37 protein-coding genes and 3 tRNA genes are annotated in these 42,908 nt (G+C 56.7%); 25 read left to right on the top strand and 15 right to left on the bottom strand.

What is annotated here, in order from left to right:
• On the top strand, positions 1-183 hold a 183-nt coding region (locus HALTITAN_RS26155), incomplete at its 5' end, for a hypothetical protein (RefSeq protein ID WP_236614995.1).
• 68 nt (positions 184-251) lie between these two features.
• Here the strand turns inward: HALTITAN_RS26155 and hisC are convergent.
• A complete protein-coding gene (gene hisC, locus HALTITAN_RS23565) occupies positions 252-1,310 on the bottom strand; it encodes a histidinol-phosphate transaminase (protein ID WP_009288598.1) in 1,059 nt (352 codons plus the stop codon).
• A gap of 166 nt (positions 1,311-1,476) precedes the next feature.
• Here hisC and HALTITAN_RS23560 point away from each other — a divergent pair, with 166 nt between their 5' ends.
• The 4 genes from HALTITAN_RS23560 (at position 1,477) to mnmH (ending at position 5,639) form a co-directional block, all read left to right on the top strand.
• Positions 1,477-1,923, top strand: coding sequence for a copper resistance protein NlpE N-terminal domain-containing protein (locus HALTITAN_RS23560; RefSeq protein WP_022522027.1), 447 nt, complete (start codon positions 1,477-1,479; stop codon positions 1,921-1,923).
• A gap of 154 nt (positions 1,924-2,077) precedes the next feature.
• A complete protein-coding gene (gene radA / locus HALTITAN_RS23555) occupies positions 2,078-3,448 on the top strand; it encodes a DNA repair protein RadA (RefSeq protein WP_027958874.1) in 1,371 nt (456 codons plus the stop codon).
• A gap of 56 nt (positions 3,449-3,504) precedes the next feature.
• A complete protein-coding gene (gene selD / locus HALTITAN_RS23550) occupies positions 3,505-4,542 on the top strand; it encodes a selenide, water dikinase SelD (protein ID WP_039860823.1) in 1,038 nt (345 codons plus the stop codon).
• Positions 4,539-5,639 (top strand): tRNA 2-selenouridine(34) synthase MnmH, encoded by a 1,101-nt coding sequence (gene mnmH / locus HALTITAN_RS23545; RefSeq protein WP_009288594.1) that lies wholly within the window; start codon positions 4,539-4,541, stop codon positions 5,637-5,639. The genes selD and mnmH overlap by 4 nt, the downstream gene beginning before the upstream one ends.
• 12 nt (positions 5,640-5,651) lie before the next feature.
• Here the strand turns inward: mnmH and HALTITAN_RS23540 are convergent, their stop codons facing one another.
• Positions 5,652-6,341: a type 1 glutamine amidotransferase gene (locus HALTITAN_RS23540; protein WP_009288593.1), complete on the bottom strand. Its 690-nt coding sequence runs from the start codon at positions 6,339-6,341 to the stop codon at positions 5,652-5,654.
• Between the two features lie 123 nt (positions 6,342-6,464).
• Between HALTITAN_RS23540 and HALTITAN_RS23535 the strand changes: the two genes are divergently transcribed.
• The gene (locus tag HALTITAN_RS23535) at positions 6,465-7,079 is read left to right on the top strand and encodes a YjaG family protein (RefSeq protein ID WP_039860828.1); all 615 of its coding nucleotides are present in this window, start codon (positions 6,465-6,467) and stop codon (positions 7,077-7,079) included.
• Between the two features lie 3 nt (positions 7,080-7,082).
• Here HALTITAN_RS23535 and HALTITAN_RS23530 read toward each other — a convergent pair whose 3' ends face one another.
• The 5 genes from HALTITAN_RS23530 to hisB all read right to left on the bottom strand — a co-directional run bounded on the left by HALTITAN_RS23530 (position 7,083) and on the right by hisB (position 10,457).
• The gene (locus tag HALTITAN_RS23530; protein ID WP_039860821.1) at positions 7,083-7,589 is read right to left on the bottom strand and encodes a hypothetical protein; all 507 of its coding nucleotides are present in this window, start codon (positions 7,587-7,589) and stop codon (positions 7,083-7,085) included.
• Positions 7,590-7,617: 28 nt separating this feature from the next.
• Positions 7,618-8,391, bottom strand: a complete 774-nt coding sequence (hisF, locus tag HALTITAN_RS23525; RefSeq protein WP_008957631.1) for an imidazole glycerol phosphate synthase subunit HisF — start codon at positions 8,389-8,391, stop codon at positions 7,618-7,620.
• Positions 8,388-9,134 (bottom strand): 1-(5-phosphoribosyl)-5-[(5-phosphoribosylamino)methylideneamino]imidazole-4-carboxamide isomerase, encoded by a 747-nt coding sequence (gene hisA, locus HALTITAN_RS23520; RefSeq protein ID WP_009288592.1) that lies wholly within the window; start codon positions 9,132-9,134, stop codon positions 8,388-8,390. Before hisA ends, hisF begins: the two co-directional genes overlap by 4 nt.
• 11 nt (positions 9,135-9,145) lie before the next feature.
• On the bottom strand, positions 9,146-9,787 hold the full coding sequence (gene hisH / locus HALTITAN_RS23515; protein ID WP_022522036.1) for an imidazole glycerol phosphate synthase subunit HisH: 642 nt from the start codon (positions 9,785-9,787) through the stop codon (positions 9,146-9,148).
• 76 nt (positions 9,788-9,863) lie between these two features.
• Positions 9,864-10,457: an imidazoleglycerol-phosphate dehydratase HisB gene (gene hisB, locus HALTITAN_RS23510; protein ID WP_009288591.1), complete on the bottom strand. Its 594-nt coding sequence runs from the start codon at positions 10,455-10,457 to the stop codon at positions 9,864-9,866.
• A gap of 197 nt (positions 10,458-10,654) precedes the next feature.
• Here hisB and HALTITAN_RS23505 point away from each other — a divergent pair, with 197 nt between their 5' ends.
• The 8 genes from HALTITAN_RS23505 to HALTITAN_RS23470 all read left to right on the top strand — a co-directional run bounded on the left by HALTITAN_RS23505 (position 10,655) and on the right by HALTITAN_RS23470 (position 16,439).
• The gene (locus tag HALTITAN_RS23505; RefSeq protein ID WP_009288590.1) at positions 10,655-11,137 is read left to right on the top strand and encodes a GNAT family N-acetyltransferase; all 483 of its coding nucleotides are present in this window, start codon (positions 10,655-10,657) and stop codon (positions 11,135-11,137) included.
• Positions 11,137-13,476, top strand: coding sequence for an AsmA family protein (locus tag HALTITAN_RS23500; protein ID WP_039860819.1), 2,340 nt, complete (start codon positions 11,137-11,139; stop codon positions 13,474-13,476). The genes HALTITAN_RS23505 and HALTITAN_RS23500 overlap by 1 nt, the downstream gene beginning before the upstream one ends.
• A 138-nt stretch (positions 13,477-13,614) precedes the next feature.
• Entirely contained in the window at positions 13,615-14,709 is a 1,095-nt protein-coding gene (mutY, locus tag HALTITAN_RS23495; protein WP_009288589.1) for an A/G-specific adenine glycosylase, read from the top strand.
• Between the two features lie 59 nt (positions 14,710-14,768).
• Positions 14,769-15,044, top strand: a complete 276-nt coding sequence (locus HALTITAN_RS23490; RefSeq protein WP_027958863.1) for an oxidative damage protection protein — start codon at positions 14,769-14,771, stop codon at positions 15,042-15,044.
• Between the two features lie 216 nt (positions 15,045-15,260).
• Positions 15,261-15,336 (top strand) — tRNA-Phe (locus HALTITAN_RS23485).
• Positions 15,337-15,342: 6 nt separating this feature from the next.
• Positions 15,343-15,417 (top strand) — tRNA-Gln (locus HALTITAN_RS23480).
• Positions 15,418-15,489: 72 nt separating this feature from the next.
• Positions 15,490-15,565, top strand: a tRNA-Thr gene (locus tag HALTITAN_RS23475).
• A 223-nt stretch (positions 15,566-15,788) separates the two neighbouring features.
• Positions 15,789-16,439 carry a LysE family translocator gene (locus tag HALTITAN_RS23470; protein ID WP_009288588.1) on the top strand — a complete coding sequence of 217 codons (651 nt, stop codon included), beginning with the start codon at positions 15,789-15,791 and terminating at the stop codon, positions 16,437-16,439.
• A 53-nt stretch (positions 16,440-16,492) separates the two neighbouring features.
• On the opposite strand, the gene HALTITAN_RS23465 is transcribed toward HALTITAN_RS23470, so the two are convergent.
• Positions 16,493-16,879 carry an META domain-containing protein gene (locus HALTITAN_RS23465; protein WP_051052217.1) on the bottom strand — a complete coding sequence of 129 codons (387 nt, stop codon included), beginning with the start codon at positions 16,877-16,879 and terminating at the stop codon, positions 16,493-16,495.
• A 358-nt stretch (positions 16,880-17,237) separates the two neighbouring features.
• Between HALTITAN_RS23465 and thpD the strand changes: the two genes are divergently transcribed.
• Together thpD and HALTITAN_RS23455 are read left to right on the top strand one after the other, a co-directional pair.
• Positions 17,238-18,254, top strand: coding sequence for an ectoine hydroxylase (gene thpD / locus HALTITAN_RS23460; RefSeq protein WP_009288587.1), 1,017 nt, complete (start codon positions 17,238-17,240; stop codon positions 18,252-18,254).
• Between the two features lie 118 nt (positions 18,255-18,372).
• Positions 18,373-19,038 carry a fumarylacetoacetate hydrolase family protein gene (locus HALTITAN_RS23455; RefSeq protein WP_039860817.1) on the top strand — a complete coding sequence of 222 codons (666 nt, stop codon included), beginning with the start codon at positions 18,373-18,375 and terminating at the stop codon, positions 19,036-19,038.
• Positions 19,039-19,175: 137 nt separating this feature from the next.
• Here HALTITAN_RS23455 and speA read toward each other — a convergent pair whose 3' ends face one another.
• A complete protein-coding gene (gene speA / locus HALTITAN_RS23450; RefSeq protein WP_009288586.1) occupies positions 19,176-21,104 on the bottom strand; it encodes a biosynthetic arginine decarboxylase in 1,929 nt (642 codons plus the stop codon).
• The gene (locus tag HALTITAN_RS23445; RefSeq protein WP_039860825.1) at positions 21,101-22,060 is read right to left on the bottom strand and encodes a homoserine kinase; all 960 of its coding nucleotides are present in this window, start codon (positions 22,058-22,060) and stop codon (positions 21,101-21,103) included. The genes speA and HALTITAN_RS23445 overlap by 4 nt, the downstream gene beginning before the upstream one ends.
• A gap of 180 nt (positions 22,061-22,240) precedes the next feature.
• Between HALTITAN_RS23445 and polA the strand changes: the two genes are divergently transcribed.
• The 6 genes from polA to cydC all read left to right on the top strand — a co-directional run bounded on the left by polA (position 22,241) and on the right by cydC (position 31,486).
• Entirely contained in the window at positions 22,241-25,030 is a 2,790-nt protein-coding gene (gene polA / locus HALTITAN_RS23440) for a DNA polymerase I (RefSeq protein WP_039860814.1), read from the top strand.
• A 181-nt stretch (positions 25,031-25,211) separates the two neighbouring features.
• Positions 25,212-26,783, top strand: coding sequence for a cytochrome ubiquinol oxidase subunit I (locus HALTITAN_RS23435; RefSeq protein WP_039860813.1), 1,572 nt, complete (start codon positions 25,212-25,214; stop codon positions 26,781-26,783).
• The gene (gene cydB, locus HALTITAN_RS23430) at positions 26,780-27,922 is read left to right on the top strand and encodes a cytochrome d ubiquinol oxidase subunit II (protein WP_009288582.1); all 1,143 of its coding nucleotides are present in this window, start codon (positions 26,780-26,782) and stop codon (positions 27,920-27,922) included. The genes HALTITAN_RS23435 and cydB overlap by 4 nt, the downstream gene beginning before the upstream one ends.
• Positions 27,923-27,934: 12 nt before the next feature.
• Positions 27,935-28,054, top strand: a complete 120-nt coding sequence (gene cydX, locus HALTITAN_RS24620; RefSeq protein WP_051052215.1) for a cytochrome bd-I oxidase subunit CydX — start codon at positions 27,935-27,937, stop codon at positions 28,052-28,054.
• Positions 28,038-29,753, top strand: a complete 1,716-nt coding sequence (cydD, locus tag HALTITAN_RS23425) for a thiol reductant ABC exporter subunit CydD (protein ID WP_152419310.1) — start codon at positions 28,038-28,040, stop codon at positions 29,751-29,753. Before cydX ends, cydD begins: the two co-directional genes overlap by 17 nt.
• A complete protein-coding gene (cydC, locus tag HALTITAN_RS23420; RefSeq protein ID WP_009288580.1) occupies positions 29,741-31,486 on the top strand; it encodes a thiol reductant ABC exporter subunit CydC in 1,746 nt (581 codons plus the stop codon). Before cydD ends, cydC begins: the two co-directional genes overlap by 13 nt.
• Positions 31,487-31,576: 90 nt before the next feature.
• Here cydC and HALTITAN_RS23415 read toward each other — a convergent pair whose 3' ends face one another.
• Positions 31,577-32,602: a Fe(3+) ABC transporter substrate-binding protein gene (locus HALTITAN_RS23415; RefSeq protein ID WP_022522061.1), complete on the bottom strand. Its 1,026-nt coding sequence runs from the start codon at positions 32,600-32,602 to the stop codon at positions 31,577-31,579.
• Positions 32,603-32,845: 243 nt separating this feature from the next.
• Between HALTITAN_RS23415 and HALTITAN_RS23410 the strand changes: the two genes are divergently transcribed.
• Entirely contained in the window at positions 32,846-33,964 is a 1,119-nt protein-coding gene (locus tag HALTITAN_RS23410) for an ABC transporter ATP-binding protein (protein WP_039860811.1), read from the top strand.
• 24 nt (positions 33,965-33,988) lie between these two features.
• Here the strand turns inward: HALTITAN_RS23410 and HALTITAN_RS23405 are convergent, their stop codons facing one another.
• The 4 genes from HALTITAN_RS23405 to dctP form a co-directional block, all read right to left on the bottom strand.
• Positions 33,989-35,674, bottom strand: coding sequence for an ABC transporter permease (locus HALTITAN_RS23405; protein WP_027958852.1), 1,686 nt, complete (start codon positions 35,672-35,674; stop codon positions 33,989-33,991).
• Between the two features lie 177 nt (positions 35,675-35,851).
• The gene (locus HALTITAN_RS23400) at positions 35,852-37,189 is read right to left on the bottom strand and encodes a TRAP transporter large permease (RefSeq protein WP_009288578.1); all 1,338 of its coding nucleotides are present in this window, start codon (positions 37,187-37,189) and stop codon (positions 35,852-35,854) included.
• Complete coding sequence (locus HALTITAN_RS23395) at positions 37,186-37,689, bottom strand: TRAP transporter small permease subunit (protein ID WP_009288577.1); 504 nt, start codon at positions 37,687-37,689, stop codon at positions 37,186-37,188. The genes HALTITAN_RS23400 and HALTITAN_RS23395 overlap by 4 nt, the downstream gene beginning before the upstream one ends.
• Before the next feature lie 65 nt (positions 37,690-37,754).
• The gene (gene dctP, locus HALTITAN_RS23390; protein ID WP_009288576.1) at positions 37,755-38,858 is read right to left on the bottom strand and encodes a TRAP transporter substrate-binding protein DctP; all 1,104 of its coding nucleotides are present in this window, start codon (positions 38,856-38,858) and stop codon (positions 37,755-37,757) included.
• Positions 38,859-39,292: 434 nt separating this feature from the next.
• Between dctP and HALTITAN_RS23385 the strand changes: the two genes are divergently transcribed.
• A complete protein-coding gene (locus HALTITAN_RS23385; protein WP_039860824.1) occupies positions 39,293-41,380 on the top strand; it encodes a tRNA(Met) cytidine acetyltransferase TmcA in 2,088 nt (695 codons plus the stop codon).
• Between the two features lie 27 nt (positions 41,381-41,407).
• Positions 41,408-42,874 carry an aminoacyl-histidine dipeptidase gene (locus HALTITAN_RS23380; protein WP_009288574.1) on the top strand — a complete coding sequence of 489 codons (1,467 nt, stop codon included), beginning with the start codon at positions 41,408-41,410 and terminating at the stop codon, positions 42,872-42,874.
• Positions 42,875-42,908: the final 34 nt, after the last annotated feature.

The raw sequence follows: 42,908 nt of genomic DNA, 5'->3' as shown, positions 1-42,908 counted from the left end.
AACGAAGAACCCAGCCAACCGGCTGGGTTTTTTGTTTGCGTGGAAGAAAAGCAAAGGGTCTCCCCATGGAGAGTCCCGGAGCGCCGGCCGCCGGATGGCCGGCCCGATCATCGTCAGGCGCTTATTATGAAAAATCCCCCAGGGCTGATGCCTTGGGGGATGTTTTTGCGTGAGGGGGAGTAAATAGTAAGGAGTAAAGGGTGTGAGCTGCCAGCAAGGCTCTCCTCACTCCTTACACCCCTCACCCTTTACTAGAGAAGCATCTCTAACGCTTCAATCAGGCTATCCATCTCATCATCGGTGCCGATGGTGATGCGTAGGAAGTTGTTGAGGTCTGAGGTATTAAAATGGCGCACCAGAATGCCCCGCTCGCGTAGGCCAGCAAATAGCTGCGCGCCTTCGTGGTTAGGGTGCTGGGCGAGCACAAAGTTAGCCTTAGAGGGTAACACTTCAAAGCCCAAGGCTTCAAGGCGCCGGCGAGTGCGTTCACGGGTGGTAATAACACGCTCGCGGCAGGCTTCAAAATGCTCGACATCTTTGAGTGCGGCGATGCCTACTAAGCTTGCCAAACTATCCACTGGAAAAGAGTTAAAGGAGTCTTTTACCCGCAACAGGCCATCGATCAACTCCTCTGAGCCCACCGCATAGCCTAGCCGCAAGCCTGCCAAACTGCGTGATTTAGAAAACGTACCGGTGACGAGAAGGTTAGGGTAGCGATCAATCAGCGAAACAGCACTCTCTGCGCCGAAATCGACATACGCCTCGTCCACCAGCACTACTCGATCAGTGACGCGCTTTAGCAGCGCCTCGATAGCCGCAAGCGAATGCGCGTGGCCAGTAGGAGCGTTGGGGTTAGCGAAAATAACGCCGCTACGGTTAGCATCAGCCGCAAGAGCATCAATATCGACTTCCCACTGCTTATTGAGCGGATGCTTTCGCAGCTCAACGTCATAAAGATTGGCGTAAACGGGGTAGAAGCTATAGGTGATCGTGGGTACATCTAGTGGTGCGCCATGGCGGAAAAATGCCTGAAAGGCAAACGCCAGCACCTCATCGGAACCATTACCGACAAACACTTGGCTACTTGCTACCTGAAACGTCTCCGCCAACGCTTCACGCAGCGCTGCAGAGGTTGGGTCAGGGTAGAGGCGTAGATGATCGGTCGCGTAGTCACGCAGTGCCTCACCGACACCTGGCGCAGGTGGGTAAGGGTTTTCATTGGTATTGAGCTTTACAAGCTGCTCGCGTGGCTGCTCGCCGGGCACGTAAGGCGTAAGTTCGCGAACGGCCGGACTCCAGTATTGGCTCATGTGGGTAACCTGATTATCCTAGCAAGGTACACCATGGTCGCTTGAAGGCTAACTTAGCGCAAGCATTCGCATCGCTAGGGGTGTGCGTCGCACCTTGTAGCGGTTATGCTGTCATAAGTGCGCGTAAATAAATGTGATGTCCAACACGAGATTAAGGAGACACTCTATGCAACTTAAGAGTTTGCTGGCCGGTTCGGCCATGTTGGCACTGCTGGCTGGCTGTGCAAGCAGCCCCATGGAGCAGCAGCAAGAAGAGGCAGCTGCCGCACAGCAAAATTACCAAGGTTCATTACCTTGCCGCAATTGCGATGGTATCGATCTGGATGTCACGATGGTGGGTGAAGAGATGAGCGCGGCTGAAGAGCGTACCTTCACACTGAACGCTTCTTACCGTAACCACCCTCAAACACCGCCGGATGAAAACTACGCGGGTAACTGGGAAGTGCTAACCGGTACGCCTTCCGATCCGGACGCCACTGTTTACGAACTGACGCCAGATGGCGATGGTCAAATCTACTACTTCATGCGTATTGATGAGAGCACGTTGGAGTTGATTGATCCAGAGCGTCGCCGCTTTGAAAATGGTGAAATGCTGCAGCTAAAGCGTCAATAAGACGTTAGCCAGTAGTACAAAAGGCGGCCACTGGCCGCCTTTTGTGTTTGCTGGCACTCATGAATATAAAGTACGCGACAGTAAGTGATGAATACTAGCGGCAGCCAAGCGTAAGTTGCCACTTAGTGACAGCAACAGTAGGAGTGTAATGGCAGTGGCCAAAGCCAAAAGCGCCTTTGTGTGTACCGAGTGCGGTGCCGAATACCGTAAATGGCAGGGACAATGTAGCAGTTGCCACGAGTGGAACACGCTCAGTGAAGTGCACTTGGCGAGCGCCCGCCCTGGTGGCGGCGCAGCCCCCGGTCGATCTGGCTACGCGGGTGATCTGTCCCGTGAAGTGATCGACCTGGGCAATGTGGATCTTAGTGAAGTGCCGCGTATGAGCTCGACGTTCGCGGAGTTTGATCGCGTGCTAGGCGGAGGGTTGGTGCCCGGGTCAGCGGTTCTGTTGGGTGGTAATCCTGGGGCGGGCAAATCGACCCTGCTGCTGCAAACGGCCTGCAAGTTGGCCCAGCAGCGGCGTATCCTCTATGTGACCGGTGAGGAGTCACTCTCCCAGGTAGCGATGCGTGCGCACCGCCTACAGTTGCCCACCAATGGTTTGAAAATGCTGGCCGAGACCAGTGTAGAAACTATTCTGGCGGTGTCTGAGCGGGAGAAGCCAGAGATTCTGGTGATTGACTCCATCCAAACCATGCATCTGGAAGATATCAGTTCTGCACCCGGTGGCGTTGCCCAGGTGCGCGAGTCAGCCGCGGCGCTAACGCGCTTCGCCAAAAAGACTAATACGGTTTTGCTGCTGGTAGGTCACGTCACTAAGGACGGTTCGCTGGCGGGCCCTAAAGTGCTTGAGCATATGATTGATGCCTCGCTGCTATTAGAGGGGGGCGCCGACTCACGCTTTCGTACCCTGCGAGGGCAGAAAAACCGCTTTGGTGCCGTCAACGAGCTAGGCGTCTTCGCTATGCTTGAACAGGGCCTTAAAGAAGTTAAAAACCCCAGCGCGATTTTTCTTTCTCGCCAGGAGGAGCAGGCGCCAGGTAGTTTAGTCATGGTGGTGTGGGAAGGCACACGGCCGATTCTGGTCGAGGTACAGGCGCTGGTGGATGAGTCTGCGCTGGGTAATCCTCGTCGAGTCGCCGTCGGCGTGGATCAAAACCGTCTGGCCATGCTGTTAGCGGTACTTAATCGCCACGGCGGCCTGTTTACCGGCGATCAGGACGTATTTTTAAACGTCGTCGGAGGTGTCAAAGTGCTCGAAACCAGCGCTGATTTGGCAGTACTGTTGGCGGTGGTCTCTAGCCTGCAAAACCGGGCCCTGCCCAAAGAGCTGGTGGTCTTTGGTGAGGTTGGGCTATCGGGCGAGATACGCCCGGTGCCCAGCGGCCAAGAACGCATTGCCGAAGCGGCCAAGCACGGTTTTCTCCGCGCCATTGTACCGCGCGCTAACGCACCCAAGCAGGCGCCTAAGGGTATGGAAGTGATCGCTGTTGATAAACTCAGCGATGCGCTGGACGCCCTGTAGCCTGGACGATACTGGGTTAAACTGATGATATTCCCCAAGTGCCAAGGAGAGACACGATGAGTTCGATTCGCTTGACCCAATATAGCCACGGCGCGGGCTGTGGCTGCAAAATCGCCCCGGACGTGCTGGATGGCATTCTTGCCAAGGCGGGGCCAGCGGCGGGCCATAAGCGGCTTATCGTCGGCAATCAGGGACGAGAAGATGCGGCTGTCTACGATCTGGGCGATGGGCGGGGCATGATTGCCACTACGGATTTCTTTATGCCCATTGTCGACGACCCCTTCGATTTTGGCCGTATCGCGGCGACCAATGCCATCAGCGATGTTTACGCCATGGGCGGCACGCCGGTGATGGCGTTAGGTATTCTCGGTTGGCCGCTGGATAAACTCAGCGCTGAAGTGGCGGGGGACGTAATGGCCGGCGCCCAGGCGGTGTGTCGCGAATTAGGCGTTGCCCTGGCGGGCGGTCACTCTATTGATGCGCCCGAGCCGATTTTCGGACTCGCGGTAAATGGCTTAGTCGACCTGGATAAGCTCAAGCTAAACAGCACCGCCAAACCGGGTGATCTACTGTTTTTAACCAAGCCGTTAGGCGTAGGCATGCTAACCACAGCAGAGAAACGTGGCTTGCTGGAAATGGGCCACCATGGTCTTGCCCGTGAAACGATGCTCAAGCCCAATAGTATTGGTGTGAAGCTTGCCAATGTAAAAGGGGTGAATGCCATGACTGATGTTACTGGTTTTGGCTTGGCGGGCCACCTTGCTGAAATGTGCCAGGCCAGTAACGTCATGGCCCAGATTGATTTCCGTAAGTTGCCTCGTCTGGCCGAGGCAGAGTCCTACCGCCGCCAAGGCGCTGTGCCTGGTGGTACGCTGCGCAATCGTGATGCGCTGGGGGAGAGCCTGCCGGCCATGGATGAAGCCCACTGGCAGTGGTTATGTGACCCCCAGACTTCCGGCGGCCTGCTGCTCAGCGTTGACCCCGCCTGGGAGGATGACGTTGAGCGTATTGGTCGCGAATTCGGCCTGTCGTTACAGTCATTCGGCGTCATGAAGGCGCGCCAGGGTAAAGTCTCCATCGAGGTGGTCGGGTGACACTGGCCACAACTCCAGCCACCACACCGGCGGTATTGGGTTTAATTAGAGAAGAGCGACCGCTAATAGATGTGCGCGCCCCGGTGGAGTTTGCCCAGGGCGCGCTGCCCGGTGCCGTCAATCTGCCCTTAATGGTCGATGACGAGCGTCATCAGGTGGGCATCGCTTATAAGAAGCATGGTCAAGCCGCGGCGATTGAGCTAGGTGAGCGTTTAGTCAGCGGCGAGGTCAAGCAGGCTCGGGTCGCAGCGTGGCAGAAGTACTTAGCCGAATACCCAGATGCATTGATTTACTGCTTTCGCGGTGGACTGCGCTCGCAAATTGCTCAGCAGTGGCTGGAAGAGGCCGGTATCTCCAGGCCACGGCTGGAGGGTGGCTGGAAGGCTATGCGCCAAGCGCTCTGTGAGCGCATTGATACGGCCGCGCTTCAGCCAATGCTGGTTGTTGCCGGGCTCACCGGGTGTGCAAAAACAGCGCTGATTAATCAGCTCGATAATGGCGTCGACCTGGAAGCTTATGCGCACCACAAAGGTTCTGCTTTTGGACGCAGACCTGAAGAGCCTGCTACTCAAATCAACTTTGAGCATGCGCTGGCCAAGCGGCTAATCGGGCTGATGGAAGGGCTGGTCATCGAAGATGAATCCCGTCAGATTGGCAACGCCAATATTCCCTTGAACTTCTGGCGGGCGCAGCAGCAAGCGCCGCGGGTGCGTATCGAAATGCCGCTGGATTGGCGCCTTGCTCAGATTCAGCAGGACTATATTATCGGCCTGGAGCAGGCCTATGCCGCTCGTCATGGGGCCTACCAGGGCTGGCAATTAATGCAGGCGCAGTTAAGTAATTCCCTTATCCGACTAGGAAAACGCTTGGGTAACGCGCGCCTTCAGCGCTTACAGCGGCTGCAGGCGCTGGCATTCAAAGAGCATGCCCAGGGCAACCCCCAATCCCATGAAGCCTGGCTTGCGCCGCTGCTCACCGAGTACTACGACCCGCTCTACCGCTACCATTTAGAGAAGCAGCGCGACGCTGCGCCGCCAGAGATTCATGTGGGCGATTGGGATAGCTGCCTAGAGGCCGCCAGGCAGTGGAACCGCTGACGCTTGCTACGGTTACGCTGCTTTAAGCCACTGGGTCATCAGTCGGTCGAGCTGTGGCGCGAGGTGAATAAAGCGGTTGGGGTCTTCTAATATTTGGGCCGCATCCTGAACATAGCGGGTAGTGGAAGGTGACGCTCCAGGCCACTCGGCTGTGCCCAGTAGCTGTTTCACGCTAGCCGCAGTGGCTTCCAGGTGGCACAGCAGGCCGATGACACGACCTCTGTCCCATGCAAACCCTTGCAGCGGTGCAGCTTCGCTACCGCCTAGGGGCAGCGCATCGTCGGGTAAACTGAAGACATAGCGATGCCACATAAAAGCGCTGAATGTTTCGGGTAAATCCAGCAAGCTTTCCGGCGCTAGGGTGACTGTATGCCAGCCTGTTTCAGTATAGGTACCAGGCGCTACCACCGAGCCCAGTGCCTGGGCTATCCAGTGGGCGCCTACGCCAATACCCAACAGCGGTTTTTGGCCATCCAAATAGCGGTTGATGAGCTTATCTTCGGCTTTAAACCACGCCGGAGGATGGCTGAGTAGCTCTTCTGGGCCATCAAGTATAATCAGTGCATCAGACTCGTTTGGGCGGGGCGTTAGCTCGCCTGCGTAGAGATGAAAAACGGTGTAACTATGACCCATACTGGTTAGCCAATCGGTTAACCGGGCGGGGCCATGGTCAGGGCCGTGCTGTAGCAGATGAATATGCATGGTAATCTCCTCGCCGGCCGTACAATCATCAAAGCGCTGGGGAACCGCCCCAAGCGTAGAGAGACGATAACGTACCCGCTACTTTTCACCAATATCCCACGTCAAGCGATCCAGGAAATCAGTATGGTGTCGAAACCCCAGGGCTTTTACCAACGGTTACAAGAGCTCCCGCTACCTGCCCAGCAAGCCTTTATGGGGGCGTTGTGCGAGCGTTTGTTGCCAAACTATATGCTTTATCAGCAAACCACCGGCCACGGCGATAGCCATACGCTAGGTACCGTGCTGAGTTTGGTCTGGGAGCGGCTTAATGTGCCCAATGCCAGTATCGACTTTGCCCGCCAAGCGGAAAAGTTAGCCGAGTGTGAGCCGCCCGAAGAGGATGACAGCTTTGGTGCCCGGCGCGCCCTGGATGCAGTGGTGTCGGTCTCAGCGCTGCTGGATACCCTGCAAGGCGACTCCCCAGAGGCCGTGCTGGATGTTAGCCGCACATCCCGAGCGGGCGTACGCGCCTTTATAGAACTCACTGAAGGCGAGGTGGACGCGCAAAAGCTAGCGCTGATTATTCGCGACCATCCGTTGATGGACGACGAAAACGATTTTCAGGATGCCGTATTGGATGCCGTATTGGAAGCCGTCAGCGAACCGCTGGATAAGGCGTCGCTGAAAGAGGTGCGTGAATTAGGTCGCAATGGTGGCATCAGCAATCTGGGTTTATCGCTAGACGACGTTGAGGAGTAGCGACTAAAAGCGCACCCCTGCGGTTATCATCATGCCTGCGGTGCCGAAAATGATCAGGTCTGATTCAAACCGGCCCCATTGCACACCGATACTGGGGAGTGCGGCCGGGGCGATTTCCAAGTGATTGAGCGGAATTTTGTCGCGATACTCGCCTTTATAGCCGCGCAGGAGTCCGCCAGTGAGTTTGGCGCGCACGTTTATCCCCTGATCGGTTTGCCAAAGAGGGAACTCCCGCCCCGCATAGAAGTACCAAGAGGGCTGATCGAAGGAGTTTTTGAACCAAGCCCCGCCCGCTAACCAGTGATTCGGATTATGCAGTTCAATGCTAACCAGGTCTTGTTGGTTAGTGTGTTCCGGGTCGGGGCTGAAGTGGCGGGTATAAAGGCTGGTTTGCACCAGGGTGTGATCCCACTCCAACGACGGTGGCCAATCAGGTAGCGTGAAGGCAGTAGCAGGCGTGCTTAATAGCAGGCCTGCGAGCCATCCCATCCATGGGTGTAAACGAAACATTCGAAGCTCCTGGTTGATAGAGGGCATTTTAAAGCCGCATTTCGATACCGCGTTCGGCCATATAGCGCTTAGCTTCAGGGATGGTGTATTCGCCAAAATGGAAAATACTGGCGGCCAGCACTGCATCGGCACCACCTTTGAGTACGCCATCCACCAGGTGATCCAGGTTGCCCACACCGCCTGAGGCTATCACCGGAACGCTCACCGCTTCGGAAATCGCGTGGGTCACGCCCAGGTCAAAGCCAATCTTGGTGCCGTCGCGATCCATGCTGGTGAGCAGTAGTTCGCCCGCCCCGAACTCAACCATCTTCTTCGCCCATTCAACGGCGTCAAGGCCTGTTGGGCGGCGGCCGCCGTGAGTGAAAATCTCCCAACGGGGCGTTTCTCCCTCTTTAGAGACCCGTTTAGCGTCAATCGCCACCACAATGCACTGGCTACCAAAACGCTCGGCGGCTTCGCGAACAAACTCAGGGTTAGTGACCGCTGCGGTGTTGATCGAGACTTTGTCCGCTCCGGCGTTCAGCATAGTGCGAATGTCGTCACAACTGCGAATGCCGCCGCCGACGGTTAGCGGAATAAACACTTCGCCAGCAATGCGTTCAACCATCTCCACCGTCGTGTCGCGGTCTTCGTGGCTAGCGGTAATGTCGAGAAAGGTGATTTCATCGGCGCCCTGCTGGTTATAGCGCTGGGCAATCTCCACCGGATCACCGGCATCGCGAATACCGACAAAATTAACGCCTTTGACCACGCGCCCGGCGTCTACGTCGAGGCAGGGGATAATGCGTTTGGTAAGGCTCATGAACTGCCTCCCGTCAGTTGGTCGCTCAGCCGCTGAGCTTCGGCAACATCCAGGCTGCCTTCGTAAATTGCCCGACCGGTAATAGCGCCCAGGATACCGCTATCAGCAACCTCGCAGAGTGCTTTGATATCGTCCAGGTTGGTCACTCCACCGGAGGCAATCACCGGCAAACCGCCTTCGCGGGCAAGCGCCGCGGTGGCTTCCACATTGACGCCTTGCATCATGCCGTCGCGGGCAATGTCGGTGTAGACAATGCTGGAGACGCCGTCGTTGGCGAAACGCTTGGCAAGCTCAGTGGCTTTTACCGTGGAGACCTCTGCCCAGCCGTCGGTGGCGACATAGCCATCTTTGGCATCAAGTCCAACGATCACATGGCCGGGAAAAGCGCGGCACATCTCGCCCACAAAAGCGGGTTCTTTAACTGCCTTGGTGCCGATAATCACATAAGAGACACCGGCGCTTAAGTAGTGCTCGATGGTTTCCGCACTGCGAATGCCGCCACCAATTTGAATCGGCAGATCCGGGTAAGCGCGGGCGATAGCCGTCACGGCGTCACCGTTCACCGGTTTGCCTTCAAAGGCGCCGTTCAAATCTACCAGGTGCAGGCGACGGGCGCCTGCTTCTACCCAGCGCGCCGCCATGGCCACCGGGTCATTGCCGTAAGACGTCGCGTCTTCCATGCGGCCCTGCTTCAATCGGACACACTGGCCGTCTTTGAGATCAATAGCGGGAATTACCAACATACAAAATCCTCTCAGGGCGTCCAGGTGACAAAGTTTTCAAGCAGGCGAAGGCCCGCGCGGGAGCTTTTTTCGGGGTGAAACTGCACCGCGAAGGTCGCGTCACGGCCAATGGCCACGTGGGCGGTTACCTTGCCGTATTGGGTCGTACCAAATACTTGTGCATCTTCATCGGCATTAACGTAGTAGCTATGCACGAAGTAGAAGTGTTCGTGATTATCAATACCTGCCCAGAGTGGGTGTTCATGGTGCTGCTCTACCACGTTCCAGCCCATGTGCGGTACTTTCAAGCGCTGCTCGTGGGCGTCGCGCATATCGCCAGGGAAACGATCTACACTGCCTTTAAAGAACCCCAGGCACTCTACGCCGCCATTCTCTTCGCTGCGCTCCAGTAGCATCTGCTGGCCCACGCAGATACCCAGCAGCGGTTTGGCCTGGCGGGTTAAGATATCCTCCACCAACCCGCGTAACTCGGTGCGCTCAAGTTCGCCAACGCAGTCGCGAATGGCCCCTTGGCCCGGTAGCACTAAACGCGTTGCGCCGAGGATACGGCGCGGGTCGCGGGTAATGACGACATTCTCATGGGTCACATGCTCCAGCGCTTTGGCTACAGAATGAAGATTGCCCATTCCATAGTCGATTACAGCAATGGTCATGAAGCGCTCCTTGGAGAAGTGGACAAAATAGGGCTAACGGCAAAGCCCGTGGCATCGCGCAGGCTACAGCGCAGCATCATAAGCTCCCTTTGGTGGAGGGCATTTGGCCTGCCATGCGCGGGTCTTCCATCACGGCCATGCGGAGTGCTCTGCCAAAGGCCTTGAAGATCGTTTCCGCCTGATGGTGAGCATTAAAGCCTTTGATGTTGTCGATATGCAGCGTCACGCGGGCGTGATTGACAAAGCCTTGGAAAAACTCCCAGAACAACTGAGTGTCCAGGCTACCGATAGTGTCGCGGGTGAATTCAACATTCATAAACAGACCAGGTCGACCGGAAAAGTCGATCACTACCCGGGAGAGTGCTTCATCAAGAGGAACATAGGCGTGACCATAACGGTAAATGCCGCGTTTATCGCCAATTGCTTCAAAAAAAGCTTGGCCTAGCGTAATACCCAGGTCTTCTACGGTATGGTGGTCGTCAATATGCAGGTCGCCAGTGGCATTGATGTCGAGATCGATCATCCCGTGGCGAGCAACTTGATCAAGCATATGATCCAGGAACGGAACGCCGGTTTGGCAGCTAAGACGGCCTTCGCCATCGAGATTGACGCTGACCTTGATCTGCGTTTCGTTGGTGTCACGGCTAACCGTGGCAATACGCGCTGACATGTTGCATCTCCTGCGCTGAAGCGCACTCTGAGGGATGGCTGGTGGCGATCATCAACTTACCACTGATTTGATCGGCCTGTGGCGAAGCGACCATTATAGTGAATCGGCGCCCTCATCCGCTACAATGCGCGAAATGTAGCCGTAATCAATTGCGGCAGAAATAGCAGCCAGGCTGCTTTGGCGAAGAGGATTTCACCATGCCGGTGACACTGCACCATGTCGACCAGGCCCGTTGGGAAGCCGATGAGCAGGTGCGCCTTGATCTTATGCGCATCTATCAGGATGCGCCCCAAGAGCGTATGCCCACCCCAACGGTTGAGCCATTTATTGAGCAACATTTTGCAGGCCAGCACTTTTTTGCCTGTGCTCTCTTCAACGATCGGCTGCTGGGGGCCGTCGCCGTTCAGGAGGGCGCAGACCGGGCGTGGTGGCTATCTGAGCTCTGCGTGCGCAAAACCACCCGTCGCCGTGGCGTCGGTTCGCGCTTGATGGCGCTGCTTGGCGAGCAAGCCAAGCAGGAAGGCCGTGTCCTGCGCATTGAAACGTCCACTTTACCACTGGCCGACCGCGTGCTGCTCTCCAAGCTAGGTTACCGGCCAATGGCCAACCCAGAAACGCCGGCAGCGGGTATGCCCGCCACCAGTGATTTTGTTGAGTTAGACCCACAAGGGAAAGGGTAATGAAACAGCTATTACGTATCTTGCTGGCAGCAGTCGGCATTCTCGCCATCGTTGCGGTCGCCGCCGTGGTCTACGTGACCACCTTTCTGGATCCAGAAGACTTCAAGCCCCGTTTAACTGCTGTCGTGGAGGAGCAAACGGGACTCAACTTGGCGTTGGAAGGCCCGATTACCTGGTCATTCTACCCGCGTATCGGCGTCAGTGTAGAGAAAGCCCGCGCCTGGTTGCCCGAGCAGGCTGAAGAGAGTGCTGCCTTTGCGGCTATTGACCGCGCCGAGGTGAGCGTGGCATTCGGCCCGCTATTGCGAGGGGAAATTGCCGTCGACGGCCTAACCCTGGACGGTATGCGCCTTAACTTAGAGCGCGATGAACAGGGTGAGGGTAACTGGGAGCCCTTGTTAGAGCGCCTTTCTGAGCACAATGAAAGCGCGGCTGAAACGGTGCTGGCGCCCGCCAGTGCTGGCCCCAATGCGGACGCCGGTAGCTTGGCCGTGGTGTTGAGTATTGCCAGCGTTGAAGTGAAAAACGCCGACATTCGCTTCCGCGATGCGCAAACCCAAGCACTGTGGCGTATGCAGCAACTGAATATCTCGGGTAGTAACGTTAACCCGCTGCGCGCCTTTCCGCTGAAGGCTATGTTCACACTGACCAAGCATAACCGGCTCGATGCCGAGGTATTGGAGCGTGCCCCTGATCTGACCAGCGATATCAATCTTGAAACACGCGTGCGGCTTGGGTTGGCAGATAAGCTTTTCGCCCTGGAAAATATGGCACTGACCACTCGAACCACCAAGGGGGCAGAGAGCGAGCCACAGCAGCTGAGCTTGAAGGCCGCCGAGTTGGTTGCCCGTATGGGCGAGCAGCAGCTCACCATTAAAGAGGGGCTGCTCGAAACGGGCCTGCGTAATGCGGATAACTGGCAGGGCAGCTTGGCGTTGGCGCTCGCCTTTGGCCTGGAGGGCGACTGGCAGGCACAAACGGCGCAGTTGAAAGACTTGCAGCTCACCGGGCCGGATGGCCTAAGGGTGAGTGGGCACCTTAATATTGAGCAGTTGCGCGATGACCCCCGTTATCGTGGTCAGCTAACAGCTGCCCCCTTTACGCTACGCCCCTGGCTTGCCCGTGCTGGCGTTACCCTAACCACCGCGGGCGAGGCCGCGCTCAGCGATGTGGCCATGACCAGTCCTATCGAAGGTGATGCCGAGCAATTCTCTTTGCCTAGCCTCTCGTTGGTCGTCGACGACAGCACCTTTACCGGCGAGCTGACGGCGGCGCTGAATGGCTCACGCCTGGCGTTCGATTTAGCCGGTGACCAACTAGACCTTGATCGCTATCTTCCCGGTGAGGCCACCGCCAAACAGGCGAGTCGCGGCTTGCTACGTAAAGCCTTTGCTCAGGAAAACAACACATTAGTGCCGCAATCGTTGCTCAGCGGGCTGGCGTTAGAGGGCGACCTGAGCGTGGATACGCTTATTTTTGCGGGCCTGACCTTCAACAATCCACGCTTGCAACTGCGTGGTGACGACGGCGTTCATCGGCTAACGGCGTTTGAGTCGGGCTTCTATGAGGGGGAACTCAGCGCTACCGGCCAGGTTGATGCTACGGATTCCATCCTTGAGTGGGCGCTATCGCCGACTATTAACAACGTTCAGGTGGCGCCGTTGATTGAAGCGATCAGTGAAAAAGAGGAGGCATCACCACTGCGCGGTCGCTTTAATTTAACCGGGGATGTCACCAGTCAGGGCAATACCCGTGAAGCGCTTATCGGCAACCTCAATGGCGCGCTTAATGCTCGTCTAAACGAAGGCGCCATTTTAAATACCAACATTTCCAAGCAAATGTGTGAACTGGTTGCCCAGTTAGAGGGGCAGGGCACTTTGCGGGATTGGCACACCGATACTCGCTTTGAGCGTTTTGATGCTACCTTCCAAATCAGTAACGGCTTAGTGGAGAGTGACGACCTGCTGATCACCCTGCCCGGCATCGATGTGCGTGGAGAAGGAGAACTGGATCTTGCCAGCTTGAACTTTGATACCCGTGCGAATGCCCGCTTGGTCGACACCGCCGACGCGGCCTGTGAAGTTAACCCGCGCCTGGAACAACTGCCGCTGCCCGTACGCTGTGAAGGTAATCTTGGCGATGAACGCACCGAGTGGTGCCGATTCGACCGTGAGATGTTCCAGACCGCCGTGGTTGACCTGCTGCGTAACGAGGCGGGTGATCGTGTTAATGAAGAGCTGGAGGAGCGTCTAGGCGACTCTTTAGATGAGTTGGATGAACGCCTTGGCGAAGGTGCTGCTCAAGAACTTCGTGATGGTCTACGCAGCCTGTTTAACTGAGCATTGACGCAGGGATGTGAAGTGACGCATTTATCGAAACAGTAAGTGCTGCGCCGGCCTAAACGCCGGCGCTTTTTTATTGGCACTGGTGCCTGCCCATTGCTGTTTCATATACCCATTTCTGTTTAAGGAGCGTGCATGGCAGATATGCCCACGCCGCGGCTAGCGGCAAACGAATTCCAACAACGCTTACTGGATTGGTTTGACCGCTACGGCCGTCACGACTTACCGTGGCAGTCGCCGCGTAGCGCCTACCGCGTGTGGGTGTCGGAAATCATGCTGCAGCAAACCCAGGTTGCCACCGTTATCGGCTATTTTGAGCGTTTCATGGCGCGCTTTCCTACCCTGGAGAGTCTCGCCAAGGCCCCACAGGATGAAGTGCTGCACCTCTGGACGGGCCTTGGTTACTATGCCCGTGCGCGCAACTTGCATAAAGCTGCCCAGGTTGCGTTAGTGGAGCACAATGGCGAGCTGCCGACGGAAAGTATCGACGCATTAGTCGCTTTGCCTGGTATTGGCCGCTCCACCGCTGGCGCTATCATTGCGCAAAGCACAGGGCAGCGTGCGGCTATTTTAGATGGCAATGTAAAGCGCTCGCTCACTCGTTTGCATGCGCTGCCCGGTTGGCCGGGTAAGCCAGATGTGGAGAGAAAGCTGTGGTCGCTGGCGGAGTACTACACCCCAACAGAGCGCCTGGCGGATTACACCCAGGCGATGATGGATTTTGGCGCTACGCTATGTAAACGCAGCAAACCAGACTGCCTGAGCTGCCCATTTAACGATGTCTGTTTGGCCTACGCCCAAGGCGAACCAAAGCGCTACCCGGAATCCAAACCCAAAAAGGCGCTGCCCACACGACAAACGATCATGCTGATGCTGCGTGACCCGGAAGGCCGGATATGGCTCGAGAAACGCCCTCCCAGCGGTCTGTGGGGCGGGTTATGGAGTTTGCCGCAGTTTGAGAAGCACAGCGAGCTCAACGACTGGCTTGAAGACAACGCTGTGAACCCTAAACGGGGAACTACATCGCCTAGCTTTTACCACACCTTCAGCCATTTTCGCTTAGAGATTACCCCGCAGCCGGTGAGCTGCGATAGGCTGGGCGGTGTTCGTGAAAGCGGCGTATGGTACGACGTTAACCGTCCGCCTGAACTGGGCCTTGCTGCTCCCGTTAAAGCGCTGCTCAGCCAGCTAACGCCCTTTAGCCTCAATCCGACACCAGGGCACGCTTAAGCGTTTGCTAGCTGATTGGATGAGATCATTGAATGAAGTCGCAGAACCAGGAGCACGTTATGAGCAATACCGTTTTTTGCCGCAAGTACCAAAAAGAGTTGGAAGCACTGCCATTCCCACCTTTGCCGGGTAAGCAGGGGCAGGAGATTCAGGCCACCGTTTCCAAGCCCGCTTGGGAAGCCTGGCAGGCGTTGCAAACCCGCCTGATCAATGAAAAGCACCTCAACATGCTCGACCCCGAATCCCGTGCGTATCTAATGGAGCAGATGCAGCGCTTCCTGGACAACCAGGAAACCGACCAAGCCGAAGGCTATGTGCCGCCTAAGCAGGTATGAATAGCAGGGCATGAAGAGAGCGGTTGTTCGTTCTGAGTACAAGGTGGATTGATCAAGCAACTGACTTGTAATTAGTGGCTCTAGGTATGGGTGTATCGAAGGCCGAGCCAGAGATGGCGTAGGAAAAAAGACTTCTAAGCATCGGTATCGCAAGAAAGTTTCACAAAGGTGTTGACGGAAAGCGGCGTTTTTAGTTTAATACGCACCGTTGGCAGCGGCCAGATAGCTCAGTTGGTAGAGCAGGGGATTGAAAATCCCCGTGTCGGCGGTTCGATTCCGTCTCTGGCCACCACACTGCTGGGGTATCGCCAAGTGGTAAGGCACCGCTTTTTGGTAGCGGCATTCCCAGGTTCGAATCCTGGTACCCCAGCCATTGCCAACAAGATTTCTTGTTGATTGCAGAGCCTAACAGCGAAGCAATCAAGTTCTCAAGAAAACGTGAAGCGCCGACATAGCTCAGTTGGTAGAGCAACTGACTTGTAATCAGTAGGTCCCGGGTTCGACTCCTGGTGTCGGCACCACTGAAAAGTGGTTAAAAGCTAAACGTTAGAGAATTAGATTAAGCCGTCCGAAAGGGCGGCTTTTTCGTGTGTGTCTACGATATCTGTATTTATAAAGTTTCCATGTCGTTGATTGAGTAAAGTAGTGAGCATAAAGTATGTTTTGGGCTCACTCGTGGACTGAATTTTGCTAGTGAGCTAATACGTAATTTCTATTTAGCTTGGCATTTCAGGGTGAATCTCGATGATTCCACTTCATGATGACTTGGCATTTCTCTCCATCGTTACGCTCATCGTAGTCTCCCCAGGAGCCAATCTGTTCCTGCTGCTTCAGGCGACGCCGGTGCAAGGCCGTGTTACGGGAGTGTTGATGACCCTGGGCTTCTGTGCGGCGATCATATCTCATGCCACTTTGGCGCTCATTGGTGTTGGGGCACTCGTCGCAGCCTCTGTCACGTTATTCACTATTATAAAATTCGTGGGCGCTGCATATCTTATTTGGCTTGGCGTTAAGGCATTTCGAGCAGCACTAACGAAAACGACCCTCGCGTCGCAGGCGAAAGATTGTCAAACATTGCCGAGGATAAGCCAAAGACAAGCCTTTGTGCGGGGCTATCTCACCAATATTCTCAACCCCAAGCCCGCTATCTTTTACGTTGCGGCCTTTCCCCAGTTCCTGAGTGCCGGCGGAACGGACTACTGGCTGGGAGGGCTCGGGTTGGGGGCCAGCCATGCCCTGATCGCTCTGTTCTTCTACGGTATGGTCGTTGCCACATTGCATAGAGTCGCTGAGTGGTTAAGGAAACCACGGGTATGGAAGTCGATCCAAGGCATATCTGGCTTGGTCTTTATTCTGATCGGAGGTCGCCTCTTGATTTCGCGCTCCCCGGCCTGATTCTTATAGACTTGGTGAGTTTAAAGTGCGTCCTTTAGATGCGCTCTTTGTAGTTAATAAAGATACACCGCCTCGAAGACTGCCAGCGGTTCATTGCTGTCGCTCGACAGTACAAGCATTGCGCCATCCACGCTCCATGCCGTTACCTCCTTGAGTGCTGCTAGAAAATCTCGCTCAGTTTTCATTTGGGGCGTTGGGCAGGCCATTTTAGTGCTGGCGATTTGCCCAAATGTTATGCGCTCATTTTCCATACGGTAGCTGCCCATCAGGGTATTGCAGCCGGTAGCGCCGGCTAAGCGAGAAGCCTCTTGATGAAGAACCAAATGTGCTTCACGGAAATTCTCATGGGTGACGACCGGTGCGCTATCAAGCGTTACCAGCTTCCAGTAGGTGTTGATCAACGGTTCATTAGGGCGATGCGCTGTCTCGTGGGTATCCATTGTTGCTGAAGAACACCCAGCGGTTATTAATAGCGCGCTGATAAATCCATAAATCGGTAGCTGACTTTTCAAAGTATGATTCCCCATTCAGTTAGATAAAAAGATGAGCAACATTAACCGCAAACATTGTGGCTTGGAGTGAGCTTTTCAGGTGACTTATTGCCTAAAAAGCCACTGTTCAATTTTTTTCACGTAACCTACGTTATCAAACCAGAAATCATGCCTTGCGAGGAAATTTTAGTGGTCTAGGCTACTCCCTGCACGATGTTAGAATCGTGCTGTTTTATTTATATGTACGCTAATCTTTATACGTGCAATATGTTCGATCTGAAACCTAATCATACAAGGAGTGGATTAGATGACAGTCAAAAGCACACCGCTAAATACTGTAACCGCCCATAAGCAATATAGCGAAATGGCCGATACACCTAACGTTCACATTACTCAGGACGTTCACAGTACTCAGGTTCAGCGCAAACAGGTACAGGATGCCTACCCGTCGCGCTTAATCACTCCTCCTGAGAAAACCTGGCTGCCGCGCCAAGATACGGTTGTCAAAGGCCGTCAACTTTCCGGCCCGTTAAGCCAGGCGCAGCTTGATGAGTTTGAACGTAAAGGGTTTCTGTTTATTCCCAACCTCATTGAAGGCGCAGAGCTTGAGGAGCTGCGTCAGGAAATGAAGGCGTTGATGAACAACGATAAGTACCTCAATCAAGACTTCAGCGTCACTGAGCCAGAGAGCCAGGAAATCCGCTCGCTATTTGCGGTGCACTTTCTCTCTGAGCGGTTGGGAAAGCTGGCCAGCGATGAGCGTGTCGCGGGCGCTGCTCGTCAAATCATAGGCGACGACCCTTATGTGCATCAGTCGCGTATTAACTATAAGCCTGGATTTGCCGGTAAGGGCTTTAACTGGCACTCCGACTTTGAGACGTGGCACGCGGAAGATGGCATGCCTGCGATGCACGCGGTGAGCGCATCGCTGATCTTAACTGACAACCATGAGTTCAATGGTCCGTTGATGCTGATCCCCGGTTCGCACAAAAAGTTTGTACCGTGCGTGGGGGAAACACCGGAGGAAAACCACAAAAGCTCGCTGAAAGCGCAGGAAGTGGGCGTGCCAAGCCCAGAAGCACTTACCGAGCTAGTGGCTGAACACGGTATTGAAGCGCCAAAAGGCAAGGCGGGTGGTTTGCTGCTGTTCGATTGCAATACGCTGCATGCTTCTAACGCCAACCTGTCGCCTGACCCGCGTAGCAACGTGTTTTTCGTGTTTAACCGCCAGGATAACCGTTGCCGGGCGCCTTATGCGGCGGCTAAGCAACGGCCTGATTTCCTGGCTCATAGCCCTGATCAACAGGCCCAGCAATATCGCTAACGTGCAGTGGGGAAACAAATTCATGGCCGAAGGGTGTGGAACCTTCGTTTAGGTGGGGTAAACTGTTGCGCCTGTCGTTGCGAAAGCGGCACGCATAATGAGAAGGAGAATACCCGCCATGCGTTTTGTTCTACAGTTTACCGATGGCCAGGAGTTTCCCCACCCGCTGGGCAAGGTTGTCTGCATCGGCCGTAATTATGCCGACCATGCGAAAGAGCTGGATAATCCGGTTCCCACTGAGCCGCTGCTGTTCATAAAGCCATCGACCAGCGTTGTGGATCTAACCAAACCGTTGGATCCGCCGTTTTCACGCGGTGATGTGCATTATGAAGCCGAACTTGCGCTGTTAGTGGGTGAAGCGCTAACCCACGCCACCCTGGATGAAGCCGAGCGTGCGATTGTCGGTATCGGGTTGGCGATGGATTTAACGCTGCGTGATGTACAGACGAAGCTAAAAGAGAAAGGGCATCCCTGGGAAATCGCCAAAGCTTTTGATGGCGCTTGCCCGCTTTCGTCGTTTCTGCCGCTAAGCCGTGTTCCCAACTGGAACGCGCTGGCTTTCACGCTTGAGATTGATGGTGAAGAGCGCCAGCACGGTGAAGGCTCCGATATGATCTTCGCCATACCGACTTTGGTAGCCGAAATGAGCCGTCACTTCACTCTAGAGCCGGGCGATGTGATTTTGACCGGCACGCCATCAGGCGTTGGAGAGCTGGTTCGCGGTTCATCACTGCGTTTAACCTTGACCGGTGGTTTGGTAGTTGAAACCAGCGTAGTCGAGTAGCGAAAAAAGCAGAGTATTGCTGGACAGTGTTGGATCGTGAAGAAGCGCCACCCCAAAAACAGGGTGGCGCTTCTGTTTGGCGTAACCCAATACGTGCCATTCAGTACGGGCTATTCAAGACTGGTTTTCAAGATCGGTTATTCAAGATAGGTATAGCCTTCCAGACCTTCGCTTAAGCTCGCCGCAAAGCGCGCTTGCTCGTCGGCAGTAAAGCCGCTGGCGGCTAGCTGGTCGGTGAGCTTCTGCTTGAGCACATTGGCATTGAAGTTGACGTAGGCAAGTACCTGGGCCACCGAGTCCCCGGCCAGCGGGTTAGATAGTGTCCACTCGCCGTCGGCATTGAGCGCAGCATCAACGGAGTCGGTGTCGCCAAACAGGTTGTGTAGATCGCCAAGAATTTCCTGATAGGCGCCCACTAGAAAGAACCCTAGCCAGCGTTCATCGTCTGAAGCCCACTCGGGAAGCGGTAGGGTGCTCTCGACCCCCTGGCCGTCGACGTAGCTGTCGATGCGGCCGTCGGAGTCGCAGGTGATATCCTGAATCACTGCCCGCCGGGTGGGCGCTTGATCCAGCCCGCTAAGGGGCAGTACCGGGAATATCTGCTCGATGCCCCAAACATCAGGCACCGACTGGAATAGCGAGAAGTTGACGAACAGTTTATCGGCGAGTTTCTCCGCCAGTTCATCCATGATTTCGCGATGGGCACGGTTACGAGTATCCAACTGAGTGCGCAGCCGTGTGCAGGCAGCCATATACACCCGCTCACCTTCAGCGCGGGCGGTAATGTCACTCAAACCCATCACAAAACGTTCCTGCAGTTCGCTAACCGCTTGAAGCAGATCGTGCCACGCTTCCACCAGCATGCGCGGCTCTTGGGCGGTCGCTAACTGCTCGAACACCCGCCACAGCAGCTCTACTTGGGCATCTTCTTGGCTCTCGCCTGCCGAATGCCGTTCAGGCGGCGTGTCGTCGATGCGCTCTTCGCCAATCACGTTAGTGATCAGCACCGCGTGGTGGGCAGTTAGCGCACGGCCGGATTCGCTAATGAGATGAGGCTGTGGCAGGTTCGCCTCTTGGCAGAGCTGGGCAAAGGCGCTGACGACGTTGCGGGCGTATTCACGCATCGAATAGTTAGCTGAGCAGAAGCTGCGCGAGCGAGTGCCTTCGTAATCGATACCCAGGCCGCCACCTACATCGACGGTGTCAATTGGCGCACCCAACTGCATCAGGTTCTGGTAGAAGCGCGCGCACTCACGCAGACCGCGTTGAATATCGCGAATATTGGCGATCTGGGAACCCAGGTGGAAGTGCACGAGCTGCAGGCTTTCCAGCGCCTCCTCGCGACGCAGGGTGTCTACCACCTCGAGAATTTGGCTGGCGGTGAGACCGAACTTAGATTTTTCACCGCCGGTATTCTGCCATTTGCCCTTACCTACCGAGGCAAGGCGGGCGCGCAGGCCAATACGCGGGGTAACATCCAGTTCTCGCGCCTCTTCCAAAATCAACTGCAGCTCGGAGAGCTTTTCGACCACCAAATAGACCTTGTGCCCGAGCTTTTCACCCAGCAGCGCCAAGCGCACATACTCGCGATCTTTGTAGCCATTGCAGACGATCAGCGAAGAGCCGCCGTCAGACAAAGCCAGCACTGCCAGCAACTCGGGCTTGCTGCCCGCTTCCAGACCCACACGGCCGTTGCCGCGCTCGGCGGTGGCCAGAATCTCTTCCACCACTCTGCGCTGCTGGTTCACTTTAATCGGGTAAACGGCGGTGTAGCCGCCCTGGTAGTCGCAGTCGCTCATGGCGGCATCAAAAGCACCACACAGCTGCTCCACCCGGTCGTGAAGAATATCGCTAAAGCGTACCAGCACAGGCAACCGCAGCCCAGCGCTCTGCAACTGGCGAACCAAGCCGCTCAGCGGTAGCGCCGGGCCTTCCGCATCACTACCCAGCGGCCGCACCAGGGCCTGACCTTGATCATCCACGTCGAAGTAACCACTACCCCATTGATCGATATTCCAGGTGCGCCGTGCGCGAAGGGCAGGGCTAGTCGTCGCCATCACACTCATGCAGAAACCTCAGGTAGCGGCAATGCTCCGTGGGCAATGCGCGCAGTTAATATGGTTCGAAAACGTTCGGGGTCGTGAGGCGTCAAATCGTGGGCCGGGGGATCAACATAGACCACCAGCAGGCGTGACAGCCAGTAGCGCAGCGCCGTCATGCGCAGCATGGTGGGCCACAGCTCCCGTTCATCCGCCGTTAACGGCCGGCGCGCCAGGTAGGCGCTCAACAGCGTATTGTAGCGCTCAGCGTTGAGCGTGCCATCGTCGTTAGAGGCCCAGTCGTTGATCACAATCGCCAGATCAAACAGAAGATCCCCAGTGCAGCCATTATAAAAGTCGATAATACCGCCAAGCTGGTCACCCTCAAACAGGGTGTTGTCACGAAACAGATCACCGTGCAGGGCGCCTTGGGGCAGCTCACCGTGTCGCATAAAGGCGCTCTCGAAATCGTCGACTTCATCCTTCATCAACGTTTGATCCGCGGGGCTTAGGTAACTCAATACTTTATGGTGCATCACCTGCAGCCAGTTGAGATCCCGCGGGTTGGGGCGGTGGCCGGGGAAACGCTTTGACACCACGTGCAGATGACCCAAAGTATCGCCTAAGGCATGGCACTGGGCTACATTGGGCGCCTCGGGATGGCGGCCAGGCAGGCGCGGGAATAGCAACGCCGGCTTGCCCTCCAGGCTATGCAGCGCGATACCTTCGCGGTCATGAATGGTGCCGGGCACCGGTAAGCGGTGCTCGTCCAAATAGTCCAGCAGTTCGACAAAGAACGGCAGTTCTGCGTGTTCGCCCTGTTCGAACAGGGTTAATACCAGTTCGCGGCGGTCGGTAGTCACAAAAAAAGTCGAATTTTCGGTGCCGTTCGCGACTCCCTTAAGGGAAACAAAACTGCCCACATCAAATTTTTCTAAAAACGCGGCGACCTGTGCGTCGCTAAGCGGAGTAAATACAGCCATGAGAGTCTCGCCCAGGTTGCTAAGCCCATTATTGTAGCGGCTTGGTCGCTCAGTTGGCAGCGTTGTTGTGATAAGAGAGTCGAGTTTGGCTCTACAGGCTGCCTGTGCAACGCGTATCATGTGAGGCACTCTTATTGGCAATTCTTTTTAAGCAATCCTATCTAACAATGGAACTTGGTTATGGCTCGCGCTCCGATCGTCCTCGTCGATGGCTCTTCCTATCTGTACCGTGCCTTTCATGCGCTGCCGCCGCTAACGACCTCCAATGGTCAGCCAACGGGCGCGGTGAAAGGCGTGTTGAATATGCTCAAACGGCTGATTAAGGATTACCCCGAAAGCCCCATGGCGGTGGTGTTTGACGCGCCGGGCAAAACCTTCCGCGATGAGCTGTACAGCGACTATAAAGCGCACCGCCCGCCGATGCCCGATGACCTACGCAGCCAGATCGCTCCGCTGCACGCCTGCGTGAAGGCGCTGGGCCTGCCGCTGCTTTGCGTTGACGGCGTAGAGGCGGACGATGTGATTGGCACCCTGGCCCATCACGCCACCCAGGCGGGCCGCGATGCAGTGATCTCCACCGGCGATAAGGATATGGCGCAACTGGTTAATGCCCATATCACTCTGGTGAACACCATGAAGGATGAAACCCTGGATGAGGCGGGCGTAGAAGAAAAATTCGGTCTGCCGCCCGCATTGATTATCGATTTTCTCGCCCTGATGGGTGACAAGGTCGATAACATTCCCGGTGTGCCCGGCGTGGGTGAAAAGACCGCTATTGGCCTGCTGCAGGGCATGGGCGGCGGGCTGGAGACCATTTACGGCGATTTAGAGCGAGTGAAAACGCTCACTTTCCGGGGCGCCAAAACTCTGCCCAAGAAGCTTGAAGAGCATCGCGATCAGGCGTTTCTCTCCTATCAGCTGGCCACCATTAAAGTCGACTGCGAGTTGCCGGTGGGCTTGGATGATTTGGATATTGCTCATCCGGATCGCGAAGCGCTGGTCACCCTGTATAAAGAGATGGAGTTCCGCCAGTGGCTGGGTGAGCTGCTGGAAGGCAAAGACGAAGGCGTGGATGACGTTAAAGGCGGCGAGCCTGCGCCCGTAAGCGCTGAAGAAGGTGGTAGCGAGTCCGAGGGGGCGAGCGCTTCTGTGCAAGCCTCTGTTCGTGAGGATCAGGTCATCCTCGAACAGGCAGACTTCGAGCGCTGGCTGGATCGGCTGCAAAACGCCGAGCGCTTCTGTTTCGATCTGGAAACCACCAGCCTTAATTACATGGATGCGGAAATTGTTGGCGTTGGCTTGTCGCTGGAAGTGGGTGAGGCGGCCTATATTCCGCTTGCCCACGACTACCTGGATGCGCCTAAGCAGCTTGACCGTAAAACGGTGCTGGCGGCGCTAAAACCGCTGCTGGAAGACCCGACAAAAACCAAGATTGGCCAAAACCTCAAGTACGATATTTCCGTGCTGGCCAACTATGCGATTTCCGTGGCAGGCCCTTTTGCTGACACCATGCTGGCGTCGTATGTGCTCAATTCCACCGCCACCCGGCACGATATGGATTCGCTGGCGCTCAAGTATTTGGGTGAAAAGACCATCTCCTTTGAAGAGATTGCCGGTAAGGGCGCCAAGCAGCTCACCTTTAACCAGATTGCCCTGGAGCAGGCGGCGCCTTACGCCTGCGAAGATGTCGATATCACCCTACGGCTGCAGCAAACGCTACGCTCACAGGTCGAAAACGAGGGGCGCTTGGCAGAAGTGCTGGATAATATCGAACTGCCGCTGATCAAAGTGCTCTCGCGCATTGAGCGTAATGGGGTGGCGGTGGATGCTGACCTACTGCACAAGCAGAGCCAGCAGTTAGAAAAGCGTATTGGCGAGCTAGAGCGCGAAGCGTTTGAACTGGCCGGGCGCGAATTTAATCTCGGCTCACCCAAGCAGTTAGGGCAGATTCTGTTTGAAGAGCAGAAAATTCCGGTGCTCAAGAAAACCCCTAAAGGCGCACCCTCTACTGCGGAAGGTGTGCTGGAAGAGTTGGCGCTGGATTACCCACTGCCCAAGGTGATTATGCAGCATCGGGGGCTGGCCAAGCTGAAGTCGACCTACACCGATAAGTTGCCTAGGCTGCTCAATAAAGCCACCGGCCGGGTGCACACCAGCTACCACCAGGCGGTCACCGCCACCGGCCGGTTGTCGTCGTCGGACCCGAACTTGCAGAATATCCCCATTCGTACCGAAGAGGGGCGCAAAATTCGTCAGGCGTTTATCGCCCGCCCCGGTTATCGCATTGTTGCCGCGGACTATTCCCAGATCGAGCTGCGTATTATGGCGCACCTTTCCGAGGACAAAGGCCTGCTGGAAGCCTTTGCCGAGGGGCGTGATATCCACACTGCTACCGCGGCGGAAGTGTTTGGCACCTCCCTTGATAAGGTGTCGGGCGACCAGCGGCGCAGTGCCAAAGCGATTAACTTCGGCTTGATCTACGGCATGAGCGCCTGGGGGCTGTCGCGCCAGCTGCATATCGAACGCAATCAGGCGCAGACCTACATCGACCGCTACTTCGACCGCTACCCCGGCGTGGCCCGCTATATGGAGCGCATCCGTTCCCAGGCGGGGGAAGATGGCTTTGTCGAAACCGTGCTGGGTCGGCGGCTCTACCTGCCGGAAATCCAGTCGCAAAACCGCAACCGCCGTCAAGGCGCCGAACGCACCGCCATTAACGCACCGATGCAGGGCACCGCGGCGGATATCATCAAGCAGGCGATGATCGACGTGGATGCATGGCTGGCAGAAGGTGAGTTCGACGCGCTGATGGTCATGCAGGTGCACGATGAGCTGGTATTTGAAGTGGCCGAGAAGCAGGTCGAGGCGTTTATCGAGCAGGTGCAAAAACGCATGCAGGGTGCGGCAGCGCTAAAAGTGCCGCTAATAGTAGAGGCGGAGAGCGGCGCCAATTGGGATGAGGCGCACTAGCCAGGTGATAAGGGCATTTTGTCGCAACCGCAACATGCATAGATAAGGAATTGACCAGGATCAAATTTTTGACTCAGGTGGAGGAATAAGCTTATACACATCGCTTTGCCTGGGTTAGCAGCTGTTTGTGGCTTCCCGGTGGGGCGAAGGGTGTGTTTACGCTATCCATCGGGAGTCACTCATGGACATTGTTGAATTATCCAGGTTGCAGTTCGCCTTTACGGCGATGGTGCATTTCCTGTTTGTACCCTTAACGCTAGGGCTGTCGATACTGCTGGCGATCATGGAGTCGGTCTATGTCATGACCGGTAAAACCATTTATCGTCAGATGACCAAATTCTGGGGCAAGCTGTTTGGTATTAACTTTGCGTTAGGGGTAACGACCGGTATCGCCATGGAGTTCCAGTTCGGCACTAACTGGTCGTACTACTCTCACTATGTCGGCGATATTTTCGGAGCACCCCTGGCGATAGAAGCCTTGATGGCGTTCTTCCTTGAGTCGACCCTGGTCGGGCTGTTCTTCTTCGGTTGGGACCGCCTGTCAAAAGAGAAGCACCTGGCGGTTACCTGGCTCATGGCCTTGGCGACCAATATGTCAGCTCTGTGGATTCTGGTAGCCAATGGCTGGATGCAGCATCCCGTGGGGTCAGAGCTCAACCTTGCCACCATGCGTATGGAGTTGGTCAGCTTTGCAGAGGTGCTGCTCAACCCCGTCGCCCAAGTCAAATTTGTGCATACCGTGTCAGCGGGGTACGTCACCGGGGCGATTTTCGTGTTGGCAATTTCAAGCTGGTACCTGCTCAAGGGGCGTGAGATTGCCTTTGCGCGGCGCAGCTTTGCGATTGCTTCTGCCTTCGGGTTGGCCAGCGCGCTATCGGTCATTGTACTGGGCGATGAGTCTGGCTATGAGCTGGGGGACGTGCAGAAGGTCAAGCTGGCCGCCATCGAAGCAGAGTGGCAAACCCATCCCGCGCCTGCGGCTTTCACGCTATTTGGGCTCCCCAACGAGGCGGAACAACATACCGACTTTGCCATCCGCATACCTGGCGTGATGGGCTTGATCGCCACGCGCTCGCTGGATACCGAAGTGATGGGTATTCGAGAGCTTAAGGAAGAGCACCGCGAGCGCATCGTCAATGGCCAGGAGGCCTACGCTCTCATGCAGCGCTTGCGCAGTGATGAAGAGCGCGAAGGGGATATGGCTCGGTTCGAGGAAGTGCGCAGCGATCTCGGTTATGGGCTACTGCTCAGTGCCTATAGCGACGATGTAGCCAATGCGACCACTGCCGAAATTGATCAAGCCGTTGAAGCGTCGATTCCCAAGGTTTGGCCGCTTTTCTGGTCTTTTCGGGCCATGGTCGCCGCGGGCTTTAGCATGCTGTTGCTGTTTGCGCTGGCCTTCTGGCATAGCGTACGTCGTCAGCCAGAGAAGTCCCGGTGGCTACTTCGCTTCGCGCTGTTCAGCCTACCGCTGCCTTGGATTGCCTGTGAAGCGGGCTGGTTCGTGGCCGAATATGGGCGTCAGCCGTGGGCAATCGGCGAGATATTGCCGGTGCACTTGGCCATTTCCAGCCTGACTGCTGAGCAGGTGCTGTTTACCCTGATTTCTATTGGCGTCCTCTACACCACCTTCGTCATCATCGAAATGTGGCTGATGCAACACTTTGCCCGCAAAGGGCCCTCCGGTAGCGGTTACCTGGATGATGACGCTGAGTCTGACTATCCAATCTCAACCCCAGCACGGGAGGCATGATGATGGACTACGAAACCCTTAGGTTTGTCTGGTGGGTGCTGATCGGCGTGCTATTGGTGGGCTTCGCGGTCACCGATGGTTTTGATATGGGCGTTGCCGCCTTGCTCAACGTTGTCGGGCGCGGCGATGAGGAGCGCCGGGTGATGATCAACTCTATGGCACCCCATTGGGACGGTAATCAGGTCTGGCTGGTCACCGCAGGGGGCGCACTGTTTGCCGCTTGGCCACCTGTTTACGCAACGGCCTTCAACGGCTTCTATCTCGCCTTGATGCTGACACTGTTCGCGCTTTTTCTTCGCCCCCTGGCGTTTGATTATCGCTCCAAATTGGAAAATCCTACATGGCGCCGTCGTTGGGATTGGGGGTTGACGATCGGCTCCGCCGTTCCCGCGCTGATCTTTGGTGTCGCCTTTGGCAATCTCTTGCAAGGCGTTCCCTTCCAGTTCGATGACTATCTGCGCCTGGAGTATCAGGGCGGCTTGCTGGGCCTATTAAACCCCTTTGCGCTATTGGCCGGGTTGTTGAGCCTGCTGATGTTCGTCACCCATGGAGCGGCTTGGCTGCAGCTTAAAACTGAGGGTGAACTGCGCAGCCGTAGTGCGGCCATCGGCAGCCTGACAGCACTGATATGCGCGGCACTGTTCGTGCTGGGTGGGGTGTGGCTGCTCCTGGGCGTTGATGGCTACCAAGTGACTAGCGTAATCGATACCCAGGGGTACAACGATACCACTGGTAAAATCGTGGCGGTGAGTGCTGGCGGCTGGATGACCAACTACAGCCGCTTCCCGCTGTTGTGGCTACTGCCAGTACTGGGCGTCTTAGGTTTTGTGCTCTGCGCGCTGACCATGAAGCTGGGACGCCACGCGCTGGCATTTACCAGTTCGGCTGTCGCCATGGCCATGGTGGTGGTCACAACGGGCGTTACGATGTTTCCCTTCGTGATGCCGTCGTCGCTGAACCCCAACCATAGCCTGACCATGTGGGATGCCACGGCGAGCGAGTTGACGCTCAAGATCATGTTTGTGGTGGTGTGTATCTTCGTGCCGTTGGTGCTGCTGTATACCGCCTGGAGTTACTGGGTCATGCGTGGACGCCTGAACGAGCAGTTTATTCGTGATAACGACAAAGCGCTTTACTGAGGAGGGTATCGTATGTGGTATTTCGCCTGGATTTTGGGTGTCACGCTGGCGGCCACCGTCAGCATTCTTAACGCCATGTGGCTTGAAGTGAATGGCTATGAAGGCGAATCCGAGCATGAGCGGAGCGACTGAAGCCAATGACCCGCGGCAGCGGCTGAACCGCTGCCTTGCCCCACAACGCTGGTGGTTGCGGGGCGCCACGCTGCTAGCGATGATCGGCGTGGTATTGCTGATTGCCCAGAGTTGGCTGTTGGCCACTATTTTTCACCATTGGTTACTGCTTTGGCAGGGTAGGGAGTCGCCGGGCCATCCGACGGTTTGGCTAGCAGGGCTGGCCATTTGCATGGTGCTACGCCCTTTTCTCCACGCTGGCCGGGAATGGCTGTCTCGTCAGGCCAGCCTGCGTGCTCGTGACGCCTTACGCAGCCAGTTATTAACGCAGCTTGGCCACCTTGGGCCGGTTAGGCGCCAATTTGGCAGTGATGGCGCCTTGGCCACTCAGGTGCTGGAGCAGGTGGATGCCTTGGACGGCTACGTTAGCCGCTATCGGGTACAGAGCTTGCTGGCGGTACTAGTGCCCTGCCTGATAGCGGCGGTGGTAGCGTTTTATAGCCCGCTGGCCGCGGGATTGATGCTAATGACCGCGCCGTTGGTGCCACTATTTATGATCCTGGTGGGACGTGCTGCTGCGGGTGCCAGTCAGCAGCAGTTCGTCGCCTTGGCGCGTATGGGGGGCCGCTTCCTCGACCTGGTTCGTGGGATGGCGACGCTACAGCGCATGGGAGCAACTGACCAAGCAGAGACCAAGGTCGCCCAGGCGAGTGACGCCTACCGTGGGCGTACTATGCGGGTGCTTAGACTTGCCTTTCTATCCAGCGCGGTGCTGGAGTTTTTTGCCGCGCTGGCGATTGCCTTGGTGGCGCTTTATCTCGGCTTAGGGCTGCTTGGCCTTTTGCCCTGGGCGAAAGCGGAGGTGCCGGTACCCTATCAGGGGGCGCTGTTTATTTTACTGCTGGCGCCCGAGTTCTATGCGCCGCTTCGCCAATTGGGCACTGACTATCATGCTCGGGCGGAAGCAATCGGTGCCATGCAGGCGTTGACGCCTCTGCTGGAAGCTGACACTTGGCAGCCTCAAGAGGCACCGCTACCCCCGGTAGCGAGAAACGTCGAGTCTTTCACCGTGGAGTGTAACGAGCTGAGTGTTCGGGGTGAAGGCGGTCGTCTTCGTCTGGCTCCGCTTAACCTCACGCTGGCGGCGGGCGAAAGGGTGTTGGTGCAGGGCGAAAGCGGAGTGGGCAAGTCGAGCCTTTTGCATGCGTTGTTGGGATTTAGCGCTTACCAGGGCAGCCTGGAGGCGAAGGGTTGCGAACTTGCCCAGTGGCCCCGCGCCACCTGGCAACGCCAGCTTGGCTACCTCAGTCAGCAACCACCGATCCAGTCTGGCAGCATTGCAGATAACCTGCGCTTGGCGGCTCCGGATAAAACAGATCAAGAGCTTATTGAGGTTCTGACCCTGGTTGGCCTGTGGCCGATTCTGCTTCGCGGTAATGGGCTTGCCACGCAGCTGGGCGAGCGCGGACAGGGGCTATCCGGTGGCCAGCTACAACGTTTGGGATTGGCGCAGTTGCTGCTTCGTGATGCAGCGCTATGGCTATTCGATGAGCCCACGGCCCACCTTGATCCGGATGCCGCCTGGCAACTCAATGCATTGATCGGAAAGCTTAGCCGTGGGCGTAGCGTGCTTATCGTCAGTCACGAGTCGGCGGGGCTGGAGTGGGTCGATCGGCAAATTGAGCTGTCATCGAAAGAGGTCATGACATGCTGCGATTAAACAAGACCCCCTCTGTAGAACAACCTCCCACTATCCGGCTGCGTGATTTGCTGTTGCTTCGGCGTGGCGGCTGGTCGCTGGCGTTCTTGCTAGGCGCCGCCACGCTGCTGGCTGTGATTGGCTTGCTGGCTATCTCGGGTTGGTTTATTACCGCGGCGGCGGTTGCCGGTACGATGACGGCGACCGCCTTCGGTTTCGACTATTTTCGCCCCGCAGCGCTGATTCGTCTGTGCGCCATTGTGCGCACGGCCGGGCGCTACGGTGAACGCCTAGCGTCCCATGATGCCGCGCTAGGGTTGCTGAAGGATCTGCGTTGTCGATTGTTCATGGCATTGGGGAAAAAGCCATTACTGCAGGCGGCTTCCAGTCCTTCTCACCACGGCACGGCCAACGCTATGCATCGCCTTGTGACCGATATAGACCAGCTTGATCAGGTGGTATTACGGGCGCTCCTGCCCTGGGGCTGGGCCGGGCTAATGGTGGTGGTTGTCATGGCAGGGCTTTACTGGCTGAGTGGCACCCTGATGTGGGCTGCTTTGCCGGGAGTGCTGTTAGCCTGGCTGGGGTTGCCGTTACTGGCGTTATGGCGTGGTATTGATCAGGCACGCCAGAGTGCCGAACTTGCTGAGCGTCGTCGGGTGGCACTGATTGAGCCCTTGGCAGCCATTACCTCATTAGTGCTGTGGGGGCGATGGCCAGAGATGGCCCAACGAGTGAAAAAATGGGACGCCGACTACTTGGCGCATCAGGAGCGCCAGCAACTGCTTGCCAGCCTGACCACCGCGTTGCAGCAGGTGGCGCTGGGAGCTGCCATCGTTAGTGTGCTATGGCAGGCAGAAGCACTGTTAGCGGCCAGCCATTTGACGGTGCCAATGCTGTTAGCCGCCGTCTTGGCGATCCTGGCATTAGGGGAAATATTGGCACCACTGACCCATAGTTTTCTTGCCTTGGGCGCGAGCCTTGCCGCACGGAATCGCCTCAATGCCCTGTCGGAAGGGGCGCCTAGGGCGCAAGCCGCTATTGAGGAGGTTGAAATCACACCGCCCAGCTGGCAACTAAATGTCAGCCAATTAACAGCACGCCTGCCTGGAGCACTGGTGGGGCCGCAACGTATCAACCTGGCGTTGAAGAGCGGTGAAATACTCTGTTTACGTGGCCCCTCGGGGTGTGGCAAATCGACCTTGTTGCAGGTATTGGCCGGCGAGTTGCTGCCGCTGTCCGGGGAGTGTTGCCTTAATGGTTATCCCATTGAGCAGTGGTCAATGCACAACGCCGTCGGCTATCTGCCCCAACAGTGGGATTTGTTTGACATGAGTCTGGCGGAAAATCTACGCCTTGGTGCCCGTCATGCCGGTGATAGTGAGCTGTGGAGCGTTCTTGATGATTTGGTGCTAGGCACCTGGGCGCGAGGGTTGCCCCAGGGGCTTGAGACACCTTTGGGCGAGTATGGAGCAGCCGTCTCTGGAGGTCAGGCGAGACGTATCGCCCTGGGACGGGTGCTGCTGGCGCGACGGCCCATTCTGCTGCTCGACGAGCCGTTAGCCGGGCTTGACGCGGTAACTCGGCGTCATGTCGTCACCAGCCTTGTGCGCCGCGCACAGCATGGGATTCTGGTTATTTCTAGCCACGTGCCATTAGAGCTGCCTGAAAGTCAGGTGCGTACCCTCTATATGCAGGAAGATGGTCGTCCCCGGCGCTTTCCGCCAGTGCCAGCATGTTTAGAAGCGCTATAACGCAAAACACCCGCAGCTGCGGGTGTTTCTAGCCTCTACTTAGGTGGTTTTTGCCTAGCGAGGTTCTTCCTTCAATGCGGGCAGGGGGGCTTAACGCCAGCCGACGCGATCAAAAATGCGGATCGCTTCAGGGTTGTTTTCACCTAGCACGCTGATGTTCACGTCATCCGTTTTGAAGTTGCCCCAGGATTCCAGCACCGGGTCTTTCTTGATGCCGTCAACTACCGGGAACTCATTGTTGCCGGAGGCGAAAATTTCCTGAGCAGTGTCGGAAGACAGGTATTCGAGGAAGCGAATGGCGTTTTCGCGGTTAGGCGCACCTTCCACCACACCGGCTCCGCCAACGTTCACGTGAGTGCCGCGGTCATCCTGGTTGGGGAAAATAATACCCACTTTGCGGGCGGCTTCGCGCTCGGCGTCGTCATCAGACTTCAGCAGGCGAACATAGTAGTAGTGGTTAGCCACGGCGATGTCACACTCGCCGCTGGCCACGCCCAGAATCTGGTCGGTATCGCCACCTTCCGGATCCCGCGCCATGTTATTGACCACGCCCTGGGCCCACTCTTCAGCACCCTCTTCACCGTGGTGCTCGATCATTGCGGCCAGCAGCGACTGATTGTAAATGTTGTTGGAAGAGCGAATGCACACCTTGCCTTCAAACTGCGGGTCGGCAAGGTCTTCGTAGCTAGTGATCTGGCTCGGATCGAAGTTTTCACGGTTATAGAAAATAACCCGTGCGCGCTGACTAAAACCGAACCACAGGCCGTCAGGGTGGCGCATGGCTTCGGGCAGGCGCTCGTTGAGAACGTCCGACTCGACGCTTTGGAAGATGCCTTCATCTTCAGCGCGCCAGAGGCGGCCAGCATCGACGGTGAGCATGATGTCTGCAGGGCTGGCCACACCTTCGCGCTGAATGCGCTCGATCAGCTGATCGGAGTCGCCTTCAAGGATGTTGACTTCGATGCCTGTCTCTTCGGTGAACGCATCGTAGAGGCGCTCGTCAGAGTCGTAGTGGCGTGCGGAGTAAAGGTTGAGCTCGTCTGCCACGACCTGACCGGCAAACGTAGCGCCCACCATCATCGCTGCCATCGGAGCAACAAAGCGTACGGTTTTCATCAAGCACATCCTTATTTATTGAATGATAATAAGTTACATTATTAACATTGTTATTGAAGCGTTTCGTATGCCTTCAGTCAAGAGCAAATGCCTACCCAAAAGGTGGTACGTGCATATCGGGGCAATTAAAAATAGAATGCAAACAACTTTCAAATGTACTGAATCCGCGTTTAGTCTTTTAGAGGTGCGGTTTGCTCACCTGGAAAGTGCTATTCAGACAGTGCTAATTAATAGCGGTGATTTATGACGGCAACTCTAAAGGTAACTGAAAGAAGGGCTGCTGAAGCAGCGCCTGGCTCTTCGGCGTTAACCCTGCGTAATGTACGCCACGCTTATGATGGCCATACGGTCGTCAAAGGGGTGGACTTAAGCGTTGCTCCAGGTGAGGTGGTCTGCCTATTGGGGCCCTCTGGTTGTGGCAAAACAACGCTGCTGCGTATCGCTGCGGGCCTTGAAGTGCTGCAAGAGGGCAACGTTTACTTAGAGGATATTTATATTGCAGGCCCGGGCCAGCGTCACGTGCCGCCGGAGAAACGCAATGTCGGGCTGGCGTTTCAAGACTCGGCACTTTTCCCCCACTTAACCGTTTTGGAAAATGTCACCTTTGGACTTAAACATTTAGCTTCTCGCGAGCGTCGGGAGCGGGCGGCCAAACTGCTTGAGCAGTTGGGTATGGCTGCGTATATCGATGTTTACCCACATATGCTTTCAGGGGGGCAGCAGCAGCGGGTGGCCCTGGCACGGGCGCTGGCGCCATCTCCGCGCTTAATGCTGTTGGATGAACCGTTTTCAAGCCTTGATGCGCGGCTGCGAGACCGAATCCGCGACGATACGCTGCACGTGCTTAAAAAAGTCGGCGCGGCGACGTTGCTGGTGACCCATGACCCCGAAGAGGCCATGTTTATGGCCGATCGCATCGCGCTAATGCGGGATGGCCGGATCGTGCAAACGGGAACGCCGCGAGAGCTTTACTGCTCACCTCAAGACCCTTTTGTCGTGACCTTTTTTGGCGACGTCAATGAGCTACAGGGCAAGGTGCATAACGGCGCGGTTAACACGCCCGTGGGGCGGGTGCCGGCCGGTGGGCTAGCGGAAGGCAGCGACGCCCAGGTCATGATTCGCCCTGAGGCGCTGCGTATTGTTGAGCGTGAACTGCCTGCGGATGAGCACCGCCATAGTCATGTGGTAATGGCGAAGCTGCTGGGGCGGACCAGCCTGCTACACCTGTGTGCCCATGGTGGAAACGGCCTTGAGGCCCACCTGCACGCCCGCGTACCTGGGGTGTTTTTACCCGCGGAGGGGCAGCCGGTGGATATTCACCTCGACCTTTCACAGGTATTTGTTTTTCCCCTTGTGGCCTAGCAATTAGTGCTTGGCATTTAGCTTTTACGACTGAGCGCCGGGACGTGAGCGGCGCATGGCCATGCTAAGCAGAATGACCGGCAGGATGCCCACTACCACAATTGCCAATGACGAGGTCGATGCTTCGGCCAATCGCTCGTCAGAGGCGAGATTATGCGCCCGCACGGCCAGGGTGTCGAAGTTGAAGGGGCGCAGAATAATCGTCGCGGGCAGTTCCTTCATGACGTCAACGAAGACTAAAATTCCCGCCGCCAACAGGCTGCTGCGCATCATTGGTGTATGAATGTGGCGCAGCGTGCCCCCTGCCGTTTGACCCAGGGTGCGCGAGGCGGCGTCCATGCTGGGGGTTACTTTGCCTAAGCTCGCCTCAACGGCATTGAACGAGACAGCTAGAAAACGCACGACATAGGCGTATAACAAAATAAACGCCGACCCACTGAAGACCAGGCCAACGATGTAGCCATAGTGATTATTCAGCCAGGTGTTGAGGGCGTTATCCAACCAGGCAAACGGAATCAGAATACCCACCGCGACTACCGAACCGGGAATCGCGTAGCCCATAGAGGCTACGCGAGAAGCCACCCGCGCAAACGTCGTATCGTGCATGCGTACGCCGTAGCTCAGCACAACGGCCAAGCCTACGGCGATCAGCGCGGCCACGGTTGCCAGCCCCAGGCTGTTCCAGGCGTAGCCGATAAAGCGCGAGCCCCATAGCGAATCGCCCCCCTGCAGGGCTAAATTGAGCAGAATGCCGCTGGGCAGTAAAAAACCCACCAGCACCGGCACCAGACAAGCCAGCGTCGCTGCCGCTGCGCGCCAGCCGTGCAGCGCGTACTCGGGCAACTGCTGATAGCGATTGGTGGTGTGGAAGTAGCGGCGCTTACCCCGTGACCAGCGCTCCAGCAGCACTAGCACAATCACGAAGGTGAGCAGGCACGCCGCCAGCTGTGCTGCCGCTACCTGTTCACCCATGCCAAACCAGGTGCGGTAGATGCCGGTGGTAAAGGTATCCACGCCGAAGAACTGAACCGCCCCAAACTCGTTAAGTGTTTCCATCAGAACCAGCGATACCCCACCCACCAGCGCCGGGCGTGCCAACGGTACGGCGATACTGGCAAACAGTTTCCAGGGGCCGCGGCCAAGAGTGCGGCCCACATCCAGCACGCAGACCGACTGCTCTAAAAACGAGGCGCGGGCCAGCAGGTAGACATAGGGGTAAAGCACCAGGGTAATCACCGTCGCGGCGCCACCAAGGGAGCGAATATTGGGAAAGTAGTAGTCGCCATACTCCCAGCCAAATGTCTCGCGTAGCAGGCTTTGTAACGGCCCGGCAAATTGGAGAAAGTCGGTGTAAGCGTAGGCGATAACGTAGGTGGGTACTGCTAACGGCAGCAGTAGCGCCCACTCGAATAGTCGCTTGCCGGGAAAGCGGCACATGACCACCAGCCAGGCCGTCCCGGTACCGATGATAAGCGTGCCGAGTCCTACGGTCACAACGAGCCAGAAGGTGTTGTTCAAATAGCGGCCAAGTACGGTGCTGGCCAAGTGTTGCCAAACGCCATCGGTGGGCATTGCGATATGGGCAAACACCACCAGCACAGGCAGCGCCACGACGAATGCCACTGCTATCAGGGCAATCGACCAGGGGCTAGCGCGACGGCTAAGTGAAGAGGAGAAGGCGAATAGCCCGCGATAGCCGGATCTGAACAAACGAACACTCCTTGCAGCAGCGTAAAGTGGCGCAGCGCACTTAATGCGAAATAGTGACGGGCGTGAATAGTAGCACTGGCGCTGCGCTGCTGCAGCTTTGCAGGCGGGTAGGTGGTGCAAAAAAGCCCGCCGAAGCGGGCCATAATGGTTGGACGTTAAGCTTTAAGTTCAGAGGGCCTAGTAACCGCCCAACAGCATTCTAGGCAGGCCGGTAATCAACCATGGGAAGAACGCCATTAGCGTACAAGCCAGCAGAATCAAGGCGACGAAAGGCACGACCGCTTTGTACAGATCGACGATTTCGACCCCAGGTGGTGCCACGCCTTTTAAGTAGAACAGCGCATAGCCAAAGGGCGGGGTCAGGAACGATGTCTGCAGTACTACCGCCACCATCACCACGAACCAGAGCATATCCACGCCCATGGTTTCGACGATGGGCAGCATGATCGGGAAGCTCAGTAGTACGATGCCGGTCCAATCCAGGAACATGCCCAGGATAAATACCAGGAACAGCATCAGGATCAGTGCCCCAATGGTGCCGCCAGGCATTGCCAGCACAAGGTCGCTAATCACGGTCATGCCGCCACCACGCGAGAACACACCGGTAAAGGCCGTGGCACCGACGAGTACCAGCATGACCATGGTGGTGGTCTTGCCCGCCTCTATCATCGTCCAGAAGCAGGTGCTGATTTTGCGGTCGCCGAAGATCATAAACAGGATAAAGGCGATAAAGACGCCGATAGCGGATGCTTCAGTGGCGGTGGCGACGCCGGTAAATAACGCGCCCAGCACGCCCAGGATCAACGACATGGGGGGAAGCACATACTTCGCCAGCATGATCAGCAGTTGTTTAGTGCTGACTTCGGCGCGTTCTTCGGCTGGTACCTTAGGGCCATAGTGCGGTTTGATGTAGCAGATGATCAGTACGTAGAGTGCATACATGACCCCAAGTAGCAGGCCGGGAATCAGCGCGCCTGCAAACAGTGCGCCCACGGAAACCGGTGAGTAGCTGGCCATCAGAATGAGCATGATGCTGGGCGGAATCAAGATGCCTAAGCAACCGCTGGCCATAATAACGCCTGCGCTCAGCTCTTTGTTGTAGCCATACTTGAGCATCGGCACCAGGGCAATCATGCCCATTACCGCAATTGAAGCGCCAACAATACCGGTGGTAGCCGCTAGCAGCACCGACACAATGACCACGGTAAGCGCCAAGCCACCGCGCAGGTTGGCCAGCAATAGGCGCATGGCGTCAAACATCTTCTCAGTAACACCGGAATCGTTTAAGAACCTCGCCATCAATATGAATAGCGGTATCGCGACCAGGACATAGTTATCCATGGCGTTACCGAAAATATTGTTGATCAGGGTGCCGAGAATGCGCTCGCCGGGGCCAAGAAAGGCACCGATAACGGCTACACCGCCTAGCACAAACGCCAACGGGTGGCCCATAAACAGCCCCACCATCAGGCCGCCAAACATCACCAGCGTGAGTACTTCAGGACTTAGGTTCATGCTGATGCCTCCTCACGAAGCTGCATGATGGCACGCAGCACAATGGCAATTGCCTGCAGCAGAATCAGGATAGCGGCCACCACAATCACCCCTTTGATCGGGTAGACCGGGATTGAGACCATGCCATAGGTGGTTTCACCGCGGCTCCAGGCGCGTTCAAAGAAGCTCCAGCCCAGGGTGATCAGCATCCAGATAAAGGGGACAAAGAAAATCAGGTAACCAAGCAATTCCAGCACCGCTTGCTTTTTGCGCGACAGCAGACGTTTTAATATATCGACTTCCACGTGGGCATGATGTTTGAGCCCATAGGCCGCCATTAGCATAAAGTGGGCGCCAAACAGCATTTTGGTCACGTCAAATGCCCAGTCGCTAGGGCGCCCAAACAGAAAGCGTGACGCAATATCGTAAAGAACAATCAGGGTAATGATGGCAATCAATGGAGCGATGACACGCCCAAAAGCTTCATTGATGGCATCGATCGCCTTGGCAATCGCATTCATGGAAGATCTCCGCGGTCAGCACAAAAAAACCGCCCTGGCAAACACCAAGGCGGCACAGAAGCGCCTTACAGGCAGGCTTCGATCTCTTCCAGTGAGGGCAGGTTATCCATCACGCGACTCATGTTGAAAGGAGCGGAAACATCGCGCCAGGTTGCGTAGTGCTCAAGGTAGGCAATCATCGACTGGTAGACCTTGGCGTGGTCAGCAGATTCGCAAGCACCGCGCAGAATCACTTCGTTGGTGACTTCCTGAATGCGCGCCAAATCTTCTTCAGAGAACTGATTGATCGTGACGCCTGCGTCGATGAACTTCTGTGTGGCTTCGGTCGACTGGCGCTCAGACCAGGCCAGTGACCATGCCATGGTGGCATCCGCCGCAATACGCAGAGTCTCTTGGGTCTCTTCTGAGAGGGCGTCCCAGGCGTCTTTATTGATCATTACGCCAAATACGCTGGCAGACTGGTGCCAACCGGGGGTTGCCCAGTAGTCCGCCACTTCGGCAAAACCGGCATTAAAATCAACGCCAGGGGTGGAGAATTCACCCGCATCGATAACGCCGCGTTCAATGGCTTGGTAGACTTCACCACCCGCCAGAGTGACTTGCGAGCCGCCCAGCTCTTCGAGTACGCGGCCCTGGTCGCGGCCCGAAAGGCGCAGACGCTTGCCTTCCAGGTCGGCAATGCTTTCAATCGGGGTGCGGCCCATAAAGCCCGACTCATTGTTGGTAATGCCGTAAGGCAGATAAACCATGTTGAACTGGCCGTAGATCTCTTCGTACAGCTCGCGGCCGCCCCACTGCTGAATCCAGTTAAGGTAATCAACGCCATTAAACAGGCTGGTGGTCGTGGCCAGTGGTGAAAAAGCGGGGTTCAAGCCGGCCCAATAGCCCGGCCAGTCGCCTGCGGCTTCAATGCTGCCCGTTTCGGTGGCGTCAAATACTTCTGTGCCGGGCATCAGCGTACCGCCGGCACGGAAATTGATCTGTAGCTCTTCTCCCGCCAATTGATTGACCAGTTCCACCCAGTGCTGGTCAATCTTGATCAGGTCAAGGTTTTCCGGCCAGGTGCTGGTCATTGTCCACTCTTCTTGTGCTTGGGCGGTGGTCGTTAAGGCAGCGAAGGCAATACCAGCGGCAAGGCCGGTGAGGGCAAATTTGTTCATTGTTTTCATGATGTATTTCCTGGTTTGGCGCGTGGCGTTATTAGTGTTGGGTACCTGGATGCAGGAAAGTGCAGCGCTGCTGGGTTACGTTTACGTAAACATGGGTTTTAGCGCTGCAGAGCTAAATTAGCACAACAACCCCGCTGCAGTGCAATATCAATAATGTAAGAGATTTCAGCCGTTGGTTTTTATGGGAAAACCCTATTGGTTTAATTAAAACAAATAGTTATGTTGTTTTTTAAGCGTCGAGATGAGTAGTTGCGTCTCTCAAGAACGTTGAAAGGAGTTAAATTGTTCAACCAAAGTTGTAGCATAAGCGCTCCATAAGAGGCTCAGCGGCACACTTACACACTTAATAGGGTAACGTGATGGGAAGCAGTCGCGCTGGAGCAGGAAATCATTTGTTAAATATCCATGTGCTAGAGAATAAACCGCAAGCGCGGATGGTGGCGGCGTTGGTTCATCATGCGCAGCGTTTGGCCCGCCGCCGCTGGCGCCAGCTTGTGTGGCTAAGCGGCGATGCCGAGCAGTGCCAATCCCTTGCGCAGGCTTTATGGCAAGCCCACCCCTGGAGTGCGCCGTTATGGGTGGGGGGCGAACACCTGTCGCCACGCAAGGCGCGCACGCGCCTGGGCGCAGAACACCAGTTGGTAGTGCTCGACACCCACCGCACCGGGTTTGATCCCGAAGCCTTGGGGGCGCTGGCGGGAACGCTCACCGCCGGTGGTTTGCTGGTATTGCTCACCCCGCAGCCGTGGGGAGAGTCACCGGATCCAGATTACGCACGTTTTGCTGATCATCCCTGGCGCTGGTCAGAGCTGAGCTGCCACTACCTGGCGCGCTTAGCGCGCCAGTTGCAGGCCTCGTCTCAGGTAGTGCGCTGGCGCGCTGACCAGACGCTGTATCTACCTCGACTGCCTGTGCGCAAAGCAGATGAAGCCGCAAGTGGCGATAGCGACTGCCTGACTTCAGACCAAGCCTACGCAGTGACACAGCTGGTTGGCTTAAAGCGCCGCCGCCCGTTGGTAATAACCGCTGATCGTGGGCGCGGCAAAAGCGCCGCGCTGGGCATTGCCTGTGCTCGGCTGCTGACCCACAAAGCCCAACGAGTAGTGCTCACTGCGCCGCGGCTGAGTGCGGTGGAGAGCGTGTTCGAGCGGGTAGCGGAACTCTGCCCGGATGGCCGTCGTGTCGCTACCGGCCACTTTGTATTGGCCGAGGGCAGCGAGCTGATGTTTTTACCCCCGGATGTGCTCACCGAGCAGGTTAAAGCTCAGCAGCAGGGCGGTGATGGCAGTTATCTAATGGTCGATGAGGCGGCGGCGATTCCCGCTGCACTGTTGGGCCAGTGGCTCGCGGTCTTTCCGCGTATTGCTTTTGCCACCACGGTGCACGGCTATGAGGGGTCGGGAAGAGGCTTCGCCTTGCGCTTTCGCGCGACCCTTGATCGCCTGACGCCCCAGTGGAAAGCGCTAACGCTTAACGCACCGATCCGCTGGCGCAGCGGCGACCCGTTGGAAGCTCTGGTCAATCAACTGCTGTTGTTAAAAGCACCGCTGCCCAGCGCTCAGACGGATGGCAGCGCAGTGGCAACCAAGGTGATTGATCGAGCTCGCCTCGCCCATCAAGACGCTATGTTGGAGAAGCTGTTTGGGCTGCTGGTACAGTCGCACTACCGCACCTCTCCCAATGACCTGCGCCAACTGCTTGACAGCCCGTGTGCTCAGCTACGCATGATTGAGCAGGCAGGTGAACCTCAAGCGGTGTTGGTCACCCGTGAAGAGGGCGGCTTTGAGGCCACTCTTGCCGACCGGGTCGCCCGCGGTGAACGACGTCCCCAGGGGCATTTGTTGGCGCAATCGTTGGCAACTCATGCCGGTAGCCGTGAGGCATTGACTGCCCGCTGGCGTCGAGTGGTACGTATCGCTACCCACCCCGAGCGGCGACGCCAAGGCTTGGGGCAAGCGTTACTAGGCGAGGATATGGACGCTGCCAAGCAGCAAGGTGCTGCACTTTATGGCGCGACCTTCGGCGCTGAAGCGTCACTGCTGCGCTTTTGGCTGGCGCTGGGTTTTACGCCGGTACGCTTAGGGATTACTCGGGAGACATCCACCGGGGAGTTCGCTGTTATGGTGGCCAAAGCGTTGAATTCAGAGGGCGAGGCGGTGCTTGCTGATCTTAGTGAGCGCTTCCAGACGGCGCTCCCAGCTCTGCTGGCTTTTGAACTCAAGGCGCTACCCGCAGCAGTGCTCGTAGTGCTGCTCGCTCAAATGCCAAGCATGCCACTGAGTGACCGCGAGTGGCAGGATATCGAGGACGTAGCGACCGCCCATCGCGACCCCGCTCTTGCCCGCTCGGCTCTGCAAGCCTTGGCCCGCGTAGCCAGCCACCGCGCTTTAACTGAGACACAACAGCAGGCACATCAACAATTATCTGCCTGGGCGTTCCAAAATATCGCTCTGGCGGATGCTCATAACGACGCAGTGAAATCCCTGCGCCTCGCTGTCAACAGCCTCATTGAGGTAAAGTAGATCGGTTACCGATAACGAAGAGTCTTTATGAACGCACATCTTGACGCGCTTGAGCCCTCCTTGGTTTGGCGCCACTTTCGAACGCTTTGTAATACGCCGCGCCCCTCTGGGCATGAGGCGGCACTCGTCGCTACCCTCGAAAGCTGGGCCGATGCCCAAGGCCTCGCCCACGACCGGGATACCTTCGGTAATTTACGCCTGCTTAAGCCAGCCTCTCCCGGCTGCGAACAGGCGCCCGGCGTGGTACTCCAGGGCCACCTGGACATGGTGGCCCAGGCCAACAGCGATCATGCTCACGACTTTACCCGCGACCCGATCAGTACCTATGTGGCCGACGGCTGGCTGCACGCCGATGGCACCACTTTGGGCGCAGACAACGGATTGGGCGTGGCGGCGATTCTCGCCGTGCTGGAAGACCCTGATTTACGCCACGGGCCGTTGGAAGCGCTATTCACCTTGGAAGAAGAGACCTCCATGGGCGGCGCTCTGAACCTGGCTGAAAATTGGCTCGAAGGTTCGCTGCTACTCAACCTGGATAGCGAAGATCGGGGGCAGGTCTATATTGGCTGTGCGGGCGGGGCCGACGTTGAAGTCGATGCCCAACTGCCCAGTGCCGCCGCTGGCGACCACGAACGGGTGATCGAAATCGTCTTGACCGGCCTGAAGGGTGGCCACTCCGGCGCGGATATCCATAAGCCGCTGGGTAACGCCAACCGGTTGTTGGTTAGAGTGCTGCGCTCCCTTGAGGCGTTTGATGCGCGCTTGATTAGCTACCAAGGCGGCACCTTGCGCAATGCGATTCCCCGGGAAGCCTTTGCCCAGGTGGCACTGCCCGCCGATGAAGTGGATGCGGCCATGGTGTCTATCGCCGGGCTGGAAACGATTCTGTTAAGAGAGTTAGGCAGTGGCGACAGCGGCCTTAAAATTAGCGCCCAACGTCTGACTGAGATACCCGACGCGGAGCCGCTAACCTTGGACGCCAGCGTTATGCTGCTGGCCGCGCTTCACGCTGCCCCCTGTGGCGTCGAGCGGATGAGCGCGGATGTGCCAGGCGTAGTGGAAACCTCCAATAACCTGGGCGTGCTAAGCCTGGAAAATGGCCGGTTACATCTCTGCGCACTGGTACGCTCACTCCACGACAGTGCGGTGGTGGCCATGGCGGATCGCTTTCAAGCGCTGTTTGGATTGATTGGCGCACGGGTAAAAGTTGAGAACAGCTACCCAGGTTGGGCGCCGAATCCGAATGGCGAGCTTCTAGCGACCTTTAAAGCCCGCCATGCGGCGCTGCTGGGCCGTGAGCCGGAGGTGAAGGTGATTCATGCCGGGCTCGAGTGCGGCATTCTTGGCGGCAAATACCCGCATTTGGATATGATCTCTTTTGGCCCGCTGATTCGCGGCGCCCATTCGCCGGATGAGCGGGTAGAGATCGCCTCTGTGGAGGAGTTTTGGTCAATGCTGCGGGCGCTGATTGAAGATCTTGCCGATCAGCGCTAGTTCTCCTACGCGAATACAAAAACGGCACCTAGAT

Origin of the sequence: Vreelandella titanicae BH1, assembly GCF_000336575.1 — a bacterium.
GTDB lineage: Bacteria > Pseudomonadota > Gammaproteobacteria > Pseudomonadales > Halomonadaceae > Vreelandella > Vreelandella titanicae.
The sequence above is the reverse complement of the archived record's forward strand: the minus strand, read 5'-3'. Positions and strand labels throughout refer to the sequence as shown.

Excerpts from the sequence above, each read along its gene's own strand:
- hisC (WP_009288598.1), bottom strand. The coding sequence starts at position 1,310 with ATGAGCCAATACTGGAGTCCGGCCGTTCGCGAACTTACGCCTTACGTG.
- HALTITAN_RS23560 (WP_022522027.1), top strand. The coding sequence starts at position 1,477 with ATGCAACTTAAGAGTTTGCTGGCCGGTTCGGCCATGTTGGCACTGCTG.
- selD (WP_039860823.1), top strand. The coding sequence starts at position 3,505 with ATGAGTTCGATTCGCTTGACCCAATATAGCCACGGCGCGGGCTGTGGC.
- HALTITAN_RS23540 (WP_009288593.1), bottom strand. The coding sequence starts at position 6,341 with ATGCATATTCATCTGCTACAGCACGGCCCTGACCATGGCCCCGCCCGG.
- HALTITAN_RS23535 (WP_039860828.1), top strand. The coding sequence starts at position 6,465 with ATGGTGTCGAAACCCCAGGGCTTTTACCAACGGTTACAAGAGCTCCCG.
- HALTITAN_RS23530 (WP_039860821.1), bottom strand. The coding sequence starts at position 7,589 with ATGTTTCGTTTACACCCATGGATGGGATGGCTCGCAGGCCTGCTATTA.
- hisF (WP_008957631.1), bottom strand. The coding sequence starts at position 8,391 with ATGAGCCTTACCAAACGCATTATCCCCTGCCTCGACGTAGACGCCGGG.
- hisA (WP_009288592.1), bottom strand. The coding sequence starts at position 9,134 with ATGTTGGTAATTCCCGCTATTGATCTCAAAGACGGCCAGTGTGTCCGA.
- hisH (WP_022522036.1), bottom strand. The coding sequence starts at position 9,787 with ATGACCATTGCTGTAATCGACTATGGAATGGGCAATCTTCATTCTGTA.
- hisB (WP_009288591.1), bottom strand. The coding sequence starts at position 10,457 with ATGTCAGCGCGTATTGCCACGGTTAGCCGTGACACCAACGAAACGCAG.
- HALTITAN_RS23505 (WP_009288590.1), top strand. The coding sequence starts at position 10,655 with ATGCCGGTGACACTGCACCATGTCGACCAGGCCCGTTGGGAAGCCGAT.
- HALTITAN_RS23500 (WP_039860819.1), top strand. The coding sequence starts at position 11,137 with ATGAAACAGCTATTACGTATCTTGCTGGCAGCAGTCGGCATTCTCGCC.
- mutY (WP_009288589.1), top strand. The coding sequence starts at position 13,615 with ATGGCAGATATGCCCACGCCGCGGCTAGCGGCAAACGAATTCCAACAA.
- HALTITAN_RS23490 (WP_027958863.1), top strand. The coding sequence starts at position 14,769 with ATGAGCAATACCGTTTTTTGCCGCAAGTACCAAAAAGAGTTGGAAGCA.
- HALTITAN_RS23470 (WP_009288588.1), top strand. The coding sequence starts at position 15,789 with ATGATTCCACTTCATGATGACTTGGCATTTCTCTCCATCGTTACGCTC.
- HALTITAN_RS23465 (WP_051052217.1), bottom strand. The coding sequence starts at position 16,879 with ATGGATACCCACGAGACAGCGCATCGCCCTAATGAACCGTTGATCAAC.
- thpD (WP_009288587.1), top strand. The coding sequence starts at position 17,238 with ATGACAGTCAAAAGCACACCGCTAAATACTGTAACCGCCCATAAGCAA.
- HALTITAN_RS23455 (WP_039860817.1), top strand. The coding sequence starts at position 18,373 with ATGCGTTTTGTTCTACAGTTTACCGATGGCCAGGAGTTTCCCCACCCG.
- speA (WP_009288586.1), bottom strand. The coding sequence starts at position 21,104 with ATGAGTGTGATGGCGACGACTAGCCCTGCCCTTCGCGCACGGCGCACC.
- HALTITAN_RS23445 (WP_039860825.1), bottom strand. The coding sequence starts at position 22,060 with ATGGCTGTATTTACTCCGCTTAGCGACGCACAGGTCGCCGCGTTTTTA.
- polA (WP_039860814.1), top strand. The coding sequence starts at position 22,241 with ATGGCTCGCGCTCCGATCGTCCTCGTCGATGGCTCTTCCTATCTGTAC.
- HALTITAN_RS23435 (WP_039860813.1), top strand. The coding sequence starts at position 25,212 with ATGGACATTGTTGAATTATCCAGGTTGCAGTTCGCCTTTACGGCGATG.
- cydB (WP_009288582.1), top strand. The coding sequence starts at position 26,780 with ATGATGATGGACTACGAAACCCTTAGGTTTGTCTGGTGGGTGCTGATC.
- cydX (WP_051052215.1), top strand. The coding sequence starts at position 27,935 with ATGTGGTATTTCGCCTGGATTTTGGGTGTCACGCTGGCGGCCACCGTC.
- cydD (WP_152419310.1), top strand. The coding sequence starts at position 28,038 with ATGAGCGGAGCGACTGAAGCCAATGACCCGCGGCAGCGGCTGAACCGC.
- cydC (WP_009288580.1), top strand. The coding sequence starts at position 29,741 with ATGCTGCGATTAAACAAGACCCCCTCTGTAGAACAACCTCCCACTATC.
- HALTITAN_RS23415 (WP_022522061.1), bottom strand. The coding sequence starts at position 32,602 with ATGAAAACCGTACGCTTTGTTGCTCCGATGGCAGCGATGATGGTGGGC.
- HALTITAN_RS23410 (WP_039860811.1), top strand. The coding sequence starts at position 32,846 with ATGACGGCAACTCTAAAGGTAACTGAAAGAAGGGCTGCTGAAGCAGCG.
- HALTITAN_RS23400 (WP_009288578.1), bottom strand. The coding sequence starts at position 37,189 with ATGAACCTAAGTCCTGAAGTACTCACGCTGGTGATGTTTGGCGGCCTG.
- HALTITAN_RS23395 (WP_009288577.1), bottom strand. The coding sequence starts at position 37,689 with ATGAATGCGATTGCCAAGGCGATCGATGCCATCAATGAAGCTTTTGGG.
- dctP (WP_009288576.1), bottom strand. The coding sequence starts at position 38,858 with ATGAAAACAATGAACAAATTTGCCCTCACCGGCCTTGCCGCTGGTATT.
- HALTITAN_RS23385 (WP_039860824.1), top strand. The coding sequence starts at position 39,293 with ATGGTGGCGGCGTTGGTTCATCATGCGCAGCGTTTGGCCCGCCGCCGC.
- HALTITAN_RS23380 (WP_009288574.1), top strand. The coding sequence starts at position 41,408 with ATGAACGCACATCTTGACGCGCTTGAGCCCTCCTTGGTTTGGCGCCAC.